Genomic DNA, 57671 nt, shown 5'->3' on the forward strand with positions numbered 1-57671 from the left:
GAAACGCCCGGTTACATTCCGAACCCGGAAGCTAAGCCTTTCAGCGCCGATGGTACTGCATGGGGGACCGTGTGGGAGAGTAGGACGCCGCCGAACAATACTTCAAGGACCCTTGGTCCCAGCGTTCACGCTGGGACCAAGGGTCCTTTTTTATTTTCTGCCGAAGCGCGCCGGCCGTCCGGCTGCGCGAGAATGACTGCGGTACCTGAAGACAGGAGTCACGTCGATGCCCACCAACTCTCCCGACGATCGTTCGGGTGGCGACCGCGGCGGTTTCCGCCGCGACGACCGACGCGGTGGCCCGCGCCGTGACGACCGTGGCCCGCGCCGCGACGACGACCGCGGTGGACGCCCGGCCGGCGGTGGCTTCGGCCGTCGCGACGACCGCCCCTCTTTCCGCCGTGACGACGACCGCGGTGGCTTCCGCCGTGACGACCGTCGCGACGACCGTGCCCCCCGTCGTGACGACGACCGTGGCCCGCGCCGCGACGACGACCGTGGCGGACGCCCGGCCGGCGGTGGCTTCGGCCGCCGTGACGACCGTCCGTCCTTCCGTCGCGACGACCGCCGTGACGACCGCGCCCCGCGTCGTGATGACGAGCGCGGTGGTTTCCGCGGCGGCCGTGACGAGCGTCGCGACGACCGCCCGTCCTTCCGCCGTGACGACCGCGCCCCGCGTCGTGACGACGACCGTGGCGGTTTCCGTCGCGACGACCGTCGCGATGACCGCGGCCCGCGCCGCGACGACCGCGGCGGCCAGGACCGTCCCCGTGGCGGCGGCTTCCGTGGCGGCCGTGACGAGCGCCCGTCCTTCCCCCGTGACGACCGCGCCCCGCGTCGTGATGACGAGCGCGGTGGCTTCCGCGGCGGTCGCGATGAACGTCGCGACGACCGCCCCTCCTTCCGTCGCGAGGACGACCGTGGCGGCTTCCGCCGTGACGACCGCGCCCCGCGCCGTGACGACGACCGCGGTGGCTTCCGTCGCGACGACCGTCCCTCTTTCCGCCGTGACGACCGCCGTGATGACCGTCGTGACGACCGCGGCCCCCGCCGTGACGACGACCGCGGCCCGCGTCGTGACGACGACCGTGGCGGTTTCCGTCGCGACGACCGTCGCGATGACCGCGGCCCGCGCCGCGACGACCGTGGCGGCCACGACCGTGGCCCCCGTCGCGATGACGACCGTGGTGGCTTCCGCGGTGGCCGTGACGAGCGTCGCGACGACCGCCCGTCCTTCCGCCGTGATGACCGTCGTGACGACCGCGGCCCGCGTCGTGACGACGACCGTGGCGGCTTCCGCCGTGACGACCGTCGCGATGACCGCGGCCCGCGCCGCGACGACGACCGCGGTGGTTACCGCGGCGGCCGCGATGACCGCGGTCCCCGCCGTTCGTTCCGTGACGACCGCCAGGGCGGCGGCTACCGCGGCGGCCGTGACGACCGTTCCGGCGGCTACGGGCGCCGTGACGACCGCGACCGGGACCGCGGCGACCGCGAGCCGGTGAAGCGCCTGCCGATCCCCGACGACGTCACCGGCGACGAGATCGACGCGGACGTGCGGCAGGAGCTCATGAGCCTGCCGAAGGGCCTCGCCGAGGAGGTCGCCCGCAACCTCGTCATGGTCGCCAACCTGCTCGACGAGGACCCGGAGCAGGCCTACGCCTACTCCCGGATCGCGCTGCGTCTCGCCTCGCGCGTCGCCGCCGTCCGCGAGGCCGCCGGCTTCGCCTCGTACGCGACGGCCAAGTACTCCGAGGCGCTCGCCGAGTTCCGTGCCGCCCGCCGCATGACCGGCTCCGTCGAGCTCTGGCCCGTGATGGCCGACTGCGAGCGCGGCATGGGCCGCCCCGAGCGCGCGCTGGCCATGGCCGGCGAGCCCGAGGTCAACAAGCTCGACAAGGCCGGCCAGGTCGAGATGCGCCTGGTCGCCGCCGGTGCCCGCAAGGACATGGGCCAGGCCGACGCCGCCGTCGTGACGCTGCAGAGCCCCGAGCTCGCCTCCAACTCGGTCCAGCCGTGGACCGCGCGCCTGCGCTACGCGTATGCCGACGCGCTGCTGGACGTCGGCCGCGAGTCCGAGGCCCGCGAGTGGTTCGCCAAGGCCCTCGAAGCGGACCAGGGCGGCCAGACGGACGCCTCCGACCGCCTCGCGGAGCTCGACGGCGTCGAGTTCACGGACGCCCTGGTGGAGTCCGACGACGATGAGGCGGCCGAGGAGACCGCGGTCGAGACCGAGACGGAGACTGAGGTCGAGGTCAAGGCCGAGGCCGAGGCTGAGGTCACCGAGCCCGCTGAGAAGCCCGCCGAGGAGCCCGCTGAGGCCCCCAAGGCGGACGACGACAAGAGCTGACCGCTGACGTAACGCCGAAGAGGGCGCCATCCCCGTACCGGGATGGCGCCCTCTTCGTCTTCGTGGTTCGTCAGTTCAGGGCCAGGCTCCGCAGGACCAGCCCCGTCGCCGGCTTGGGCCCGAACGAGGTGGACTTGCGCGGCATGGTCACACCCTGTTCCGCCAGCTCCCGGACCACGTCTTCCATGACCGGATGCATCAGCACCGCCGTGCCGCCGTGCCGCTCGGCCTGCTTCACGGCCGCGGCCGTCTCGTGGATGTAGCCGATGTGCTCCGGGTCGTCCGGCACCCGCCACACGTGCTCCAGCAGGACCGAGTGCAGGACCGTCGCGTCCAGGGTGCGCCACGCCTCCGGGCGGTCCGCCGGGACCAGGCGGGCCAGCAGGGCCGGGTCCGGGCGGTCGAGGAGGTGGAAGCGGCCGTCGCCCGCCAGGACGAAGGAGTTGCCCGGCCGCTCCGACGCTTCCGCCAGCGCGTCGAGCGCCGCGGGCAGCGGGCCGTCGACGGTGCGGACGCGGAAGACGCCCTCGACCGCGGCCAGCGCCTCGGCGACCGGCAGCCGGTGCAGCAGCCGGTGGATGGCCCGTACGCGCAGCGGGTAGCGGGCGGTGTCCACCAGCAGCACGAGGCCGAAGTCCCAGGGGCCGGGGGCGGGCTGCTCGGCGCGCAGCCGCAGGTACGTCGCCCAGCGGTGGTGGCCGTCGGCGATGAGGGCGTGCTGCTGCGAGAGGTCCTTGCCGATCTGTTCGAGGTCGTCCGGGTCGGTGATGGACCACAGGCGGTGCGCGTAGCCGTCGTCGGTCGTGGTGGACAGCAGCGGCGGGGTGGCGGTGACGCGGTCGATGACGGCCGCCGCGCCCGTCGTGCTGCCGTTGCCCCGGTAGGAGAACAGCAGCGGTTCGAGGTTGGCTCCCATGCCGCGCATGAGGGCCGCGCGGTCCTCGACGATGTGCGGCATGACGTCCTCGTGGGGGAGGACGACGCCCTCCTCACGGGGGCTGAGGCGCAGTGCGCCGATGAGGCCCCGCTGCAGGATGCCGCCGCCCCGCTGCTCGTACACGTACAGCGCGGGCTCCGGGTCGGGGGCGAGGACCTGCTCGTCCTGCCAGCGGCGGAGCGTCTCCGCGGCCAGCCGGTGCCGGTCGGCGGCGCTCGCGGCCTGGGGGAGGATCAGGCGGACGATGTTGTGCGGGTCGGCGGTCTCCAGGTGACGCAACCCGTCGGGCCGTACGACGACGTCGTACGGTGGCGAGGTGACGGCGGCGAGGCTGCCGACCCGCTCCGGGACATAGCGCAGCCCTCGGAAGGGGGCGAGTTGAAGTCCTTGCCCTGCTTTCCCTGCTCGGCCTGGAGTACTCATTGGGAAATGTTATGTCGCACGGCCCCGTGAGCAATGATCGTGGAAGAGACGTACAGCACAAGGAGCGAGTACAGGATGAATCAGACCGTCCGGACGCGGCCCGACGGCAGTGAGCGGCCCCTCGGCGAGGCCTACGACACGGCGCTGCTCGACCTCGACGGCGTGGTGTACGCGGGCGGCGAGGCCATCGCGCACGCCGTCGAGTCGCTGGAGACGGCCCGCGCGGGCGGGATGCACCTCGCCTACGTGACGAACAACGCCGCGCGCACCCCGGAGACGGTGGCCGCCCACCTGACCCGCCTGGGCGTACCGGCCGAGCCCTCCGACGTGATCAACTCGGCCCAGGCCGTGGCGCGGCTGATCTCCGAGCAGGTGCCCGCCGGGTCCCGGGTGCTGGTGATCGGCGCCGAGGGGCTGCGGGTGGCGCTGGAGGAGCGCGGGCTGGTGCCGGTGGACTCGGCTGACGACGACCCCGCTGCCGTCGCGCAGGGCTACGGCGGGCCGGACATGCCGTGGTCGCGGCTCATGGAGGCGTCCTACGCGGTGGCGGCGGGCGTGCCGTGGTTCGCCTCCAACACGGACCTGACGATTCCGAGCGGGCGCGGGATCGCCCCCGGCAACGGCTCGGCCGTGGAGGTCGTCCGGATAGCCACGGGCGCCACGCCGCAGGTGGCGGGCAAGCCGCAGCCGCCGATGCACCGGGAGACGGTGCTGCGGACGGGGGCCGAGCGGCCGCTGGTCGTCGGCGACCGGCTCGACACGGACATCGAGGGCGCGTACGTGGGCGGGGTGGACTCGCTGCTGGTGCTGACCGGCGTGACGACGGCCGCGCAGCTGGTCGCGGCGCGGCCGGAGCACCGGCCGACGTTCGTGGCGGCGGACCTGCGAGGGCTGCTGGTCCCTCAGCCGGAGGTTGTGGCGGTCGAGGGCGGGTTCCGGTGCGGGGGGTGGACGGCCTCCGTCAGTGGTGACGAGCTCGCCCTTGAGGGCGAGGGTGATCCGCTGGACGGGCTCCGGGCCTTGTGCGCTGCCGCGTGGACGCAGGCGGGGCCGGGGGTTTGTGAGCTGGATGCTGCCAAGGCGGTGGCCTTGCTGGGGCTGTGACGTGGCTGGGGCGGGTGGGGTTCTCCCCTGACCCTCTCCCAGAGGGGGCACCCCCACTTCCCGTAACTGGGGCTGCGCCCCAGACCCCCTATCGCGCTGAACGCGCTCGTCCTCAAACGCAGGACGGGCTTGTTTCTCAGCTGAGCTCCGCCAGCAAGTCCTCCTCCGTCGCTCCCCGGCGCCAGTAGCCCGTGAACGTGACCGTGCGGCGGTCCAGGCCGCGGTCGTTGACCAGGTGGCGGCGGAGGCCGCGGACCGTGCCGGATTCGCCGGCGAGCCAGGCGTAGGGCTTGCCGGCCGGGAGGTCCGCGGCCCGGACGGCGCTCAGGACCGGCTCGGCCGCGCCCCGTACGAGCCAGGTGATCTCGGCGTCGGCCTCGGTGGGCAGGTCCTGGACGTCCTCGGCGTGGGGTACCTCGATCCAGATCCTGGCGGGGGTGCCGGCCGGGAGCCAGGCGAGGATGCCGGCCACGGCCGGCAGCGCGGTCTCGTCGGCGGTGACCAGGACCCAGTCCGTGTCCGCGGGCGGCTGGAAGTCGACGCCGCCGTTGTCCTCGACGACGGGGGCGAGGACGGTGACGCGGTCACCGGGGCGGGCGGCCTGGGCCCAGTTCGTGGCGGGGCCGCCGTGCCCGTTCGCGTCGCCGTGGACGGCGAAGTCGACGTCCATCTCGGCCGGGCCCTGGCGCAGGTCCCGCACGGTGTAGGTGCGCATGAAGGCCCGTACGGCCGGGTCCTGGGCCCGCCACTCGGTGAACCAGGTCTCGTCGCGGGCCGCGGGCAGCAGGGGAGCGTCCTGGCCGGGCTGCGGCAGGAACAGCTTGAAGCGCTGGTCGCGGCCGCCGGCGACGACGTCGCGGAGTTCCTCGCCGCCGAAGGTGACCCGCATCATGGCGGGGCTGATCCGCTCGGTGCGGCGGACCTCCAGGTCGAAGAAGCGGTACGGAAGGGCGGGGCTGGCCATACGGGGTGTTTCCCTTTCGTTCGTCGGGCGGCTTCGCTTGTCAGGCGACCTTCTTGGCCTTCTGGACGGCTTCGGCGAGGGCCTCGACGAGCGGTGCGCACCCGGCGTAGGAGTAGCGCGGCTCGCTGAGCCAGGGGCTGACCTGGCCGGCCTTGACGGCGGGCAGCCCGGCCCAGGTGGGCTTGGCGGCGAGGTCCTTGGGCTGGAGGGCGGAGGTGCGGTTGTCGAGGAGGATGAGGTCCGCGGGGTACTTGCCGGCGTTCTCCCAGCTGAGGCTCTCGAAGAAGCCGCCGGTGACCTTGCCGGGGACGACGAAGTCGACGCCGAGGGACTTGAAGTAGGTGAGGTCGGCGTAGACGGCGGGGTCGGAGACGTAGAGCAGGTCCGCGGAGCCGGAGGCGGCGAGGACCTTGAGGCCCTTGTTGGCCCGGGCGGCCTTGCGGAGGGTCTCGGAGGCCTTCTCGAAGCGGGCCTTGGCGTCGGTGACCCGCTTCGCCCCGAGGTCGGCGCCGAGGGAGGCGGCGAGTTCGGCGTAGCGCCCGATGACCTGGGTGAGGGACACCTTGGAGACGTTGATGCCGACCCCGGGGGCGAAGCTGAGGATCTTCTTCTTGCTCTCGTCCGGCACGTACCAGAGCTCCGTGCCCTGGATCATGTTGGTGACGAGCAGCTCGGGGGAGAGGGCGGCGTACTTCTCGACGTTGAACTCGCCCCAGGCGTTGCCGAGGACGGTCAGCTTGCCGACGTCGAGGTCGCCGGCCTGGGGGTCGGGCTTGCCGTCCTTGAGGACCGTCGGGCCGAAGACGGCGGTGCACTCGGCGCCGAAGTCGTGGAGGGCGGCGGCGGTGCCGGTGAAGGCGACGACCTTCTTGGGGGTGCGGGCGGCCTTGGCGGTCTCGCCGCGGTCGTCCTTGAACGTCCACGGGCCGGAAGCGGAACCTGAGTCCCCGTCCGCGGAGCCCTTCGAGCCGCCGCCGCAGGCCGTCAGGAGGGCGCCGGCCCCGAGGGCGCCGCCTGCAGCCAGCAGGCCGCGGCGGGACAAGAAGGAGGCGCGGGAGTTGCGGAGGGTGCGGGGGGTGCTCATGGTGGTGCGCTTCTCTCAAGAATGAGGCAAGAACGAGGGGAGTTAAGGGTAGGCTAACCTAAGGCTTGTGTTGGTTGACAGTCCCCCCGAGCCCCCGGCGGACACCGCTCCGCTGCCGCCGCAGATACCCCCGGCAAGCCGTAAGCGGAATGCCGCCCGGGCCGCCGGTCTGCTCGCGGCGACCGGGCTGCTGCTGCTCGTCGCGGTCGCGAGCATCGCCATCGGCGCCAAACCGCTGCCGCTGGAGGCGGTCTGGAACGGGCTGTTCCACACCTCGCACGGCGAGGCCGGCGTCATCGTGCGCGACGTCCGCCTGCCCCGCACCCTGCTCGGCCTGCTCGCCGGCGCCGCCCTCGGGCTCTCCGGCGCCGTGATGCAGGCCCTCACCCGCAACCCGCTCGCCGAACCCGGCATCCTCGGCGTCAACGCGGGCGCCGCGGCGGCCGTCGTATCCGCCATCACCTTCCTCGGCGTCAGCTCGACCGGCGACTACGTGTGGTTCGCGCTTCTGGGCGCGGCCGTCGTCGCCGTCGTCGTCCACGTGCTCGGCGGCAGCCGGGGCGCCACGCCCGTCCGGCTCGCGCTCGCCGGCACCGCCGTGACGTACGCGCTCTACGGCTACGTCAACTCCGTCCAGCTGATGGACTCCGCCGCGCTCGACCGGATGCGCTTCTGGACCGTCGGCTCGCTCGCCTCCGCCGACGCGGACGTCATCCGGCAGGTCCTGCCCTTCATCGCCGCCGGCACCCTGCTCGCCCTCGCGCTCGCCCGGCCGCTGAACGCCATGGCCCTCGGCGACGACAGCGCCCGCGCCCTCGGCACCCGGCCCGCCCGCACCCGCGTCCTCGCGCTGACCGCCGTCACCCTGCTGTGCGGCGCCGCGACCGCCGCCTGCGGGCCCATCGTCTTCATCGGCCTGATAGTGCCGCACCTCGTGCGCGCCCTCACCGGCCCCGACCAGCGCTGGATCCTGCCGTACGCGGCCGTCCTGTCGCCCGTGCTGCTGCTCGGCGCGGACGTCCTCGGACGGGTCGTCACCCGGCCCGGAGAACTCCAGGCCGGCATCGTGACCGCCGTCATCGGCGGACCCGTCTTCATCCACCTCGTACGGCGCCGGAGGGTGGCCCAGCAGTGAGCCCGTCCGCACGAACCGTCCGTACCCGCGGCGGGCTCTCCCTGCGCTTCGCCCCGCGCGCCGCCCTCGTCGTCCTGCTGCTCCTGGCCCTCGCCGCAGCCGCGTCCGTGGCCCTCATCGGCACCGGCGACTTCCCCATCCCGCCCGCCGACGTCGTCCGCACGCTCACCGGCGGCGGCACCCCCGCCCAGGACGTGATCGTTTACGACCTGCGGCTGCCGCGCGTCCTCGTCGGCCTCCTCGCCGGCGGCTGCCTCGGCCTGGCCGGCGCCGTCTTCCAGTCCGTCTCCCGCAACCCCCTGGGCAGCCCGGACGTCATCGGCTTCGGCCAGGGCTCCGCGGCCGGCGCGCTCGTCGTCATCGTCCTCTTCCACGGCGACCCGTTCGCCGTGGCCGCCGGAGCGGTCGTGGGCGGCGTCGTCACCGGCCTCGCCGTCTACCTCCTGGCCTGGAAGAAGGGCATCAACGGCTACCGGCTCGTCCTCGTCGGCATCGGCGCCGCCGCCGTCCTCACCGGCCTGCGCGACTACCTGATGACCAAGGCCGACCTCGTGGACGCCACCCGCTCCATGATCTGGATGGTCGGCTCCCTCAACGGCCGCGACTGGGAGCAGGTGCGGCCCCTGCTCATCGCGGCCGCCGTCCTCTTCCCTCTCGTCCTCGGGCACGGGCGGGCGCTGCGGATGCTGGAGATGGGCGACGACGCCGCGTACGCCCTCGGCGTACGGGCCGAGCGGACCCGGCTCGTGGTCATGGCCTCCGCCGTGCTGCTCACCGCCGCGGCCACGGCCGCCGCCGGGCCCATCGGCTTCGTGGCGCTCGCCGCGCCGCAGCTCGCCCGCCGGCTGACCCGCGCCGCCGGCCCGGGCCTCTTCGCCGCCGCGGCGATGGGCGCGGCCCTGCTCGTCGGCGCCGACTGGGCCTCGCAGCGGCTCTTCGGAGCCGACAAACTGCCCGTCGGGGCGCTCACCGGGATGTTCGGCGGCTGCTATCTGCTGTGGCTGCTGTTCACGGAGCGGAAGGCGGGGCGCGTATGAGCCGCGCGGCGGATACGGCGGGCAGAGCGGATGCAACCGGCACGACCGGCACGACGGATACGAACCCTCAGCAAGGAGACCGCACCATGAGCCGACTGACGGCCGAATCCGTCACGCTCGCCTACGACCAGCGCGTCATCGCCGAGAACCTCTCGGTCGCGATCCCCGACCGGTCGTTCACCGTCATCGTCGGCCCCAACGCCTGCGGAAAGTCCACCCTGCTGCGCGCCCTCGCCCGCATGCTCAAGCCGGCCGCCGGCTCCGTCCTGCTGGACGGCGCCGCCATCGGCTCGTACCCGGCGAAGCAGGTGGCCCGCACGCTCGGGCTGCTCCCGCAGTCGTCCATAGCGCCCGACGGCATCACCGTCGGCGACCTCGTCGCCCGCGGCCGCTACCCCCACCAGGGCCTGCTGCGCCAGTGGTCGCGCGAGGACGAGCGGATCGTCACCGAGTCCATGGCCGCCACCGGCGTCGACGCCCTCGCCGACCGGCACGTCGACGAACTCTCCGGCGGCCAGCGCCAGCGGGTCTGGATCGCCATGGCCCTCGCCCAGCAGACCCCGCTGCTCCTGCTGGACGAGCCCACCACGTACCTGGACATCCAGCACCAGATCGAGGTCCTCGACCTGTGCGCCCGGCTCCATGAGGAGCAGGGCCGCACCCTCGTCGCCGTACTCCACGACCTCAACCACGCCGCGCGCTACGCCACCCACCTGATCGCCATGCGCGACGGCAAGGTCGTCGCGGAGGGCGCGCCGGGGGACGTCGTCACCGCCGGGCTCGTGGAGCGGGTGTTCGGGCTGCGGTGCCAGGTCATCGACGACCCGGAGACGGGGACGCCGCTGGTGGTGCCGGCCGCCCGGAAGGCGCGTGCGGCGGCCGTCACCGCGCAGCCGTAGCGACGGCTACAGGAGCGACCGCAGCCGCAGGACGTCGCGCAGGCTCGCCTGGACCCTGACCCGGCCGGCGGCCCACGCCTTCGCGAAGTTCAGCCGCCCGTCCACCAGGGCCACCAGGTCGTCGCCCGACATCGTCAGCGCGATCTCCTCCCGCCGCTCGGGCGTGCCCGGCCGCGTCTCCACGTCCTGGATGTGCCCGCCCACGAGGTGGCCGGTGAACGTCACGTCGAGATCGGTGATGTGGCAGCTGAGCGAGCGGTCGGGCGCGGCCGCGTCACGGAGCTCGCCCTTCGCCCCCGCGAGGTTCTCCGCCAGTCTGTCGAGTGCGGCGCGGCACTCCTCGATCGTCGCCATCACCAGGGACGGTACCGCAGCGGGCCGCGTACGCCGCACAGGCGCCGTTCCGGGGTAGCGTCGGGGCCATGAGCGATGCGATGACTCCCGCGGATCCGGAGCCCGGCGAGGCCGAGGGGGCGGACGGGCCCGGACCGCAGCCGCTCGGCGTCGCCCGCACCGCGGCCGGCGACCCCGCCGTCGACGCGCAGCTCGTCCGGCTGGCGGACGCCGACCACCTCGCCGTGAGCGGCCACCTGGAGGTGTACGAGGATGTACACCGGGGCCTGCGGGACGCACTGAGCGCGCTCGACCGTGGCCCCGGCCCGTCCGGGGCACCCGCCGCCCCGGGCGCCCCCGCTTCGTACGACAACAGGAGCTGAACCACCCGTGGCAGTGACCCGCCCGCGACGCAGCCGACTCGACGCCGAGCTCGTGCGCCGTAAACTCGCCCGCTCCCGCGAGCACGCGAGCCAGCTCATCGCGGCGGGCCGGGTGACCGTCGGCGGCACCGTCGCGACCAAGGCGGCCACCCAGGTCGAGCTCAGCGCCGCGATCGTCGTCACCCAGGACGAGAACGACCCCGACTACGTCTCCCGCGGCGGCCACAAGCTCGCCGGCGCGCTCGCCGCCTTCGTGCCGCGCGGGCTGAAGGTCGAGGGCCGCCGCGCCCTCGACGCGGGGGCGTCCACCGGCGGGTTCACCGACGTCCTGCTGCGCTCCGGCGCCGCGCACGTCGTCGCCGCCGACGTCGGCTACGGGCAGCTCGCGTGGTCGCTGCAGAGCGACGAGCGGGTCACCGTGAAGGACCGCACCAACGTCCGCGAACTCACGCTGGAGCAGATCGACGACATCCCCGTCGACCTGATCGTCGGCGACCTGTCCTTCATCCCGCTCGGCCTGGTGCTGCCCGCCCTCGTGCGCTGCGCCGCCCCCGACGCCGACCTGGTGCTCATGGTCAAGCCGCAGTTCGAGGTCGGCAAGGAGCGGCTCGGCAGCGGCGGCGTCGTGCGCAGCACCCAGCTGCGGGCCGAGGCCGTGCGCGGCGTCGCCGCCCGCGCCGCCGAACTGGGGCTGGGCGTGCTCGGCGTGACCGCCAGCCCGCTGCCCGGCCCCTCGGGCAACGTCGAGTACTTTCTGTGGCTGCGAGCCGGAGCACCAGAACTGGACCCGGCGGACGTTGACCGTGCAGTGGCGGAGGGGCCGCGTTGACGACTTCAGAAGCAGCATCACAGGCAACAACAGCAACAGGGGCGGGGGAGCGGGAGGCGGCTGCCGAAGGCAGGCGCACCGTCTTCCTGCTCGCGCACACGGGCCGCCCGGCGGCCATCCGCAGCGCCGAACTCGTGGTCCAGGGACTGCTGCGGTGCGGGATCGGCGTACGGGTCCTCGCCGAGGAGGCGGCCGACCTGCCGCTGCCGTCCGAGGTCGAGCTGGTCGAGGCCGGCCCGGGCCGGCCGGCCGTCCTGGAGGGTTGCGAGCTCCTCGTCGTCCTCGGCGGCGACGGCACGCTGCTGCGCGGCGCCGAGTTCGCGCGCAGCTCCGGCGTGCCCATGCTCGGCGTCAACCTCGGCCGTGTCGGCTTCCTCGCCGAGGCCGAGCGGGACGACCTCGACAAGGTCGTGGACCGGGTCGTGACCCGGGCCTACGAGGTCGAGGAGCGCATGACGCTCGACGTCGCCGTCCTGACCGACGGGCACGTCGTGCACACCGACTGGGCGCTGAACGAGGCGTCCGTGGAGAAGGCCGCGCGGGAACGGCTCCTGGAGGTCGTCACCGAGGTCGACGGGCGCCCCGTCTCCCGCTTCGGCGGCGACGGCGTCGTGTGCGCGACCCCGACCGGTTCCACGGCCTACGCCTTCTCGGCGGGCGGGCCGGTGGTGTGGCCCGAGGTCGAGGCCCTGCTGATGGTGCCGATCAGCGCCCACGCGCTGTTCGCCAAGCCGCTGGTGACCGCGCCGGACTCGGTCCTCGCGGTCGAGGTCCAGCCGCAGACCCCGAACGGGGTCCTGTGGTGCGACGGCCGCCGGACGGTGGAACTGCCCGCGGGAGCGCGGGTCGAGGTGCGGCGGGGGGCGGTCCCCGTGCGGCTGGCCCGCCTGCACCACGCGTCCTTCACGGACCGGCTGGTGGCGAAGTTCGCGCTGCCGGTGGCGGGGTGGCGGGGCGCGCCCCACTGATGCGCGGCCGTTTCGGCTGAGGGCTGCTCGGCGCCGCCGGTTACGCCGGTGGGGGTTGCTCGCCGTTGCGGCGGAAACAACGATCCGCTGCAACGGCGAGGGACCGCGGGCTCAGCGCTTCCCGGCCCGCAGGAGCTCCAGCGCCTTCGTCAGGGCCGGGTCCTTCCCGGTCGTGAGGTCCTCCTCGGCGAAGACGGGGGCGCGGACGTCCGGGGCGATGCCCGTGCCGTCGTACGTCGTCCGGCCGTCCTTCGCGCTCAGGAACTCCTCGTTCGGGAGCCAGAACTGCCAACCGTTGGGCAGGGTGCGCATGAGCCGGTCCGAGAACAGGCCCTGCGTGTTCTCGCCGATGAGAGTGAGCTTCGGGCCGCGCTGCAGCAGCGCCTGCGTGAGCGTCTCGCCCGCGCTCATGGTGAGCCGGCCGGTGAGGACCGTCAGCGGGCCGGTGTAGACCGGGCCGTCGTGCGGGGCGACCCGGACCGGCTCGGCCGGGGTGAACCGGCGCGGGTCGCGGGCGTCGTTGCGCGCGTGCTTGAGGTACGCCGTGTACGGCCGGGCGGTCAGCCGCTCGGCCACGTCCAGGGCGAGGCGGTCCGAGCCGCCGCCGTTGAGGCGCAGGTCGAGGACGAGGCCGCGCAGGGCGTCCGGGCCGGTCGTGCGGGCGGCGGTGAAGACCTCGTCGAGGGCTGTGTGCAGCGCGGCCTTGTCGGCGTCGTAGTCGTTGCCCTGGCCGTAGTGCAGGAACGACGTGATGCGGAGGAAGCCCGTCCGGCCGGGGAGTTCGGCGTACGTGATCTGCCCGCCGGCCCAGGAGCGCTGCACGCCGGTGCTCCCCGCGCCCGCCTTGGCGACGCTCTCGGCGACCGCCTTGTCGATGCGGGCCCGCGCCGTAGCGTCGGGGATGACGGTGTCCTGGCGGTGCCCGCTGAAGAAGCCGGCGGGGTCGTCCGGGTCGACCAGGCCGGTGTGCCCGTCGTGCAGCGGCTCGATCATCTGCGACAGGATGCGGAACAGCTCGGGCTTGCCCGTGGCGGCGGTGATTCGGGGGCGGTAGCGGTCGCGGACGGCGTTCCAGTCGATGTGCCGGGCGGCGAAGAACGGATAGTTCTCGGCGTAGGTCTGCCAGAACGTGTCGAAGACCGCCCGCGGGTCCGCGTCCGGGGCGGGGGCGTTCCGGCAGCCGGACGGCAGCGCGGGGATGCGGTGCAGTGTGCGGTGGCCCACGTTGTCGCCGAACGCCAGCCGCGCCGTGCCGCGCCCCTGCGGGGTCACCGTGAGGGCGGCCTCGCCGTCCTGCCGGAAGGGGCCGGAGGGGTCCGTACGGGCGGCGGTGAGGGCTCCGGGCAGGCAGCTGACCCCCGTGGTCTCGTACGTGCGCAGCTTGCGGCCGCCGTCCTCGACGACGGCGACCGTGCCGTAGCCGTCCATGCGCCACACGCCGTCGAGCGCCGCGGGCGCTGCCGGGCGGGGGCCGTGGTCGAGCGCGCCGGCCGTGCCGGCGGCGGTGGTCACGGCCACCGCGGCGGCGAGGAGGAGCGCGGCGGCACGGGATGAACGGGGACGAACGGGCATACCGACCTCATGGGGCAGGGAGGGGCTTTGCGGTCGCCATCAGGCTCCTCTCCCGGGGTTCCCCGGGGCCATGGGGAGATCACCCGGAACGGTGGTGGGGATTCCCCCAGGGGGGTCGGTGGGGGTGGCCGTCGCGAGGGGGCCCCGGAACCTCGTATGGTCGTATCCGTGTTGGAGGAGATGCGGATCCGGTCCTTGGGCGTCATTGACGACGCCGTCGTCGAGCTGTCGCCCGGTTTCACCGCGGTGACCGGCGAGACCGGCGCGGGCAAGACCATGGTCGTGACCAGCCTCGGCCTGCTGCTCGGCGGGCGGGCAGACCCCGCGCTGGTGCGGATGGGGGCCCGGTCCGCGGTCGTCGAGGGGCGGCTCGCCGTCGACCCCGCGTCGCCCGTGGCGCTGCGGGCCGAGGAGGCGGGCGCCGAACTGGACGACGGCACCCTGCTCGTCAGCCGTACCCTCTCCGCCGAGGGGCGCTCCCGGGCGCACCTGGGCGGGCGCAGCGTGCCCGTCGGGCTCCTCGGCGAGCTCGCGGACGACCTCGTCGCCGTCCACGGGCAGACCGACCAGCAGGGGCTCCTGCGGCCCGCGCGGCAGCGGCAGGCCCTCGACCGGTACGCGGGCGACGCCGTGGCCGCGCCCCTCGCCAAGTACGCCGACGCCTACCGCCGGCTGCGCGCCGTCACCACCGAGCTCGCCGAGCTGACCACGCGGGCCCGCGAGCGCGCCCAGGAAGCCGACCTGCTGCGGTTCGGGCTGGACGAGGTCGCCGCCGTCGAGCCGCTCCCCGGCGAGGACGCCGAGCTCGCCGCCGAGGCGGAGCGCCTCGGGCACGCGGAGGCCCTCGCCTCCGCCGCCACCGCCGCGCACGCCGCGCTCGCGGGCAACCCCGAGGACCCCGAGGGCATCGACGCCGCCACGCTCGTCGCCGGCGCGCACCGGGCCGTGGAGGCCGTACGCTCCCACGACCCGGCGCTCGCCGCCCTCGCCGACCGCATCGGCGAGATCGGCATCCTGGTGTCCGACGTCGCCGGGGAACTCGCCGGGTACGCCTCCGGCCTCGACTCCGACCCGCTGCGGCTCGCCGCCGTGGAGGAGCGGCGCGCCGCGCTCACCCAGCTCACGCGCAAGTACGGGCAGGACATCGCCGAAGTGCTCGCGTGGGCCGAGCGGGGCGCCGAGCGGCTCGGCGAGCTCGACGGCGACGACGAGCGGATCGGGGAACTCACCGCCGAACGGGACGCGCTCCGCGCCGAGCTGGGCGGGCTCGCCCAGGCGGTGAGCGACGCGCGGGCCGAGGCCGCGGAACGGTTCGCCGAAGCGGTCACCGCCGAACTCGCCGAGCTGGCCATGCCGCACGCCCGCGTCACCTTCGCCATCCGGCAGACCGAGGTCGCGGACGCGGACAGCGGCATCGACGTCGGCGGGCGGGCGGTCGCCTACGGGCCGCACGGCGCGGACGAGGTCGAGCTCCTCCTCGCCCCCCACCCCGGGGCGGTCCCCCGGCCCATCGCCAAGGGCGCGTCCGGCGGTGAGCTCTCGCGCGTCATGCTCGCCGTCGAGGTCGTCTTCGCGGGCTCCGCCCCCGTCCCGACGTACCTCTTCGACGAGGTCGACGCGGGCGTCGGCGGCAAGGCGGCCGTCGAGGTGGGCCGCCGCCTCGCGCGGCTCGCGCGCACGGCCCAGGTCGTGGTGGTCACCCACCTGCCGCAGGTGGCGGCCTTCGCCGACCGGCACCTGGTGGTGGAGAAGACCCACGAGGGGTCGGTGACGCGCAGCGGCGTCCAGGCCATGGAGGGCGAGGACCGCATCCGCGAGCTCTCCCGCATGCTGGCGGGCCAGGAAGACTCCGAACTGGCCCGCGCCCACGCGGAAGAACTCCTCGCCGCGGCGCGGGGCGCCTCCGGCGGGGGTGCGTGAGCGCTCCGCGCGGGGTTCGCTTCGCACGTGCCGGTGCGGGTGGCTGCGCATTCCGCCGGAGTTCCGCCGCGCCGGTTTCCCGCCGTTGCTGCCGGATGAGAGGTGCCGGTCACCTCTCATCCCGCCGCAACGGCGACCGGCCACGACGGTGGCGACCGGCGGCGCTGTTCCGGGCCTGACGCGGCCTGGTTCAGCACCGGCGTGGGCGCGCGCTCCGCACCGCGGGCCGGTTCGGCACCGCCGGACTGCTGTGCCGTGGCTGATCGCCGTTGCGGCGGGGTGAGGGTGGCCGGGTGGTTCGGCCGAGCGCCGGTGGGGCCGGGCCTGTTGCTGACGGTGTCGGCATCTGTGTTCCGCCGCCGCGGCGCGCAACCCCATGCGCGCGGTCCGGCGGTGCCGGGCTGACCGGGCGCGGGGGTCGGTGAGGCCTCTCGATGGCCGGCCGTAGGGTCGAGGCATGATCACGATGAGGGCGGTCGGGAAGGCGGCGCTCTGCGGAGCCGTCGCGGCGCGCGGGGTTTACGAGGGCGCGCGGCGGCGAAGGAGCCGCAGCGCAGCCGCATGGGAGCGCACCAACCACGCCGGCCGCACCGTTCACCTCCACGCCGGCCCCGCCGCGGCCGCCGGCACCGCCCTCGCCCTGGCCGCGGCCGCCGGGCCGCCGCGCGTCCGGACGGCAGGAGCCCTGACCGTGGTCGCCGCCGCGGCATGCGGGGCCTACGACGACTTCGCGGGGGCCGGGGACCCCCGGCGGGGGTTCCGGGCGCACTTGGGCGCCCTGCGGCGGGGCGAGGTCACCAGTGGTGCCGTGAAGCTCATCGGCATCGGCGCGGCCGCCTGCGCCGCGGGGGCGGTCGTCAAGGAGCGGCCGCTCGACAAGGCGCTGGCCGCGGTGGTGATCGCCGGGTCCGCGCACCTCGTCAACCTGCTGGACGTCAGGCCGGGACGGGCGGCCGGGGCCGTGCTCGCGCTGGCCGCGCCGGGGCTCGCCCGCCGCGGCTCCGCACCCCTCGCGGCCGCCCCGATGGGCGCCGCGGCCGCGCTGATCGCGGACGATCTCGCCGGGCGGACCATGCTCGGCGACACCGGCGCCCACGCGCTCGGCGCGGGCCTCGGGCTCGCCGTCGCGGTCGGCAACGGCCGTACCGGGCTCGCCCTGCACGCCGCCGCGCTGGTGGGCACGGCCCTCGCCATGGACGCGAGAAATCACCTATGTGAGTGAATCCGCGGATGCGCGGGCGAGGCAGGGCGCTCAACCCGCGAGACGGTGGTCCCGTGATGTCGGCGGGCGCTGGCATCCTGGGCGGCAGCACTGCGCCGTACGCCCTCTCCGATGCCGATTGCCGATGCCGTTGCCGACGCCGAATCAGGAGCCCTCCCCGCGTGAGCAGCACACCCGCACCCCAAGGGCGACCGCCCCTGCACGCGGTGCAAGTGCTGGGCAGCGGGGGAGCCGGCAGCGGCGCGCACGTGCGGTCGCTGGCGGCCGGCCTGGTGGCGCGCGGCGTGCGGGTCACGGTGTGCGCCCCGCGGTCGACGGGCGAGGGGTACGGGTTCACGGCCGCGGGCGCGGCCTTCGCTCCGCTGTGGTCCCGGCCGGACGCCCTGGCCGTGGCGGGCATCCGCGCGGCCGGCGCCGGCGCCGACGTCGTGCACGCGCACGGCCTGCGCTCCGCCGTCCTCGCGGCCCTGGCGCTGCGCGGCCGCAGCACCCCTCTGGTGGTCACCTGGCACACGACGCGGCCCGCGGAAGGCGCCCGCGGCAGGTTCGTACGGCTGATGGAACGGCGCGCGGCCCGTGCCGCGGCCGTCGTCCTCGGGGTGACGTCGGAGCTGGTCGACCGGGCCCGGACGCGCGGCGCGCGGGACGCCCGGCTGGCCCCCGCGGCCGTGCCCGCCCCGCGCCGGGCCGCGGACGACGACGAGGACGAGCCGAAGGACAAGACCCGCGCCGAACTGGGCGCGGTGGCCCGCCCGTTGCTGGTCACCGCCGGCCGCCTGGAGCCGGGCCAGGGTCACGGCCCGCTGCTGGACGCGGCCCGCGCGTGGCGCGAGCTGGATCCCGAGCCGCTGCTGATCGTCGCGGGCGAGGGATCCGAGCGCCCGCTGCTGCAGCGCCGCATCGAGGACGAGGGCCTGCCGGTCCGCCTGATCGGCCGGCGCGACGACGTGCCCGCGCTGCTCGCCACGGCCGACGTCGCGATCATGCCGAGCCGCTGGGAGGCCCGTTCCCTGCTCGCCCAGGAGGCGCTGCACGCGGGCGTCCCGCTGGTCGCGACGGCGGTCGGCGGCGTCCCGGATCTCGTCGGCGCCGCCGCCGAGCTCGTCCCGTACGGGGATTCCGCCGCCCTCGCCGGGGCGGTGAGCCGCCTGCTGGCCGATCCCGCCCGCCGCGCCGAGCTCACCGCGGCTGGCCGCGCCCAGGCGGCCACCTGGCCCACGGAGGACGACACGGTCGCCCACGTCCTGAGCGTCTACGACGAGCTGGTCACGAGCCGCTAGGGGCTGCTAACCCCAGTGCGCCGGGCGGCTCAGCCCCGCCGGCAGCTGCGTGCGCGCGTCGCCCCGCGCCGCGTTGAGCTGCGCCTGGGTGAGGAAGATGCTCCCGGTGAGGTCGGCGCCGCTCAGGTCCGCGTCGCGCAGGTCGGCCCCGAGGAGGTCGGCCGTCCGCAGGTCCGCGCCGCTCAGGTCGGCGGCGATCAGGTAGGCCCCGCGCAGCTGGGCGCCCCGGAGGTTCGCGCCGCGCAGCCGGGCCCCCATGAGGTCGGCCCCGCGCCGGTTCTTCTTCTTGCCCGGGACCTGCGCCCGTACGAGCTCGCTGGCGCGCTGCAGGAGTTCGCCGACCTCCTGCCGGCGCACCGCCACGTTCACTTCGAGGATCGCCTCGGGGCTCTCGTGGGTCTGGCGCTCGACGGCGTCATGGACACGGCGGATCTCGGCGTGCAGCTGCCGGGCGGCCGGCAGGGCGAGGGCCTCGGCCAGGTACCAGAGCAGCTCGTGCAGCTGCCGCATGACGGGGTAGACGGCGAACATCTGCCGGGCCGTCCCCGGGTCCTGCCGCCAGTCCCGCCCGCCGAAGGTGACCTGGGAGACCTTCTGTCCCGCGCCCTGGCAGTCGTAGACGGTGCAGCCGGAGTAGCCCTTCTTCCGCAGCGAGGTGTGGATGCCGCAGCGGAAGTCCTGCCGCAGGTTGCCGCACGGCTTCCCGGCGTTCTTGCTCGCGGCGAAGTCCGCCGAGGCCACGAAGGGCAGCGCGACGCAGCACAGCGCGAAGCAGCTGCCGCAGTCCGCCCGCAGGTCCTCGCGGTCCGCCACGGCGGCGCCGCCCGCAGCTTCGTTCTTCTTCATCCCGGTCACCGTTCGAGTAGAGCCCGGTGCATCTGCGCAGGTCAAATCCATTCTGTGTGACGTCGGGCGCGCAGTGCCAGGCCCAGCGACAGGACCGTCTCGGGATCCTCCAGATCCACGCCCAGCAGCCGCCCGATCCGCGCCAGCCGGTCGTAGAGCGTCTGCCGGTTGAGGTGGAGCTCGCGCGCGGTCTCCGCCTTGCGGCCCGCGTGCGCGAGGTACGCGGTGAGCGTGGGCAGCAGTGCCGGCCGCGCGGCGGCGTCGTGCGCGATCAGCGGGCCCAGCACCCGGTCGACGAACGCGGCCAGATCGCCCTGGGAGCGCAGCCGCCACAGCAGGACGTCGACGTCGAGCCGCCGCACGTCGTGCCAGGGCCGGTCCGGCAGCCCCTGGGCCGCGGTCGCCGCCTCGGCCGCGTGCCGCAGCTCCGCACCCGCCGTCTCCCACGTCGCGGGCGCCCCGGCCACCACGACCGGCGGCGGGAACCCCGCCCGCTCCGCACCCGCCCGCAGCGCCACCGCCACCCGGCCGGCCACCGCGGCCCGCTCCGCCGCGTCCCGCAGGCCCACCAGCAGCGGGACCCGGCCCTCCGGCAGCCGGACGCCCAGCAGTACCGGCGCCCCCACCCCGGCCAGCTCCTCCTGCACCGCGCAGGCCAGCGCCGCCCGGCCCTCCGCCGGCGCCAGATCCGTGGCCGGCCGCATCACCAGCGGCAGCAGCGGACCGGAACCGGGCCGGAAGCCCAGCACCCGCGCCTGCGCCGGCGCCTCGGCCGCCGCCACCCGGCCCTCGGCCAGATCGGCCAGGAAGTCGCCGCGCCCGCGCGCCGCCAGCTCCTCCTCCTGCCGGGCCTGCAGCAGCACCACCGCCAGCAGCCCCGCCGTCCGCTCCGCCGCGATCCGGTGCACGGGCGCCAGCGGCGCGTCCACCGGCAGGACGGCCAGCCGGGCCCGCACGGCACCCGGCCCCGGCCCGTGCCCCGGGACGTCCGTGACCACGGCCCCGGCCGGCCGGCCCGCCGGCGGCCGCAGCCTCTCCCACACCTGCAGCGGATCCGTGCCGTCCGCCGCGCCCTCCGGCCCCGCCGCGTACAGCAGCCGCCCGTCCGGGGTCTCCAGGAACACGGGATTGCCCGCGAAGCCCGCGAACAGCCGCAGCACCTCCGGCACCCCGCCGCCGCCCAGCAGCACCTCCGTGCAGCGCCGGTGCACCTCCTCGGCGCGCCGCAGCAGGGCGTAGTGCTCGTTGACGAGCTCGGTGTGGATCTCCTCCGTCACCGCGACGAACGGCACCTCCCGGTGCAGCTGCACCAGCGGCAGCCCGCACGAGCGCGCCGCGTCCACCACCGCGGCCGGCAGCGTCGCGAACCGCGCGCCCAGCTCCACGACCAGCGCCGCGATGCCCCGCTCGGCCAGCCCCCGCACGAAGGCGCGCTGCTCGGCGGGGCGGCTGCCCACCCCCAGGCCCGTCGTCAGCAGGAGCTCGCCGCCCTTCAGCAGGGCCGCGATGTTCGGGGCCTCGCCCGCGTGCACCCACCGGACGGACCGGCCGAGCCCGTCGTCTCCGGCGAGCACCTCGGGGAGGCCCTTGCGCAGGGCAGGCAGGGCGAGGGCCCGCGCCACGGTGATGGTGCCCTGCGGGTCGTGCGGTTCCATGGGCCGAACCGTACGGCCGTCCGGCCCGGTTGTCAGACACGGCCTTGCGGCGGACCGGAACTGTCCGTCAGGCCGTGGCGGTTGCCCGCCGTCGCGCCGGGGAACCTTTGCCGGGGCAGGCTCCCCGCGCCAGGGCCCGGGGGGCCCTGGAAATCGCCTTATGCGCGGCCCGCCACCGCCCCTACCCTGGCCCCCATGACTGCAGCCCCCGAGTCCGTCCCCCCTGGCATATCCCCTGACCTGGGCTCTGTCCTGCCAGACCGCGCCGCCGTCCAGCGCCGTACGGTCAACGTCCTCATGGCCGCCCAGGTCGTCATCGGCATCGGCATGGGCGCGGTGATCTCCTCCGGGGGCCTGCTCATCGAGCACCTCACCGGCTCCGAGGCCGCCGCCGGCCTCGCCACCACCCTCGTCACGCTCGGCGCCGCGCTGGTGTCCGTACCGCTCGCCGCCCTCTCCCGGGCCCGCGGCCGCCGCGCCGGCCTCAGCGCAGGCTGGCTGATCGCCTCCGCGGGAGCGCTGACCGTACTCGCCGGCGCCGCGCTCGGCCGGGCCCCGCTCGCCCTCTTCGGCCTGCTCCTCCTCGGCGCCGGCACCGCCGCCAACCTCCAGTCGCGCTACGCCGCCACCGACCTCGCCGAGAAGGACGGCCGGGCCCGTGCGCTCTCCCTCGTCGTCTGGTCGGCGACTGTCGGCGCCGTCCTCGGGCCCAACCTCACCGGGCCCGGAGCCGCCGTCGCCCGCGCCCTCGGGCTCCCCGAGGCGTCGGGCACCTTCGTCTTCTCCTGCGCGGCGTTCCTCGCCGGCGCGGCCGTGATCCGCGCCCGGCTGCGCCCCGACCCGCTGCTGCTGGCGGCCCGCCTGGACGCGGCCGCGGCGCCCGCCCGGCAGGCCCGCTTCCTTACCCGAATGAGCGGCGCCCTGCGGCACGTGGCCGCATCACCCTCTGCGCTGACGGGGCTGACCGCGCTGGTCCTCGGGCATGCCGTGATGGTGTCGGTGATGACGATGACACCAGTCCACCTCGCCCACCACGGAGCCTCGCTCAGCGTCGTCGGCTTCACCATCAGCCTGCACATCGCAGGCATGTACGCGCTCTCGCCCCTGGTGGGCAAGGCCGCGGACCGGTTCGGGCGGGTACCGGTGATCCTGGCCGGACAGGTGGTCTTCGTGGCGGCGACGCTGCTCGCGGGCACGGCGGGCAGCCGGCAGTGGGCGATCGCGGCCGGCCTTTTCCTGCTGGGTGTCGCGTGGTCGTGCGCGACCGTCGCGGGCTCCACACTGCTGAGCGAGTCGGTGGACGCGGAGCACCGGTCCGAGGTGCAGGGCGCCTCGGACACGCTGATGAACCTGGTGGGGGCGGCGGGGGGTGCGCTCTCGGGCGCGTTCGTCGCGCTGAGCGGCTACGGCGGCCTCAACGCCGCCGCGGCCGTCCTGGTCGTACCGGTCAGCGCGTGCGCGCTCTACTTCGCCTTGCGGCGTCGTTAGCGGCCCGGCCACCGCGGGGTTCGGCACCGCCGGGCTGCGACGTCGTGGTTCCTCGCCGCTGCGGCGGAAAGAAGCGGAAAGAAGCGGAAAGAAAGGGACGGGCAGGCGCCCCTTTCGACCCCCTCGTACGGTCGTACGTGGCTGTTCGCCGCTGCGGCGGAAGACCGGCCCGCTGCGGCGCAGCACAATCTGATCCCGCCGCCGCGGCGAGCAACCCCCACAGCGCGGGTCCGGCGGAATCGTCACGCACCGTAACCCGTACGTACCGCTACCCCCCGAACGCGGAGGACGCAGTCAATCGCAGCGCCGTGTCGATCAGCGGGACGTGGCTGAACGCCTGCGGGAAGTTCCCGACCTGCCGTTGCAGCCGGGGGTCCCACTCCTCCGCCAGCAGCCCCAGGTCGTTCCGCAGCCCCAGCAGCTTTTCGAACAGCTGGCGCGCCTCGTCGACCCGGCCGATCATGGCCAGGTCGTCCGCGAGCCAGAAGGAACAGGCGAGGAAGGCGCCCTCGTCGCCCGCCAGGCCGTCGACCCCGGCCTCCTCGCCCGCGGTGGGGTAGCGCAGCACGAAGCCGTCGGGCGTGGACAGCTCCCGCTGGATGGCCTCGATCGTGCCGATGACGCGCTTGTCGTCGGGCGGCAGGAAGCCCATCTGCGGGATGAGCAGCAGGGAGGCGTCCAGCTCCTTCGACCCGTAGGACTGGGTGAAGGTGTTGCGTTCCTTGTCGTAGCCCTTCTCGCACACGTCCCGGTGGATGTCGTCGCGCAGCTCGCGCCACCGCTCCAGGGGCCCGTCCACGTCACCGGACTCGATGAGCTTGATGGTGCGGTCGACGGCCACCCAGGCCATCACCTTGGAGTGCACGAAGTGGCGGCGCGGGCCGCGCACCTCCCAGATGCCCTCGTCGGGTTCGTTCCAGTGGTCCTCGAGGTAGCCGATCAGGCGCAGCTGCAGCACGGAGGCGTAGTCGTTGCGGGCGAGGCCCGTCATGTGGGCCAGGTGCAGGGCCTCGGTGACCTCGCCGTAGACGTCCAGCTGGAGCTGGTCGGCGGCGCCGTTGCCGACCCGGACGGGCGTGGAGTTCTCGTAGCCGGGCAGCCACGGCAGTTCGGCCTCGCCCAGCTCGCGCTCGCCGGCGATGCCGTACATGATCTGCAGGTTCTCGGGGTCGCCGGCGACCGCGCGCAGCAGCCACTCGCGCCAGGCGCGGGCCTCCTCGCGGTAGCCGGTGCGCAGCAGCGAGGAGAGGGTGATGGCCGCGTCGCGCAGCCAGGTGTAGCGGTAGTCCCAGTTGCGGACGCCGCCGATCTCCTCCGGCAGGGAGGTCGTGGGGGCGGCGACGATGCCGCCGGTCGGGGCGTACGTGAGCGCCTTGAGCGTGATCAGCGAGCGGATCACGGCGCCCCGGTAGGGCCCGTGGTACGTACAGTGCTCGACCCACTCGCGCCAGAACTCCTCCGTGGCCGCCAGCGAGCCCTCCGGGTCCGGCAGGGCGGGCGGCTCGCGGTGCGAGGGCTGCCAGCTGATGGTGAAGGCGACGCGCTCGCCGGGGGAGACGGTGAAGTCGCAGTAGGTGGTGAGGTCCTTGCCGAAGGTGTCGGCGGTGGTGTCGAACCACACCGAGTCCGGGCCGGCCACGGCCACCGTGCGGTCGCCGACCTTGTGCACCCAGGGCACGACCCGGCCGTAGGAGAAGCGCATCCGCAGCGCGGAGCGCATCGGCACCCGCCCGCTGACGCCCTCCACGATCCGGATCAGCTGGGGCGCGCCCTCGCGCGGCGGCATGAAGTCGATGACGCGGACGGTGCCGCGCGGGGTGTCCCACTCGGATTCGAGCACGAGGGAGTCCCCCCGGTACCGGCGGCGGTCGGCGGGCGGCGGGGCCGCTCCCGACGGGTGCGCGGGGCCGACCCGCCAGAAGCCGTGTTCCTCCGTGCCGAGCAGACCGGCGAACGCGGCATGAGAATCGAAACGGGGCAGGCACAGCCAGTCGGCCGTGCCGTCCCGGCAGACAAGGGCGGCGGTCTGCATATCGCCGATGAGTGCGTAATCCTCGATACGCCCGGCCACGGTTATCTCCAGTCGAACGGCGCCACATGACCCCGTGGGGGTCCCTCTTGCGGTCAAGCGATCTTTAGACGAGCTCTGTTCCGGAAGGTGCGTCTCCCTGCGGATACCGACTGCTCCCGGCGGTGGCCGGGGGAGGTGGCTGGGGGAGGGCGGGATGATGCCGTGCCGGCCGGCTCGCTGCATGTGTCCGAGCAGGATACGACGCGGAGTTGGTGCGACGCGCGACGGTTGGAGGACGAATCTGAGCCGAATGGGTGGCCTGTGACGCAGCCGCCACGCACCGCCACACAGGGGGCCGGGACGCGTCGGCGGAAGCGGCCGGGCCGGGGCGCTGATACCCTGGTACCCCGTGGACCGGTGGGCGCAAGACCCCCCAACCGCAGCGACGGCACCCCCGAAAACTCCGGGTGAACGCCGGTACGCACCCTCCACTCGCGACCACGGGAGCCCCCCTTTGGCCATTGCCGCAAAGCCCACGACGACCAAGCACCTCTTCGTCACGGGGGGTGTCGCCTCCTCGCTCGGCAAGGGACTGACGGCCTCCAGCCTGGGCGCGCTGCTCAAGGCGCGGGGTCTGCGGGTCACGATGCAGAAGCTCGACCCCTACCTCAACGTAGACCCGGGCACGATGAACCCGTTCCAGCACGGTGAGGTGTTTGTCACCAACGACGGCGCCGAGACCGACCTGGACATCGGCCACTACGAGCGCTTCCTGGACGTCGACCTCGACGGCAGCGCGAACGTCACCACCGGCCAGGTGTACTCCTCCGTGATCGCCAAGGAGCGGCGCGGCGAGTACCTGGGCGACACCGTGCAGGTCATCCCGCACATCACCAATGAGATCAAGCACCGCATCCGCCGCATGGCCACCGACGACGTCGACGTCGTCATCACCGAGGTCGGCGGCACGGTCGGCGACATCGAGTCGCTGCCGTTCCTGGAGACCGTCCGTCAGGTCCGCCACGAGGTCGGCCGCGACAACGTCTTCGTCGTGCACATCTCGCTGCTGCCCTACATCGGCCCCTCGGGCGAGCTGAAGACCAAGCCCACCCAGCACTCGGTGGCCGCCCTGCGCAACATCGGCATCCAGCCCGACGCGATCGTGCTGCGCGCCGACCGCGAGGTCCCCACCGCCATCAAGCGCAAGATCTCGCTGATGTGCGACGTCGACGAGGCCGCGGTCGTCGCCGCGATCGACGCCCCGTCGATCTACGACATCCCGAAGGTGCTGCACACCGAGGGCCTGGACGCCTACGTCGTCCGCAAGCTCGACCTGCCCTTCCGCGACGTGAACTGGACCCAGTGGGAGGACCTGCTGGACCGCGTCCACAACCCCTCGCACGAGGTCACGGTCGCCCTGGTCGGCAAGTACATCGACCTGCCCGACGCCTACCTGTCGGTCACCGAGGCCATCCGCGCCGGCGGCTTCGCCAACCGCGCCAAGGTCAAGGTCAAGTGGGTCGCCTCCGACGACTGCAAGACCCCGGCCGGTGCCGCCGCCCAGCTCGGCGACGTCGACGCCATCTGCGTCCCCGGCGGCTTCGGCGACCGTGGCGTGAACGGCAAGGTCGGCGCGATCACCTACGCCCGTGAGAACAAGGTGCCGCTGCTGGGCCTGTGCCTGGGCCTGCAGTGCGTGGTCATCGAGGCCGCCCGCAACCTGGCCGGCATCGAGGGCGCCAACTCCACCGAGTTCGACCCCGCCACCGCCAACCCGGTCATCTCCACCATGGCCGAGCAGCTCGACATCGTCGCCGGCGAGGGCGACATGGGCGGCACCATGCGCCTGGGCATGTACCCGGCCAAGCTCGCCGAGGGCTCCATCGTCCGCGAGGTCTACGGCAACGAGCAGTACGTGGAGGAGCGCCACCGTCACCGCTACGAGGTGAACAACTCCTACCGCGCCGAGCTGGAGAAGGCCGGCCTGCTCTTCTCGGGCACCTCCCCGGACAACAAGCTCGTGGAGTACGTGGAGTACCCGCGCGAGGTGCACCCCTACCTGGTGGCCACCCAGGCCCACCCGGAGCTGCGCTCGCGCCCGACCCGCCCGCACCCGCTCTTCGCGGGCCTGGTCAAGGCTGCCGTCGAGCGCCAGCAGGGCTGACCTATACGGTTGACCGGGGTGAAGGTTTCCGCACGGAGGCCTCCACCCCGGTTTCCGCTTTTCTGGAGGACGTAGATGGGCATCAAGGACACCGCCGCCGAGTGGCAGGTCAACGCGACCACGACCCCGTTCGTCGGCAACAAGACCAGCGTCCGCACGGACGAGGTGGTGATGCCCGACGGAACGGTCGTCACGCGCGACTACCAGGTCCACCCGGGCTCGGTCGCCGTCCTCGCCCTGGACGAGGAGGGCCGCGTGCTGGTCCTCAACCAGTACCGCCACCCCATCCGGCAGCGGCTCTGGGAGATCCCCGCCGGCCTCCTCGACGTGCCCGGCGAGAACCCGCTGCACGCCGCGCAGCGCGAGCTGTACGAGGAGGCCCACGTCAAGGCCGAGGACTGGCGGGTGCTGACCGACGTCTACACCACGCCCGGCGGCTGCGACGAGGCCGTCCGGATCTTCCTGGCCCGCGAGATCTCCGACGTCGAGGGCGAGCGCTTCGAGGTGGAGCACGAGGAGCTCGACATGGAGCTCTCCCGGGTGCCGCTCCAGGAGCTGGTGCGGGGCGTCCTCGCGGGCGAGCTGCACAACAACTGCCTGGTCGTCGGCGTCCTCTCGCTCGCCGCGGCACTGTCGGGCGAGGGCGTGGAGGCCCTGCGGCCGGCGAACGCGGAGTGGCCCGCCCGGCCCTTCGAGGCGTAGCCGCCTTCCGTCGGGCGGGTTCCGTCCGACGATCATCAGAACCGAATAGGTGATCTTCTGCAGCGGCGGCCGGGACTCCCCGGGGCGCGCCGGGCCGTGAACTAGGCTCGTCGCGTGCCTGACCGCGGCCGCGGCGGGCTCGTGCGTGGCAGGTGGACGGAGTGTGCCCCGTGGCGGAGCAGGCGGTGGAGACCGGCGACGGGATGGCGGCGGTGCCGCCGGGGCGGCGGTCTTCCGTCCCGGCGGCCGGCGGTCCGGCCCGTACGGCGGCCCCCGTGCTGCCCGGCTTCGTCGGCCGCCGCCGGGAGCTGGAGGAGCTGCGCGCCGACATCGTGCGCGCCGGCCTCGACACCCTCGCCGGCCGCAAGAGCCCGCGCGGCCGGGTCCTGCTCATCGCCGGGCGGCCCGGATCCGGCCGCACCGCCCTGGCCGAGGAACTCGCCGGGCAGCTCGCCGGCCAGTACCCCGACGGCGTGCTGCGCGCCCGGCTCACCGAGGCCGGCGGCGCCCCCGTCCCCACCGAGCGGACGGCCCGCGCGCTGCTCACCGCGCTCGGCGAGCCCGTCCCCGCGGGGGCCGAGGAGGACGAGCTGACGCAGGCGGTGCGTGGCGCCCTCAAGGGCCGCCGCGCGCTGCTGCTGCTGGATGACGCGGCGGGCGCCGAGCAGGTGGACCCGCTGCTTCCGGACAAGTCCGAGTGCCTGATCGTGGCCGTCTCGCGGGGCCCGCTGACCGGCGTGCCCGACGTGCGGCCCTGCACCCTGGGCGGTCTCGACACGGCCTCCGGCGTCGAGCTCCTGGAGCGCTACGCCGGCCCCACCCGCATCACGTGCGACCCGGCCGCCGCGAACGCCGTGGTGGAGGAGTGCGGCGGCCAGCCCGCGGCGCTGGTCCTGGTCGGCGGCTGGCTCGCGGCCCTGTCCAAGCTGTCCGTGGTCGACGCGGTCACGCGGCTGCGGGAGCTGCCGACCGGCGACGGCCACGACATTGCGGCCCGCCCGCTGGCCCGTGCCTTCCGGCTCGCCTACGAGGCGCTGCCGGCGCCTTCCGCCCGCATCCTGCGGCTGCTCGCGCTGGCCCCGGCCGGCGCCGCGGACGCCCACACCACGTCCGCGCTGGCCGGCTGCTCGGTGCCCGCGGCGCAGACCGCCCTGGAGGACTTCGAGGCCCGCGGCCTGCTGCGGGCCGAGCCCGCCGTGGGCTCGCTGCCGCCGCAGTACCTGGTCCCGGGCTGTCTCCTGGACATGCTGCGGGAGCTGATGCGGACCCAGGAGCGGCCGGCCGAGGTCGAGCTCGCGCGGGCGCGGATGCTGGAGCGCACCGTCCGCCAGCTGCACTCGTGCCGCGCCGCCACCCGCACCGACGACCCGCTGACCCGCAAGCGCCTCGCCGAGCTGCCCCGGCCCCTGAGGTTCGCCTCGTCGCAGGCGGCGGGGGAGTGGCTGACCTGCCGGCTCCCGGCGCTCCTGGCGGCCGCCCGGCTGGCCGTGCAGGACGGCCGGCTGGACACCCTGGCCCGGCGCCTGGTGTCCGCGCTGACCCGCGCCCTGACGGCACACTTCGGCGCCGAGGAGGCGGGCCCCGAGCTCTACGGGCTCCACCAGCTCGTCCTGGACGTCGCCCGGCGCTGCGAGATGCCCCTGGAGAAGGCCGCGGCCCTGCTCAACATCGGAGACCTGGACGCCCGGGCCGGCCGCACCTCCACCGCCCTCGGCCGCTACCGGGAGGCGTTGGACGCGGCGCGCCAGGCGGGCGACCCGTACGCGATCAGCCGCTCCCTGGAGTCCATCGCCGCCTCGTACCACGAGCTCGGCGACTGGCAGCGGGCCGTCGACTGGTACGGGCGCGCCCTGGAGCTGCGCCTGACGCGCGGTGAGCTCGCCGACGAGGCGCGGCTGTACGGCCGGCTGGGCGCCGTGCGCAGCTACGCCGGGCAGTGGAACGAGGCCCTCCGCGACTGGCGGGCGGCGGCCGCCGTGTGCCGCCGGCTGCGGGACCTGCCCGGGCACGCCCGGGCCCTCGGCGAGATCGCCCGGGTGCACGAGCACGCGGGCCGGCCGCAAGACGCCGTGCGGACCTGCCGGGAGGCCGTGGAGTGCGCGCGGCAGGCGGGCGACGACCGGCTGCGGGCGGCGATGCTGCTGCGCCTCGCGGACACCCTGGAGCGGCTCGGCGACCCCGCGGCCGCGGCCGTGCACCGGTCCGCGGCCGGCGAGCTGCTGACGGGCGCCTCCTCCGCTCCCGCCGGGCCCGCGGCCTCCGCCGCGCTGCCGGGCGGCCCCATAGTGCCCCTCCCCGCGCCGGCCGAGCCGGAGGTGCCCGGTACCCGGATGGCGCCGCCTGACTGACTCCGGACCGACCCGGACTGGCGCACCCCGAGGGTTACCTGCGAAACCGGTAGTGGTCTTCCAAAAAATTGACTCTTTGCAAGGCTAGACAGCGAAGGATCCTTCATTAGACTGGTTGGGCCGCGGTCGCCGCGGTCTGCTCTGGTGTGCCCCCGCATTTCCGGAATAGCCTGTATTTCTCTGATTCAAGGACCGTGATCGACGTGAAGGTCGGCATCCCCCGCGAGGTCAAGAACAACGAGTTCCGCGTTGCCATCACGCCCGCCGGCGTGCATGAGCTCGTCCGCAACGGCCACCAGGTCTTCGTCGAGAAGAACGCCGGTGTGGGCTCGTCCATCACCGACGCCGAGTACGTCGCGGCCGGCGCCGCGATCCTGGACACGGCCGACGAGGTCTGGGCCACCGCCGACCTGCTGCTGAAGGTCAAGGAGCCCATCGCGGAGGAGTACCACCGCCTGCGCAAGGGCCAGACCCTCTTCACCTACCTGCACCTCGCCGCCTCCCGCGAGTGCACCGACGCCCTGCTGCAGTCCGGCACCACGGCGATCGCGTACGAGACGGTCGAGCTCGCGGGCCGCGCGCTGCCGCTGCTCGCCCCGATGTCCGAGGTCGCGGGCCGGCTGGCCCCGCAGGTCGGCGCCTACCACCTGATGCGCTCGGCCGGCGGCCGCGGCGTCCTGCCGGGCGGCGTCCCGGGCACGGCGGCCGGCAAGGCCGTCGTCATCGGCGGCGGCGTCTCCGGCTGGAACGCCGCGCAGATCGCCGTCGGCATGGGCTTCCACGTGACCCTGCTCGACCGTGACATCAACAAGCTCCGCGAGGCGGACAAGGTCTTCGGCACCAAGGTGCAGACGATCGTCTCCAACGCCTTCGAGCTGGAGAAGGCCGTCGTCGAGGCCGACCTCGTCATCGGCGCCGTCCTCATCCCGGGCGCCAAGGCCCCGAAGCTGGTCACCAACGAGCTCGTCGCCAAGATGAAGCCCGGAAGTGTACTTGTCGACATTGCGATCGACCAGGGCGGCTGCTTCGAGGACTCGCGTCCGACCACCCACGCCGAGCCGACCTTCCAGGTCCACAACTCGGTCTTCTACTGCGTCGCCAACATGCCGGGCGCGGTGCCGAACACCTCCACCTACGCGCTGACCAACGCCACGCTGCCCTACATCGTGGAGCTGGCCAACCGTGGCTGGCAGGAGGCGCTCAGCCGTGACGCCGCCCTCGCCAAGGGTCTCAACACCCACGAGGGACAGGTCGTTTACGGCCCCGTCGCCGAGGCGCACGGCCTGCCGTTCGTCGAACTGAGCACCCTGCTCGGCTGAGTCGTCAACACGACACGCCAAGAGCGCACCCCCGGCCGGACCTTGTTGAGCAAGGTCCGGCCGGGGGCGTTTTGATCGGGTTGCTACCCGGTTTGCGACTGCTTTCCACGCCCCGTCACCCACCCGCGAAACTTCCGGGTTGTGGGCCGCAGACCCTTGACAGAAGCCTGTTCGATTGCCGACACATCGTGCCGTCTCCGGCGGATTGTGTTGCTGCGAACCGCCGACACGCCATAGAGTCGCCAACCGTCGGCATGGTGCAACGCTGACCTATCTAGATGTTTCCTGGTCACCAAGGAGGTAGGACGACTTGTGAATGAGTCGACATTTGCTCCCGGGGGTGGTCACCCAGGAATGTCTGCGCAGGGCCAGAGTCCCACGGGACTCGAAGCTGTCGGCTCCGTCGCTGTCCACACCTTCGCGGCACACCAGAACATCCAGAGCACACCGACAGCCCACCAGAGCATGGACGGCCATCACGTGAACGCCATGGCCGGCGACCGCGGCGGGGTCGATCCCGCGCGGCTCGCCGACTACGAGGACGTGCCCGACGGGCACTTCTACGACCCTGACGCGGAGTACGAGCCCGACCCCGAGTACGCGGCCACCCTCGCGCCCGACGCTGCCCGGCAGCGCCGCGAGCGCATCGGCCCCACCGGGCGTCCCCTGCCGTACTTCCCCATCCCCGGACCGCTGACCGACCACGGCCCCGCGAAGATCATCGCGATGTGCAACCAGAAGGGCGGGGTCGGCAAGACCACCTCGACCATCAACCTGGGTGCCGCCCTGGCCGAGTACGGACGCCGGGTGCTGCTCGTCGACTTCGACCCGCAGGGCGCGCTCTCCGTCGGCCTCGGCGTCAACCCGATGGAGCTGGACCTGACGGTCTACAACCTCCTCATGGAGCGGGGCATGTCGGCCGACGAGGTCCTCCTCAAGACGGCCGTGCCCAACATGGACCTGCTGCCCAGCAATATCGATTTGTCAGCCGCGGAGGTCCAGCTCGTCAGCGAGGTGGCCCGCGAGTCGACGCTCCAGCGCGCCCTCAAGCCGCTGCTCGCCGACTACGACTACATCGTCATCGACTGCCAGCCCTCGCTCGGCCTGCTCACCGTCAACGCCCTGACGGCCGCCCACAAGGTGATCGTCCCGCTGGAGTGCGAGTTCTTCGCGCTGCGCGGTGTGGCGCTGCTCACCGAGACGATCGAGAAGGTCCAGGAGCGGCTCAACCCCGACCTGGAGCTCGACGGCATCCTCGCCACCATGTACGACTCGCGGACCGTGCACAGCCGCGAGGTCCTTGCCCGCGTGGTCGAGGCCTTCGACGACCACGTCTACCACACCGTCATCGGCCGTACGGTCCGCTTCCCCGAGACCACGGTCGCGGGCGAGCCGATCACCACGTACGCGTCCAACTCCGTGGGTGCCGCCGCCTACCGACAGCTCGCCAGGGAGGTGCTCGCCCGGTGTCACGCCGAGTGAGTCTGCCCGGCGCCGACGAACTGTTCCGTACGACCGGGGGGTCCGGGCTGCAGTCCTCCTCCCCCCGCCGGCAGGCGAACGGGGAGGGCGGCCCGCGGGTGCCCGGCCCGGCCGGTGACTCCGACACGACGTCCGAAGGCGCCGCCGCCGGCGCGGGCACCGAGCACAGCGGCCGCGGTGCCGCCGCGGCCGACCGGGAGAACGCCCCCGAGCGCCGCCCCGCGGGCGCGCAGGAGCGCCCCGCGGGCGCCGGCCGGGCCGCGGGCCAGGGCGAGGCCGCTCCGCCCGCACAGGGCCGCCGCCGCGGGCGCGGTGCGGGGCGCCGGCCCAGCGGCCGGGAGCGCCACGACGAGAAGATCACCGTCTATGTCTCCGCCGAGGAGCTCATGGACCTCGAACACGCCCGGCTGGTGCTGCGCGGCGAGCACGGCCTCGCGGTCGACCGCGGCAGGATCGTGCGGGAGGCCGTCGCCGTCGTCCTCGCCGACCTGGAGTCGCGGGGCGACGCGAGCATCCTCGTACGGCGCCTGCGCGGCCGCTGAGCGGTTCCGCTGCGCTAGCCTCGCTAGCCTCTGCCGTGACCGCGCCCCCGTGCGCCGTCGTACGGCCCGTTCCGCCCCCACCCTGGATCACCGATGCCCGCAGCCGCCTCCTCTCCGGCCCGCCGTCCCCTCGGCCGTGGCCCGGGCGGCCGGCCGCACCCGCAGCCGCCCGCCGGCGGCGAGGCCGGGGCCGCCGGGAGCGCGGCCCGTGGGACCTCGGCTCCCGCGGCGGAAACCGCTACGGCCGGGGCCGCTGCGGCGGAGCCCTCCGGGGCCGGAGCCGCGGCCGCTGAGCCGGCGCCCGGGCCGGGCGCCGCCGCGTCGGAGACCCCTGCGGGAGGCGACTCGCGGTTCACCGTCCGCCTGGAGAACTTCGAAGGCCCCTTCGACCTCCTCCTGCAGCTGATCGCCAAGCACAAGCTGGACGTCACCGAGGTCGCCCTCTCCAAGGTCACCGACGAGTTCATGGCGCACCTCCGCGCCATGGGTCCCGACTTCGACCTCGACCAGACGACCGAGTTCCTCGTCGTCGCCGCGACCCTCCTCGACCTCAAGACGGCCCGGCTGCTGCCCGCCGCCGAGGTCGAGGACGAGGCCGACCTCGCCCTCCTGGAAGCCCGCGACCTGCTGTTCGCCCGGCTGCTGCAGTACCGGGCCTACAAGCGGGTCGCGGAGATCTTCAGCGCCCGCCTGGACGACGAGGCCCGCCGCTTCCCCCGCACGGTCGGCCTGGAGCCGCACCACGCCGAGCTGCTCCCCGAGGTCGTCCTCGGCATCGGGCCCGAGCGCCTCGCCGAGCTGGCGGTCAAGGCCATGCGGCCCAAGCCGGTGCCGCAGGTGTACGTCGACCACATCCACGCGCCCCTCGTCAGCGTCCGCGAGCAGGCCGAGGTCGTGGTGGCCCGGCTGCGGGTGGCGGGCCGGGTCAGCTTCGGGGAGCTGGCCGGCGACGCCCCCGACACCCTGACCGTCGTCGCCCGCTTCCTGGCCCTGCTGGAGCTCTACCGCGAGCGCGCGGTCGCCCTCGACCAGGACGAGGCCCTCGGAGAGCTGTCGGTGCGCTGGACGGGCGAGGACGGGGCGGAACCGCTGGTGACGGACGAGTTCGACCGCGCGCCGGAGACCGAGCCGGAGGAGAGTGCACAGTGAGCGCAGAGACGTACGAGGGCGAAGAGACCGCCGCAGGGGCCTCCGGTGTCTCCCGGCCCGACCTCGGGCCCGCGCTGGAAGCCGTCCTCATGGTCGTCGACGAACCGGCCACCGAGGAGCACCTCGCCAGGGTCCTTCAGCGCCCCCGCCGCGAGATCGCCGAGGCCCTCGCCGGGCTGGCCGCGGAGTACGACGCCCAGGGGCGCGGCTTCGAGCTGCGGCAGGTCGCCGGGGGCTGGCGCTTCTCCACCCGCCCGGCCTACGCCGACGCCGTCGAGGCCTTCGTCCTGGACGGCCAGCAGGCCCGGCTCACCCAGGCCGCCCTGGAGACCCTGGCCGTCGTCGCGTACCGTCAGCCGGTCAGCCGGTCGAAGGTCTCCGCGGTGCGCGGCGTGAACTGTGACGGGGTCATGCGCACCCTCCTCCAGCGGGGTCTGGTGGAGGAGGCGGGGACGGAACCCGAAACAGGTGCGATCCTGTACAGGACGACGAACTACTTTCTGGAGCGCATGGGCCTGCGCGGCCTGGACGAGCTCCCGGAGCTCGCGCCCTTCCTCCCCGAGGCGGAGGCGATCGAGGGCGACACTCAGGAAGGTGTGCCGTCGTTCGATCCGGACGCACCGGACACCGAAGCGGACGACAAGACGGAACTTTGATGCGAAGCAGCGGCAGGAACAGCGGAAGCGGCAACCGGGACGACCGGGGCGGTCGAGGACGTCCGGCGTCCGGGGGCGGGCGCGCGGGCGGCGGCCGTTCCGGCGGCGGGCGCCCCGAGAGCGGCGGTCGGTCCGGCGGCGGGAGCTACGGCGGCGGTCGTTCCGAGGGCGGGCGCTCCGGTGGCGGTGGCTACGGCGGCGGTCGTTCCGAGGGCGGGCGCTCCGGTGGCGGTCGTTCCGAGGGCGGGCGTTACGACGGCGGCCGCTCCGGGGACCGGCGCGACGACAGGCCGCAGGAGCGTCCGCGCCGTCCGCGCCCCGAGGAGCGCCGCTACGACGTGGGCCCCGACGCCGAGCGCACCCGCAGCGGCCCCACCAGCGGCCGCACCAGCGGACCCACGAGCGGCCGCGGTGCGGCGGCTCGCGGCGGCGCCAAGGGCGGCCCCCGCAAGAGCTCCACGGCCGGCTCCGGCGGCCGCAGCAGCGGGCCCGCCCGTGGCCACGGCGCCCCCGCCCGCTCGCGCGAGCTCGATGCCAAGATCGAGGAGCGCAACCGGGAGCGGCACAACAAGCCGCAGGTGAAGACCCCCAAGACCTTCCCCGGCGCCGAACAGGAAGGCGAGCGCCTGCAGAAGGTGCTGGCCCGTGCCGGCATGGGCTCCCGCCGCGCCTGCGAGGAGCTGGTCGAGCAGGCCCGCGTCGAGGTCAACGGCCGGATCGTCACCGAGCAGGGCCTGCGGGTCGACCCGGAGAAGGACGAGATCAAGGTCGACGGCCTGACCGTCGCCACCCAGTCCTACCTGTTCTTCGCCCTCAACAAGCCGGCCGGCGTCGTCTCCACCATGGAGGACCCCGACGGCCGCCAGTGCCTCGGCGACTACGTCACCAACCGCGAGACCCGGCTCTTCCACGTCGGCCGCCTCGACACGGAGACCGAGGGCATCATCCTGCTCACCAACCACGGCGAGCTGGCCCACCGGCTGACGCACCCGCGGTACGGCGTGCAGAAGACGTACCTCGCCGCCATCACGGGGCCGCTGCCGCGCGACATCGGCAAGCAGCTCAAGAACGGCATCGAGCTGGAGGACGGGTACGCCCGCGCGGACAACTTCCGCGTCATCCAGCAGACCGGCAAGAACTACCTCGTCGAGGTCACCCTCCACGAGGGCCGCAAGCACATCGTGCGGCGCATGCTCGCCGAGGCGGGCTTCCCGGTCGAGAAGCTGGTCCGCACGTCGTTCGGCCCGATCGCCCTGGGCGACCAGAAGTCGGGCTGGCTGCGCCGCCTGACGAACACCGAGGTCGGCATGCTGATGGGCGAGGTCGACCTCTAACCGGTCGGGGCTCCGGCCCCTTGGGGGGCCGCCCCGGTCCGGTACCGCCGGTCACGTATGGCGTGGCCGGTCGCCGTTGCGGCGGAGACGACCTTCTGCGGAAGGTCCGAGTTCCGCCGCAGCGGCGCCGAGGCCGGCTGACCGGTCCGTCCGGCGCCGGCCGCGACATCCCCCGCCGCAACGGCGATAGGCCTCCGTGGCGCGGCCCGGCGGTGCCTTACGGGCTCAGGCGGTCCGGCGCGGCCGAGACCGCCGCGTCGGCTGATCTCCCCCGGCTACCGCTGGGAGGTGCCCCCGGCCGCGGCGGTCTGCAGGGTGCGGACACCACCCCGCACACGGACCGGGGCGCCGGACCGCGCCGCCCGCAGGGCACGCCGCGCCGCCCGCAGGGCCCTAGCCCGCCGAGGCCCGGCGTACGCGTATCAGGAAGTCCTCGACGCGCGCCCGGTCCGGTTCCTCGGGGAGCGGGCTCGTACGGGCCGCCTCGTCGGCCTCCTCGCCGAGGCGGTTCAGCCACGCCTCCGCCTCGGGCCAGGGCACCTCGCCCCGCCGCACGGCGAGCAGCGGTTCGCGCAGGTCGCCGACGTCGAGCGCGAGCGACCCCGTGCGCAGCAGGTCGCGGCCGCTGATCAGCAGCCGCAGCGCGTGCATGACGGGCTTCCACCGCCGCGGCGTGCCGTGCGCCCGGACGTCCGCCGTGAACTTCCTGCGCTGGTCCGCCGCGTAGCCCGCGTACGTCTGCCGGACCTTGCGGGAGAGGAACGCCTCCCGCAGGGCCAGCAGCTCGCGACCGGTGGCGTCGACGTGCTCGACCAGCGGGGAGTGCAGGCACTCCAGGATGTTCGGGTTGCCCCGCAGCGCCAGCTCACAGAACCGTTCCAGCTCCCAGGAGAACTGCTCCTCGGCCGGCCCCTCCACGTGCGGCGGCGGCTTTACGAAGCCCCAGAACAGCGGCGTGGGCGCCACGTACACGCCCCGCCGGTCCGTATCGCTGCCCTCCGTGGCCAGCCCGAAGGCGCGCGAGCCCATCACGCACGCGTAGACGGTGTGCTCGGTGACCAGCGCGACCGGGGCCACGGACACCGTCACGACCACACCGCCAGGCCCGTCGCCCGGCCGTCCTCGTCGCGCTGGATCTCCATCATTCCCTCGACCGCGTCGCGGTTGATGCGGCCGAAGACGTGCGGGAACCGCGTGGCGGGGTCGACGCCCGGCGGCGGGGCCGGGTCGGCGGCCTCCCAGCGGACCAGGACGTCCAGCTTGTGCTCGTCGATCAGGAGGACCATCAGCGGGCCGCGCACGTCCCTGTAGAACGCCGTGGCCACGGCGAGCGTCGTCTCCTCGTCGGGCGAGCAGTGGACGAAGCCGTCCTCGGAGAGGGAGGCGGGGGAGTACGGGCGGTCGGGCACGGCCAGCCAGTCGTCCAGGGGCACCACGTGGTAGATCATGTGCATGGTTGTACCGGACGCGGGCCCGGCAGTCCCGCAGGGCGCCCGCCCCGCCCGGCCGGAGGAGCGGCTGGATAGGCTGGCCGGGCCCGCTCTCCGTCACGCTCCACGCACCCGCAAGGACTCCCAGTGAGAACCGCCCTCGTCATCGGCACCGGACTGATCGGCACCTCCGCCGCGCTCGCCCTCGCGGGCCGCGGGGTCCACGTCCACCTCAGGGACCACGATCCGGACGCGGCGCGGACGGCCGCGGCCCGGGGCGCCGGCACCGACGGGGCGCCCGGGGGCCCGGTGGACCTGGTGATCGTCTCCGTGCCGCCGGCGCACGTCGCGGCCACGCTCGCCGCGGCGATCCGGGACGGCCTCGGCCGCGGCTACATCGACGTCGCGAGCGTCAAGGGCGGCCCGCGCCGCGAGCTGGAGGCGCTCGGCGCCGACCTCTCCGGCTACCTCGGGACGCACCCGATGGCGGGCCGCGAGCGCTCCGGCCCCATGGCCGCCACGGCCGACCTCTTCGAGGGCCGCCCGTGGGTGCTCACGCCCACCCGGGACAGCGACACCGAGGTCCTCAACCTGGCCCTCGAACTCGTCGCCCTGTGCCGCGCGGTGCCCGTCGTCATGGACGCCGACGACCACGACCGGGCCGTCGCCCTCGTCTCGCACACCCCGCACCTGCTCTCCAGCATGGTCGCCGCCCGCCTGCAGGACGCGGACGAGACGGCCGTGCGGCTGTGCGGCCAGGGCATCCGCGACGTGACCCGGATCGCCGCGTCCGACCCCAAGCTGTGGGTGGAGATCCTCTCCGCCAACCCGGGCCCCGTCGCCGAGATCCTCGCCGCCGTCGCCGCCGACCTGGACGAGACGGTACGGGCCCTGCGCGCGCTGGAGGCCGCGGACGACGACAAGCGGGAGGAGGGCGCGGCCGGCCTGGAGGACGTCCTGCGGCGCGGCAACGCGGGCCGCAGCCGGGTGCCGGGCAAGCACGGGGCGGCTCCGGCCGCGTACGAGACGGTCACCGTCCTCATCGGCGACCAGCCGGGCGAGCTCGCCCGCATTTTCGCCGACGCGGGCCGGGCGGGCGTGAACATCGAGGACGTCCGCATCGAGCACGCGACGGGGCAGCAGGCGGGCCTGATCCAGCTCATGGTCGAACCGGGCGCGGTGACGTCCCTGACGGCAACCCTCCGCGACCAGGGCTGGTCACTGCGGCAGTAGCGAGGGGTGCGGGCCCGCGGGGCCGATGCCGCTCCCGCGAGCCAGTAACCTTGTCGGAGGCTGGTATGAACCGCCCGTTCCCCACCCCGTGCACAAGGAAGGTGTCTGACACCGTGGAAACCGCCGCCCGGACCGCTCCGGCAGCAGTCATCGTCGGCATCGACGGCCCCTCCGGCACGGGCAAGTCCAGCACGTCCAAGGCCGTCGCCGCCAAGCTCGGCCTGCGCTACCTGGACACCGGCGCGCAGTACCGCGCGATCACCTGGTGGATGCTGAGCAACGGCATCGACGTGAACGACGCCGCCGCGGTCGCCGATGCCGCGGGCAAGCCCGAGATCGTCTCCGGCACCGACCCGTCCGCGCCGACCATCACGGTCGACGGTGCCGACGCCGCGGGCCCGATCCGCACCCAGGAGGTCACCTCCGCGGTCAGCGCCGTCAGCGCCGTCCCGGAGATCCGTACGCGCCTGACCGAGCTGCAGCGGGCGATCGCCGCCGAGGCTCCGGCCGGCATCGTCGTCGAGGGCCGCGACATCGGCACGACGGTGCTGCCCGACGCCGACCTCAAGATCTTCCTGACGGCGTCCGCCGAGGCCCGGGCCGCCCGCCGCAGCGGCGAGCTGAAGGGCAAGGAGGCCGCCGACCTGGCCGCGACCCAGGCCGCCCTGATCAAGCGGGACGCCGCCGACTCCGGCCGCAAGACCTCGCCGCTGGCCAAGGCGGGCGACGCGGTCGAGGTGGACACCACGGAGCTCACGCTGGAGCAGGTCATCGAGTGCGTGGTGACCCTGGTCGAGGAGCGGCGCAGCGCGTGACCGCTTCCCCCGGGGGTGCCGCCGTCGGGCGGCGGATCGGCATAGGCCTGATGTACGGGCTGTGGAAGCCGCGTGTGCTGGGCGCCTGGCGGGTGCCCGCCGCGGGGCCGGTCATCCTGGCCGTGAACCACTCCCACAACGTCGACGGCCCGATGCTCATGGGCACCGCGCCCCGGCCGGTGCACTTCCTGATCAAGAAGGAGGCGTTCGTCGGCCCCCTCGGCCGGTTCCTGGAAGGGATCGGCCAGCTGAAGGTGGACCGGGAGAGCGCCGACCGCGCCGCGATCACGGAGGCGCTGGGCGTCCTGGAGCACGGCGGGGTCCTGGGGATCTTCCCCGAGGGCACCCGGGGCGAGGGTGACTTCGCCTCGCTGCGCGCCGGCCTCGCCTACTTCGCGGTGCGCTCGGGGGCGCCGATCGTGCCCGTTGCGGTGCTCGGAAGTACCGAGCGCAGGGGCCGCCTCGTGCGCGGCCTGCCGCCGCTGCGCAGCCGGGTCGACGTCGTCTTCGGGGACGCCTTCGAGGCGGGCGACGGCAGCGGCCGGCGCACGCGCAAGGCGCTGGACGAGGCGACCGTCCGGATCCAGCAGCGGCTGGGCGCGCACTTGGCGGACGCCAAGCGGCTGACCGGCCGCTGAACGAGACTTAGTAGCGGACCCGCGGGTCCGCCGACCATACGAACGAGGAACGGACTTCATGAACGACCAGATCCACGGCGACGAGCACGGTGAGCTTGGCGACGCCGAGTACGCGGAGTTCATGGAGCTCGCGGCGCAGGAGGGCTTCGAGGCCGACGAGGTCGAGGGCGCCCTCGGCGAGGCCGGTCACGGCCCGCTGCCCGTGCTCGCCGTCGTCGGCCGCCCGAACGTCGGCAAGTCGACGCTCGTGAACCGCATCATCGGCCGCCGCGAGGCGGTCGTCGAGGACCGCCCGGGCGTCACCCGCGACCGCGTCACCTACGAGGCCGAGTGGGCCGGCCGCCGCTTCAAGGTCGTCGACACCGGCGGCTGGGAGCAGGACGTCCTCGGCATCGACGCGTCCGTCGCCGCCCAGGCCGAGTACGCGATCGAGGCCGCCGACGCGGTCGTCTTCGTCGTGGACGCCACGGTCGGCGCGACCGACACCGACGAGGCCGTCGTCAAGCTGCTGCGCCGGGCCGGCAAGCCCGTCGTGCTGTGCGCCAACAAGGTCGACGGCCCCTCCGCCGAGGCCGACGCCGCCATGCTGTGGTCGCTGGGCCTCGGCGAGCCGATGCCGGTCTCCGCGCTGCACGGCCGCGGCACCGGCGACATGCTGGACGAGGTCCTCAAGGCCCTGCCCGAGGCCCCGGCCCAGCGCTTCGGCACCGCGGTCGGCGGCCCGCGCCGCATCGCCCTGATCGGCCGCCCGAACGTCGGCAAGTCCTCCCTGCTCAACAAGGTGGCGGGCGAGGAGCGCGTCGTCGTCAACGAGCTCGCGGGCACCACCCGCGACCCGGTCGACGAGCTGATCGAGCTCGGCGGCGTGACCTGGAAGTTCGTGGACACCGCGGGCATCCGCAAGCGCGTCCACCTCCAGGAGGGCGCCGACTACTACGCCTCCCTGCGCACCGCCGCCGCGGTCGAGAAGGCCGAGGTCGCGGTGATCCTGATCGACGCGAGCGAGAGCATCTCCGTCCAGGACCAGCGCATCGTCACCATGGCCGTCGAGGCCGGCCGTGCGATCGTCATCGCGTACAACAAGTGGGACACGCTCGACGAGGAGCGCCGCTACTACCTCGAGCGCGAGATCGAGACCGAGTTCCAGCAGGTCGCGTGGGCGCCGCGGGTCAATGTCTCGGCGCAGACCGGCCGGCACATGGAGAAGCTCGTCCCGGCGATCGAGACGGCCCTCGCGGGCTGGGAGACGCGCGTGCCGACCGGGCGGCTGAACGCCTTCCTCGGCGAGCTCGTCGCGGCCCACCCGCACCCGATCCGGGGCGGCAAGCAGCCGCGCATCCTCTTCGGCACGCAGGCGGGCACGAAGCCCCCGCGGTTCGTCCTCTTCGCCTCCGGCTTCATCGAGGCGGGCTACCGGCGCTTCGTGGAGCGCCGCCTGCGCGAGGAGTTCGGCTTCGAGGGGACGCCGATCCACATCTCGGTGCGGGTGCGCGAGAAGCGCGGGCGCAAGAAGTAGGCAGGGCGAGCTCTGCCGGACCCCCGGCTGGGGGTCCGGGGGTTATCCCCCGGGAATTGCAGCCGGTGCGGGTGCGCGAGAAGCGCGGGCGCAAGAAGTAAGACGTGAGGGGCTGGGGGCCGTAGGGCCCCGCAGCCCCTCTGTCGCTAATAGCCGCGCATGCGGCCGTCACGTGGTGCGGGCGGCAGCGCGGGCATGTGCCCGCGCTGCCGCCCGTAGTGCGTGTCCCAGGCGGTCTGGTAGCCCGACGGAACGTGGTAGCCCAGCTGGCCGGCATAGCCCTGCTGCCCGCCGTACTGGCCGTAGCCGAGCTGCGGATGCGGACCGAAGCCCACGAACTTCAGCTCCTCCTCGCCGGAACGGTCGAAGGGGAGGGCCCGGAACGAGCGGCGGTACTCGGAGTAGAGCGCATCGTAGATCGGGGTGACCGAGACGGGATGGCTCTGCGGGGTGGTGTCGCGGGGTGGGCGCATACCGGGGATGTGGTTCGGGTACGGAATCCGCGGGGCAGGCTCGTATGAGTGCACATACGAGCCAACGAGCCCGTGGCCCGGGGGATGCGGGCCCGGCCCGTAATGGGCCGCCGGAGCGTGGCCGGCGGGGTCCACGGGGTGCACGACGCTCGTCACGTACCCGCGAGCGGCATGGACGCGGCGACGAGCCGCCCGGCCGCCGCCGCCCGGTCGAGGGCCTCGCGCAGCAGGTCCTCCCGCGGCTGCGAGCCGATCGTGCCGACGGGCGCCGCGAAGACCAGCACCCGCTTGGTCTTGTTCACCGCCGAGCGCCACTCGGGGGCCACCTGCATCGCCTGGTGGGCCTGCCACCACGCACTGGGCTGGCCACCCGCGACGCCCGGCATCAGGATCGCGTGCAGCTGCCCCATGGCCAGCAGCACCGACCAGCCCGGGGTGGGCGGCGGCACCTGCTCCACGGTGGCGACGGGCGCGAAGCCCTGCTCGATCAGGAGCGGCAGGAAGACGTCGACCGGCCCGGTCGTGCCCGGGCGGGCGATCGGCCCGAGCGGCTCGACGACGAGCGCCGGGTGCTGGTCGCCCTTGATCAGCACCAGGCCGCTGGTGACGCCCAGCTCGGCCTGCACGGGCCCGTCGGGCGCGGCGGTCAGCGTGGGCATGGCGGCGGGCGCCGGCAGCTGCGGCGCACCGGCCTGCTCACCCTCGCCCTGGATGGAGCGCACGGCGCCCTGCAGCTGTTCCTCGGGGACCGCGACGACCTGGGAGGGGATGCAGGCGGCGTGCGCGAAGGCGAGCACGGCCGTCTCCTCGCCGACGAAGAGCACGGTGCTGGTCCGCTCCCGGTCCGTGTCGCCCGGTGTGCGGCAGGACGTGCAGTCGTAGCTGCCCGGGGCGGTGACGCCGCCCAGCAGTCGTTCGGCCTCTTCGTCGCCGATCTCGGCGCGGACGTCCTCACTGACGTCGAGCATGCGCGGCACGGGTGGCTCCTAGATATCGGTGCGTATCACACGGGGGTTCCCGGTTCGTAAGAGCACAACGGGCGATCCGCGGCGGGGGTCACGCGTAACGAGTTGGGGATCGGGGCCAACCTCCCGGCCCGTACCACGGTCTAGTCTTCCGGTAGGCGGGCTGGAAGGAATGTCCGCGGCAACCGGCTGGGGACGAATGCACATCTCATTCCTTATTCACAATGCGTACGGCATCGGCGGGACGATCCGGACCACGTTCAACCTCGCGAGCACCCTCGCCGAGCAGCACGACGTGGAGGTCGTCTCCGTCTTCCGCCACCGCGAGGAGCCGGTCTTCTCGCCCGGCGGGAAGGTGCGCCTGCGCCACCTGGTCGACCTGCGCAAGGGCACGCCGGGCTACGAGGGCGACGACCCGGAGTACGAGCGCCCCGCCGCGGTCTTCCCCGCCACGGAGGGCCGCTACAAGCAGTACAGCGCCCTGACCGACCGGCGGATCGCCGAGCACCTGCGCACCCTGGACAGCGACGTGGTCGTGGGCACCCGCCCCGGCCTCAACGTGCACATCGCCCAGCAGGCCCGCCGCGGCCCGGTCCGGGTCGGCCAGGAGCACCTGACGCTGAGCACCCACTCCCAGCCGCTCAAGCTGACGCTGCGCACGCACTACCCGCGGCTGGACGCCGTCACCACCGTGACCGAGGCCGACGCCGCGACGTACCGCAAGCTGATGCGGCTGCCCGGCGTGCGGGTGGAGGCCGTGCCCAACAGCATCCCCGCACCGGCCGTGGCCCCGGCCGACGGCACCGGCAAGTGGGTGGTCGCCGCCGGCCGGCTCGCCCCCGCCAAGCGCTACGACGTGCTGATCCGCGCCTTCGAGAAGGTCGTGGCCGAGCGTCCCGACTGGAAGCTGCGGATCTACGGCGCGGGCGCCGAGCGCGCCAAGCTGCGCGCCCTCATCGACAAGCGCGGCCTCTACAACCACGTCTTCCTCATGGGCCCCGCCAATCCCCTGGACCCCGAGTGGGTCAAGGGCTCCATCGGCGCCGTCACCTCCAGCCTGGAGTCGTTCGGCATGACGATCGTCGAGGCGATGCGCTGCGGCCTGCCGGTGGTCTCCACCGACTGCCCGCACGGCCCCGGCGAGATCATCGACGACGGCGTGGACGGCCTGCTGGTACCGGTCGGCAAGACCGACAAGATCGCCGCCGGCCTGCTGAAGCTGATCAACGACGACGAGCTGCGGCAGCGGATGGGCCGGGCGGCGCTCGCGAGCTCCGCCCGGTTCGACCCGGCCGAGGTCGCCGGCCGCTACGAGCAGCTCTTCGGCGACCTGGTGGCCCGCGGCGCCCTGCGCGGCTCGCTGCACCGCACCCGTGGTGCGCTGCTCAGCAACGCGTTCAGGACCACGGACGCGAGCCGCTCCGCCCTGCGCCGGGTGCGTGCCGCATGACGCCCGAGCGCCGCAAACCCTCCGTGCCCGCGAACTCCGCCGGTTCCGGCGGCCCCACCACCCCCGAGGAGAGCACCATCGTGTCTGCCCCGGCACCGCCGCGCGCCGACTGCATCGCGGACTCCGCGGGCGGGCTCACCTTCGACCTCGACGCCCCCGGCTCCGGCGCCGACCTCAGCGAACCGGGCCACTGGACCGCCGCGCTGGTCCTGCGCCGCCGCGGCGACGACGAGGCCGAGGAGGTCCGCCTGCCGCTCGCGCCCGACGGCGGGGGACGGCTGCGCGCCGTGCTGCCCAGCACCGTCGCGCTGCCCGAAGGCCGCTGGGACGTCTACGCCGCCTTCGCCGACGCCGAGCCGCGCCGCCTCGTGCCGGGCCTCGCCGACCTCAGATCGCTGGTCGACCGCAGACCCGGGCCGAGCACCTCGCCGCTCGCGGTCCGCATCCCGTACGCGACCAAGCACGGCAACCTCTCGCTGCGCAGCTGGCTGCGGGCCCCGCACGCCGAGGCCGGCGCCCTGCACCCGGACGCCTCGGGGCTGACCGCCCACGGCAGCCTGCACCGCGTCGCGGACCCGGCCGCCTGGCTCGCGGGCGCCGTCGTGGAGGCCCGCTGCCGCCGCGCGCCCGACCTCGTCGTCACGGCCCCGGTGACGCAGGAGAAGCCGGCGGACGACGCCCCCGCCGAGGAGGGCGGCCAGGACTTCTCCTTCACCCTGGACTACGCCCGGCTCGCCGCGGAGTGGCGGGGCGGCCTGGACGTCTGGGACCTGTGGCTGTGCCCGGCGGACGGCTCGGCTCCCGCCCGTCTCGCCCGCCTCCTCGACGACATCGTCGACAAGCAGCAGATCTTCGTCTACCCCGCGCTGCCCGTCGACGCGGAGTACGCGCCCGCCCAGGCCGGCCCGTACTACACGGCCGACAACGACCTGGCGGTCCGGATCGAGGAGCGCCCGCCCGTAGCGGGCTGACCCCGAGGAGACCGCCGGCCCCGCCCCGGGCTCCGCTCACGAAGGCCCACGACGGTCAGGGAGCGGTCGCCCCGGGCGCTTCCGCCGTCTGCGGGGCGGCGGCCCGGGCCACCTCCGGGTGGTGCAGGTCGAACGCGGGCGACTCCGAACGGATCCGGGGGAGGGCGACGAAGTTGTGCCGGGGCGGCGGGCAGGACGTCGCCCACTCCAGCGAGCGGCCGTAGCCCCACGGGTCGTCGACGCCGACGGGCTTGCCGTACCTGGCGGTCTTCCAGACGTTGTAGAAGAACGGCAGGTTGGACAGGCCCAGCAGGAACGCGCCGATCGAGGACACCGTGTTGAGGGCCGTGAAGCCGTCGGCCGCGAGGTAGTCGGCGTAGCGGCGGGGCATGCCCTCGGCGCCCAGCCAGTGCTGGACGAGGAAGGTGAGGTGGAAGCCCAGGAACAGCGTCCAGAAGTGGATCTTCCCCAGCCGCTCCTCCAGCATCTTGCCCGTGAGCTTCGGCCACCAGAAGTAGAAGCCCGCGAACGTCGCGAACACCACCGTCCCGAACACCACGTAGTGGAAGTGCGCGACGACGAAGTAGGTGTCCGTCACGTGGAAGTCCAGCGGCGGCGACGCGAGGATCACCCCGGTCAGGCCGCCGAAGAGGAAGCTCACCAGGAACCCGGCGGCCCACAGCATCGGCGCCTCGAACGACAGCGAGCCGTGCAGCATCGTGCCGATCCAGTTGAAGAACTTCACGCCGGTCGGCACGGCGATGAGGAACGACATGAAGGAGAAGAAGGGCAGCAGCACCGCTCCGGTGGCGAACATGTGGTGCGCCCAGACCACCAGCGACAGGGCCGTGATGGTCATGGTGGCGCCGACGAGCGACAGATAGCCGAAGATCGGCTTCCGGGAGAACACCGGGATGATCTCGCTGATGATGCCGAAGAACGGCAGCGCGATGATGTAGACCTCGGGGTGGCCGAAGAACCAGAAGAGGTGCTGCCACAGCAGCGCCCCGCCGCTCGCGGAGTCGAAGACCAGGGACGAGAACCGCCGGTCCGCCTCCAGCACCAGCAGCGACGCCGCCAGGACGGGGAAGGCCAGCAGGATCAGGACCGAGGTGAAGAGCACGTTCCAGGTGAAGACGGGCATCCGGAACATCGTCATCCCGGGCGCGCGCATCCCGATGATCGTGGTCAGGAAGTTCACCGCGCCGAGGATCGTGCCGAAGCCGGAGAGCGCCAGCCCCATGATCCACATGTCGGTGCCGATGCCGGGGGAGCGGACCATGCTGTTGAGCGGGGCGTAGCCGGTCCAGCCGAAGGTGGCGCCGCCCTGCGGCATCAGCAGGCTGGACACCACGATCAGGCCGCCGAAGAGGTACAGCCAGTACGCGAACATGTTGAGCCGCGGGAAGGCCACGTCCGGCGAGCCGATCTGCAGGGGCATGATCGCGTTGGCGAAGCCGGCGAAGGCCGGGGTCGCGAAGAGCAGCAGCATGATCGTGCCGTGGGCCGTGAAGGCCTCGTTGAACGACTCGTTGGTCATGAACTGCAGCCCCGGCCGGGCCAGCTCGGCGCGCATCAGCATCGCCAGCAGGCCGCCCGCCAGGAAGAAGGCGAACGAGGTGATCAGGTAGAGGTTGCCGATGGTCTTGTGGTCGGTGGTCGTGAGCCAGCCGATGACGAGCCTGCCCGGTCGGCGCTCCCGCGCCGGGCCGGTGGTCGCCTGCGCGGTGTCCGTCCCCATCTGCGCTCCCTCGATCGCTCGGTCGTGCACCTCGACGGGCTTGCGGGCTCACGCCATGATGCTCGTCCCGCGCCCGGCGCGCGAGGGTGCCTCAGATTCGGAATTATTTATTCCGGATACTTCCGGACCACGGCATTCCCATGACCGTGAACACGGACCCGCAATATCCGACGGGTCCCTTGTGTGCTCATTCGGGCCCTCGTCCGAGGGTTTTCCGGGAGGGTGCGGAAAAGGATCCGTGTATTTCCCGCCCGCACTTTGTGAAGACGCCCGGTCCCGCGCCGAAAACCCCGTAGGGGTGAAACATTCCGCGGCAAACCACATCGGGTTCTCTGTGACAGAAGTGTGACCGCCGGGGGACGGTGTCGCCGTGGCGGCGTGCTGCCGGCCCCTCCTGCTTCCCGCCCGCTTCCGCTTCCGTCCGGCGGCGGGGGCGGCCTACGGTGACGGGCATGGCACCTCTACCGAACCTCCCCGCCGACCCCGACGACGACCTCACCGCCTACGTGGGCCTTGGCACCGCCGCCGCGGCCGAGCGGGCCCGCGCCCGCGGCTGGGCCACCGTGCGCGCCCTCGCGCCGGGCACGATCGTCACCATGGAGTACATGGCGGGCCGGCTGAACTTCGAGGCCCAGGACGGCGTCGTGAAGCGCTGCTGGAAGGGATGACCCGCGGCGTACGGACGACGGCGGCCCCGGAACCTCCGCAGAGGTCCGGGGCCGCCGTCGTACGCAGCGGGGCTGCGGTCCGTCAGCCGCCCACCGTCCGGCCGCGGCCCGAGGCCGGGCCCAGCGGGGTGCGCGGCACCCGGTCCGGGTTCGGCGGGCGGCGGCTGCCGGTCGGCGTGACCGGGGTCCGCTCCGAGCGCGCCGTGTGCGGCCGGGCCGGCAGGTACGGCCGGCCCTCGCCGGCGCGGACGCCCGCCGTACGGCTCCCGACGCCCACCGGCTCGCGGGCCGGCTGCTCGTCGTCGGCCGGGGCGCGCGGGGCGGCCACGGACACCGGAGCCACCGGGACGGGCACCAGCGCACCGCGCTCGCGCACCCGGCGCCACAGGGCCAGCAGCCACACCTCGGCCCGGGCCATCGGCGCCTCGAACCAGGGCAGGGCGAGGAGCACCAGCAGGCCCGCGGTCCAGCCGAGGGTCACGTCGCTCATCCAGTGCGTACCGAGATAGACCGTCGTCATGCCGACGCCCAGTGCGAGGAGCGCGGCGATCACCGAGGCCACCCGGCGGGTGCGCTTGGTGGTGGCCAGATAGGCCAGGACGCCCCAGGTCACCACGGCGTTGGCGGTGTGCCCGGAGGGGAATATGTCGCCGCCCGCGAACATCTCGTTCGAGCCGATCGAGGTGGCGTAGTGCGGGCCGAGCCGGCCCATGCCGATCTTCGCCGCGCCCACGGTCGCGTTGAGCAGCAGCAGTGACGTGCCGAGGACCAGCAGCGGGCGCAGCGTCCCCTGCCTGTAGGTGCGCCAGCCCAGCCAGGCGGCCACCGCGACGGCGGTCGGGCCGCGCTGGCCCAGGACCACGAAGTAGTCGAGGAAGGTGTGGATCTCCGGCCACTGCTTGTACGGCCGGAAGAGCATGACCTGCCAGTCGAACCGCACCGGCCAGGACGTGGTGAGCACGCCGACCACGATCGCCAGGTACACCACGGAGGTGGCCACGAAGATCCCGAGGCGGGTCCGGGTCATCCGCGGCCGCACGGGCTCGGTCGGGCGCTCCTCCGCTTGGACGAGCTCGTCGTTGGTACGCACTCAATCGACGTTACATTGAGTGACAGGAAGCTTCGGCCGATCGGGCCTGTTTGTGATGACGATGTGATGTGGAATGCGTCTCAGCCATGACGTGCGCCACATTCGATTCCCCGGGACAACCATCGCACCGGAAATTCCGGAACCCCTCCGGGCGGCTGCCGGGGCCGTTTTGTTTCGTATTCCGCGCCGTCGTTTATCGGGGATTGGCCCGGGTGTTCCACGGCGTTTTCCGGGGCACCCGGGAGCCGGGTACGGACGATCACCCGGAAAACGATCAGCGGGCCGGGGCGGCGCGGGGCCGGCGGCGGTCGGATCAGGGGGGACCCGAGCCGTTCAGCCAGAACGCCCCGTACACCGCCGACGCCAGCACCACCGTGCTCACCGTCAGTACCGCCCGCACCGGCCGTGCCCGCGCGGCGGCCACCGCGAGCGGCAGCAGCAGCGGGAACGCCGGCATCATCAGGCGCGGCTTCGAACCGAAGTACCCCTTCGCCGTCAAGGCCAGCAGCAGCACGGCCCCCGCGTAACCGAGCAGCGGCAGCGGCTGGCGCTGCCGCACGCACGCCGTATACAGCCACAGCACCAGACCCACGCCCACCAGCAGCCCCAGCCCCGCGGCGAACGCCGGGCCGAAGAGCCGCTGCGCGATGAACGAACCGAAGGCCAGCCCGCCGTCGAAGCCGTTGCCCCAGCCGCCCTGCACGTCCAGATAACCCGTCGGGCTGCCCGTCCGCACGCCCACCCACACGAAGTACGCGAGCCAGCCCAGCGGCGCGAGCACCGCGCCCAGCAGCATCCGGGCCGTCTTCCGCGGCTCCGGGCGCCCCCCGCGCCGCAGCGCGACCAGCACCCCGAGCCACACGGCCAGCACCACCGCCGCACCCACCGGGCGCGTCAGCCCGGCCAGCGCCGCGAACGCGCCCGCCCACACCCAGCGGCCCGTCAGCACCGCGTACAGGCTCCACGCCGCCAGTGCCGTGAACAGCGACTCCGAATACGCCATCGACTGCACGATGCCGACCGGCAGCGCCGCCCACAGCGCCACCAGGGCCACGCCCGCCCGGCGCCCGTACAGCCGCTCCCCGATCAGGAAGACCGCCCATGCGGCCAGCAGCGACGACACCGCGCTGACCACCAGGCCCGCGTCCCCCGCGGACAGCGGGAAGACCGCCGACAGACCCCGCTCCAGCCAGGGCAGCAGCGGGAAGAACGCCAGGTCCGAATGGACCTTCCCGCCCGGCAGGTGCAGCGTGTAGCCGTAGCCCTGGTCGGCGATGCGCGCGTACCAGATGGAGTCCCAGCGCGCCGAGAGCAGCTGGTGCGGGCTCTTGCCCGCGCAGTACCCCCACACCGCGAGGACCGCGATCCCCAGCGCCCGCACCCCCGCGTAGACCAGCAGGGCGGGCAGCGCACGGCGCAGCGCGCCGCACGCCCGGAGGGCGGCCCGGGGCAGGGGAGCCCCGGCGCCCGTACCGGCGGGAGAAACAAGATCAGTCACCGATCAATTGTCCAGCATGAGCGGAGCGCCTCCACGATCGGCCCGGACGGTGACGGAGCACACGGATCCGTGCCCGGGACTCGCGTACGCTGTCGAGTCACTCGCCGACGACGCCGCGCGGTCCACAGTCCCCGGGACCCGCGGGCGCGGCGAGCGCATGACACGGAGGTGTGAATGTCCGGGACGACCACGGCCGGCCCGCCGCGGGCTGACGGCGTCCCCCGGCAGCGGTACCGGCGCGGACAGCGGCAGCGGCCGCCGTACGAGCCCGGAGCCGGAGCCGGGGTGAGCCGCTGGACCGTCCTCGTCGTCCTCTGCGTCAGCCTGCTCCTCGTCGCCGTCGACGCGACCGTCCTGCACGTCGCCGTCCCGGCCGTCACCGAGGACCTGCGGCCCGGCGCGATCCAGCTGCTCTGGATCGTCGACGTCTACCCGCTCGTCTGCGCCTCGCTGCTCATCCTCTTCGGCACCCTCGGCGACCGCGTCGGCCGCCGCCGGGTGCTGCTCCTCGGCTACGGGCTCTTCGGCGCCGCCTCCGCGCTCGCCGCCTTCGCCCCCACCCCGGAAGTGCTCGTCGGAGCCCGCGCGCTGCTCGGCGCCGGCGGCGCGATGATCATGCCGGCGACGCTGTCCATCCTCCGCCAGGTCTTCCCCGACCGGCGCGAGCGGGCCCTCGCCGTCGGCGTGTGGAGCGCGGTCGCGGCGGTGGGCGCCGCCGTCGGGCCGCTGCTCGGCGGCTTCCTCCTCGAACACTTCTGGTGGGGATCGGTCTTCCTCATCAACATCCCGCTGATGGCCGCGGCCCTGCCGGTGGGACGGTGGCTGCTGCCCGAGTCGACCGGGCCCCGCGACGGGCCGTGGGACGTGACCGGCGCGCTGATGGCCGCGTTCGGGCTGTTCGGGCTCGTCCTCGGCGTGAAGCGGGCCGGCACGGGCGAGGCGCTCTCGCTCGGCGCGGTCGTCCCCGGCGCGGTCGGGGCGGCCCTGCTCGTCCTCTTCGTCCGCCGGCAGCGGCGGCGCACCCACCCGCTCGTCGACCTGCGGATGTTCTCCCGGCCCGCCTTCGGGACGTCCGTCGGGTGCATCGTGCTCGCCATGCTCGCGCTCGTCGGCCTGGAACTGATCGCCGCGCAGTACCTCCAGCTCGTCCTCGGGCTCACCCCGCTGGAGACCGGGCTGCGGCTGCTGCCGCTCACGCTCGCCGCGATGGCCGCGGGGCTCGTCGGCTCGCGCGTGCTGCAGTGGCTCGGCCCCCGCGCGATGGTCGCCCTCGGCTTCCTGCTGACCGCCGCGGCCGTCGCCTCGCTGACCGCCATGGGCCTCCACGACCGGCCCGAAGTGCTCTTCGGCTGCTTCGTCCTGCTCGGCTTCGGCCTGGAGACCACGCTCTTCGGCGCCTACGAGTCGATGCTCAGCGAGGCGCCCGCGGAGTCCGCGGGCGGCGCCGCGGCGATCGGCGAGACCTCGTACCAGCTCGGTGCGGGCATCGGCATCGCCCTGCTGGGCAGCGTCATGAACGCCGCCTACGCGCCGGGCGTCGCCTCCGTCCCCGGCGTCCCGAGCGCGGCCGGCGCCTCCGCGAGCCACTCCCTCGGCGAGGCCTACGACGTCGCCTCCCGGCTGGGGGGACCGGCGGGGGCCGCGCTGCGGGTCGCCGCGCGCGATGCGTTCGTGCACGGGTTGCATGTGACGCTGGCGCTGAGCGTGTGTCTGCTGCTGGTGGGGGCGGTGGCGGCGTTGCGGTTGCCGCGGGCGATGGATTGTGAGGCGGCCGTGTCCCCGTCGGTGGCCGAGGAGGGTGCGGCACCGCCGGTGAGGTAGGGGGAGGGTTGCTCGCCGTCGCGGCGGGAGGAAATGCCCCGCCGCAACCGGCGATCAGCCGACGTGATGGTGTCCGGCGGTGCCGGATCCACCCCCGGCCCGCTCTGGACTCGGCCGGTTACCCGGCCGTAGCGTGCTGGCGAAGCGAAAGCGATCACTCATTCGCCCGCACCCCGCCGGAGGCACCCGTGTTCGACCCGCATGACCCCCTCGGCATCGACGACCTCCTCACCGACGAGGACCGCGCCGTCCGGGACACCGTCAGGCAGTGGGCCGCCGACCGCGTCCTCCCGCACATCGCGCAGTGGTACGAGTCCGGCGAACTCCCCGTCGTCCGGGAGCTCGCCCGCGAGCTCGGCGCGATCGGCGCCCTCGGCATGCAGCTCCGCGGCTACGGCTGCGCGGGCGCGAGCGCCGTGCAGTACGGCCTGGCCTGCCTGGAGCTGGAGGCCGCCGACTCCGGCATCCGCTCCCTGGTCTCCGTGCAGGGCTCCCTCGCGATGTACGCGATCCACCGCTTCGGCTCCGAGGAGCAGAAGCAGCAGTGGCTGCCGGCGATGGCGGCGGGCGAGACCATCGGCTGCTTCGGCCTGACCGAGCCCGACCACGGTTCGGACCCCGCGGGCATGCGCACGTACGCCAAGCGCGACGCCGGCGGCGACTGGGTGCTGACCGGCCGCAAGATGTGGATCACCAACGGGTCGGTCGCCGGCGTCGCCGTGGTCTGGGCGCAGACCGACGGCGGCATCCGGGGCTTCGTCGTGCCCACCGACCGCCCCGGCTTGTCCGCGCCGGAGATCCGGCACAAGTGGTCGCTGCGCGCCTCGGTCACCAGCGAGCTGGTCCTGGACGAGGTGCGGCTGCCCGCGGACGCCGTGCTGCCGGAGGCCACCGGCCTGCGCGGCCCGCTGAGCTGCCTGAGCCACGCCCGCTACGGCATCGTCTGGGGCTCGATGGGCGCGGCGCGCACGAGCTTCGAGACCGCGCTCGACTACGCGCGGACGCGCGAGCAGTTCGGGAAGCCGATCGGCGCCTTCCAGCTCACCCAGGCCAAGCTGGCCGACATGGCGGTGGAGCTGCACAAGGGGATCCTGCTGGCCCACCACCTGGGGCGGCGGATGGACGCGGGGACGCTGCGGCCGGAACAGGTGAGCTTCGGCAAGCTCAACAACGTGCGGGAGGCGATCGAGATCTGCCGGACGGCGCGGACGGTCCTCGGCGCGAACGGGATCTCGCTGGAGTACCCGGTGATGAGGCACGCCACGAACCTGGAGTCCGTGCTGACGTACGAGGGGACGGTGGAGATGCACCAGTTGGTGCTGGGCAAGGCGCTCACCGGTCTCGACGCGTTCCGGTAAGCCCTCGCCCGGGGTGCGCGGCCTGCGCCGCGCACCTCAGCTCTGGTTGTAGAAGCCGCCGTTCGCCCGCCCCACCGGCTCCCCGCTGACCACCTTGTAGTCGGCGGGGGTCAGCAGGAAGACCCGGTTGGCCACGCGCTCGATGGAGCCGCGCAGCCCGAACGTCAGCCCGGCCGCGAAGTCCACGACGCGCTTGGCGTCGTTGGGCTCCATGCCCGTGAGGTTGACGATCACGGGCACCCCCTCGCGGAAGAGCTCGCCGATGCCCCGGGCGTCGCGGAAGCCGTCCGGGGTGACGGTGGCGATGCGCGTGCCCTGCTCCTGCGCGGCCTCGTCCGCCACGCGCACCTTGGGGTTGGTGACCCAGGCGTCGCCGGGCTCGGGTCCTTCGGCGTAGTCGTCGTCGTAGTAGCGCTCGTCATCGCTGTCGTCGACGAGGCCGAGCCAGGCACTCGCCTTGCGCACCGATCCCATGAACGCCTCCTCTCACACGCGGTGTGTTCCGCCCGCATCCCTATCGTCGTCCATGATGCGGATGGTGTGCCAAGCGGATGGCCGCCGGACGAGCATTTCGTGACGCATCTGGTGCAAACCGGGTGGCGGTGCGTCAGAAACCCCGTAGGCCCCCTCTTGCGCCCTGGACCTGGGCATATGCGGTTACGGCGGGCGTTTCGGGGGCGGGGTGCGGGCCCCGGTCGGGTCGGGTGGTCAGGTGATTAGGATGCCCGGGTCCATTCACGCCACACACGGGGGCTGGGTTTTGTTCGGGATCATAAGGCCATGCCGGCACAGGTTGTCAGAGGCCATGCGCACGGAATGGATGGCGCATCTGTGCGGACTGTGCCTCGCGCTGCGCGGCGACCACGGACAGTTCGCACGCGCGGCCACCAACTACGACGGTCTGGTCATCTCGGTCCTGGTGGAGGCCCAGTCGCCGGCGGACGAGGGCGCCAACTCCTGGCGGCGCACGGCGGGCCCGTGCCCGCTGCGCGGCATGCGCACCGCTTCCGTGGCCAAGGGTGAGGGCGCGCGGCTCGCCGCTTCGGTCTCGCTGGTGCTGGCGTCGGCGAAGATGCGCGACCATGTCGCCGACGGCGACGGCGTGTTGGCGCGCCGCCCGGTCGCCGCGGCGGCGCGCCGCGTGGCCGCCAAGTGGGACCGCGCCGGAGCCCGTACGGGAGCCGACCTCGGGTTCGACACCGCGGTGCTGGTCGACGCGGTCGAACGGCAGGCCGGCATCGAGGCGCTGGCCGGTACGGGGACGTCGCTGCTGACGGTGACCGAACCCACCGAGACGGCCACCGCCGCGGCCTTCGGCTACACCGCCGTCCTCGCCGGACGGCCCGGCAACAAGGCGCCCTTGGAGGAGGCGGGCCGGCTCTTCGGGCGGCTGGCCCACCTGCTGGACGCCGTCGAGGACCTGGCGGAGGACGCGGAGAGCGGCGCGTGGAACCCGGTCGCCGCGACGGGCACCGAGCTCGCCGAGGTGCGCAGGCTGTGCGACGACGCGGTGCACGGCGTCCGCCTGGCGCTGCGCGAAGTCGACTTCGCGAGCAAGAGCCAGAGCAGGCTGGCGCACGTGCTCCTCGCGCACGAACTGGAGCGCGCCGTCGACCGGGCGTTCGGTACGGCGGGCTGCGGACACGCCGGGCATGCGGGAGCGGCCGGGCAGGCCGGAGGGGCCGGGCAGGCCGCGGCGGCCGGGCCCCAGGACGGTTCGCCGCAGGGCGCGTTCGGGCCGCCGCCCGTCATGCCGCCGGACCAGAGGCCGCCTGGGCACATGCCTCCCGGCGCGCCGCCCGAGCCGCCGCGGCGCGGCCGGCGGCGCGGGCTCATAGCCGGCTGTGCCGTGTGGGCCACGCTTTTCTGCACGTGCCAGGTCTGCTGCCGGGACCCGTACTTCGACCCGTGGGACGGAAGGCAGCGGGAAGGCTGGTGCCACAAATGCGACTGTGGCGACTGCGATTGCAGCGGCTGCGGCGATTGCTGCAACTGCTGTGACTGTTGCGAGAGCTGTGATTGCTGCGACTGCGGCGGTTGTGACTGCGGCTGTTGAGTGGGCGTGCGGGTGCGCGGTAGCGCGAGGGTGTGCGTGTACGTGTACGTGTGCGTGTACGTGTGCGAGGGGAGGGGCGGCGCATGCGTGCCGCTGATGTGAAGGCGTAACTGTGTGAAGGCTTAACCGATGTGATGGGGCTTCGCGGTCGGCGCGGTCAGCCCTGGCAACAGGAGTCGCCCGGAAGGGGTGCAGGGGAGCCGGGACACGACGTGGACCACACCCGGCCGAAGTCGATGTGGTTCCGGGTGACGAGCTGTTGCCCTGAGTGCATGGGCCAAGTGGAACAGTCATCCGTTTCTCCGTCAACCGTCCTGAGATGGCTTGTCCAGGATGTGGACCTGTCGGCGGACAGGCTTGACAGTTGGCCAAGGCACCGGAATAGCCTCGGAGTTCGGCCGTGCTGAGGGGCGCGGCCGGATGCGCCGCGCCCGACGCGGCCGCCGCGTCCGTTGTGAAGGCGCCGCCCCCGTATGCACGGAGCCTTTGCATGCCCTCCTTCGCCGTCACCGGCGCCGGCCTCCTCGGACGCATCGCCGTCAACGCCGCCGCCGTGTCCTTCGCCCGCCCTGCCGAGCGCGCCTTCCGTGCGCGGTCCCTCCCGCCCGTGGGCACCGCCGGTCACCGCCGTGGGAGTGTCTCGCCGTCGCGGCGGCGGGGGAGCGCCGGCTCGGCAACGCCGCTGGGCCCGGCACGATTCTTCTGCCGCAGCGGCGAGCAACCGGGCCGGTGGTGTCCGGCGGTGCCAGGCCGGGATCAGGCCGTCGGGCACCGCCGAGGACCCGCCGTGCCCCGACCGCCGCCGGCTCCGGCTCCCCTCCGAGCCGCCCGCACCCCGAGCCGGCCGTGCCCGTTCGCGCAACCGATCGGGCGGCCGGCCCTCGCGCAACCGATCGGGCGGCCAGCCCGTTCGTGCTCCCCACACCCCCAGGGAATGCCATGTCCGCACCCATCCGGCCCCTGCACCTGGCCGTGAGCATCGACCGCCCCGGCGTCCGCGACGCCGAGTCCTACGTCCGGGCCGCGCGCCTCGCCGAGCGCGGCAGGCTGGACTTCGTCACCCTCGGCGACACCCTCGGCCCGCCCCGGCGCGGCGCGAGCCGCCTCGACGCCCTCGCCGTCCTCGCCCGCGTCGCCCCCGCCACCGACCGGATCGGCCTCGTGCCCACCGTCACCACCACCCATACCGAGCCGTTCCGCGTCGCCGACGCCGTCTCCACCCTCGACCGGGTGAGCAACGGCCGCGCAGGCTGGACCGCCGAGGTGTCCGCCACCGAGGCCGAGGCCCGCCACTTCGGCCGGCGCGCCCCGGCCCCCGCCGACGCGCTGTGGCACGAGGCCGCCGCGGTCGCCGGCGCCGCCGCCCGGCTCTGGGACAGCTGGGAGGACGACGCCGAGATCCGCGACGCCGCCACCGGCCGCTTCATCGACCGCGACAAGCTGCACCACGTCGACGCCGAAGGCCCCGGCTGGTCCGTCCGCGGACCCTCCGCCGTGCCCCGCCCCCCGCAGGGCCGTCCGGTCACCGCCGTCGACGGCACCCACCTGCCGGCGCGCGCGGCCGCCGCCCGCCACGCCGACGTCGTCTACCTCCGCACCGGCCCCACACCCGCGCCCGGCGCGGTCCGCGCCGCCCGCGCCGACCTGCACGCCCGGCTGCGCGCACTGGGCCGCGACCCTGGACGCGTCGTCGTCCTCGCCTCCCTGCCCGTCGCCCTGTACGCGGCCGCCGACGCCGTCGCCCTGGCCGACCTGGCCGGCTCCTGGTGGGCGGACGGCGTCGTCGACGGCTTCCACTTCCGGCCCCGGGAC

General features: G+C 73.9%; 48 protein-coding genes, 1 rRNA gene and 1 pseudogene (1 of these 50 running past the window's edge). 34 read left to right on the forward strand and 16 right to left on the reverse strand.

The window, feature by feature from the left end:
• The 3 genes and pseudogenes from rrf to IF61_RS36670 all read left to right on the forward strand — a co-directional run.
• Window positions 1-96 (forward strand): 5S ribosomal RNA (rrf, locus tag IF61_RS33680); the annotation flags it as partial.
• Between the two features lie 844 nt (window positions 97-940).
• A pseudogene (locus IF61_RS37805) lies at window positions 941-1471 on the forward strand (hypothetical protein); the annotation flags it as partial.
• 84 nt (window positions 1472-1555) lie between these two features.
• A complete protein-coding gene (locus IF61_RS36670; RefSeq protein ID WP_211264952.1) occupies window positions 1556-2350 on the forward strand; it encodes a tetratricopeptide repeat protein in 795 nt (264 codons plus the stop codon).
• Window positions 2351-2420: 70 nt separating this feature from the next.
• Here IF61_RS36670 and IF61_RS0128920 read toward each other — a convergent pair whose 3' ends face one another.
• Entirely contained in the window at window positions 2421-3710 is a 1290-nt protein-coding gene (locus IF61_RS0128920; protein WP_030369492.1) for a DUF1015 domain-containing protein, read from the reverse strand.
• A 75-nt stretch (window positions 3711-3785) separates the two neighbouring features.
• On the opposite strand from IF61_RS0128920, the gene IF61_RS0128925 reads away from it, so the two are divergent.
• Window positions 3786-4814: an HAD-IIA family hydrolase gene (locus IF61_RS0128925; RefSeq protein WP_030369493.1), complete on the forward strand. Its 1029-nt coding sequence runs from the start codon at window positions 3786-3788 to the stop codon at window positions 4812-4814.
• Window positions 4815-4950: 136 nt separating this feature from the next.
• On the opposite strand, the gene IF61_RS0128930 is transcribed toward IF61_RS0128925, so the two are convergent.
• A complete protein-coding gene (locus tag IF61_RS0128930) occupies window positions 4951-5778 on the reverse strand; it encodes a siderophore-interacting protein (protein WP_030369494.1) in 828 nt (275 codons plus the stop codon).
• A gap of 40 nt (window positions 5779-5818) precedes the next feature.
• Entirely contained in the window at window positions 5819-6862 is a 1044-nt protein-coding gene (locus tag IF61_RS0128935) for an ABC transporter substrate-binding protein (RefSeq protein WP_030369495.1), read from the reverse strand.
• A gap of 67 nt (window positions 6863-6929) precedes the next feature.
• Here IF61_RS0128935 and IF61_RS0128940 point away from each other — a divergent pair, with 67 nt between their 5' ends.
• The 3 genes from IF61_RS0128940 (at window position 6930) to IF61_RS0128950 (ending at window position 9933) form a co-directional block, all read left to right on the forward strand.
• On the forward strand, window positions 6930-7997 hold the full coding sequence (locus tag IF61_RS0128940; RefSeq protein ID WP_030369496.1) for a FecCD family ABC transporter permease: 1068 nt from the start codon (window positions 6930-6932) through the stop codon (window positions 7995-7997).
• Complete coding sequence (locus tag IF61_RS0128945; RefSeq protein ID WP_030369497.1) at window positions 7994-9034, forward strand: FecCD family ABC transporter permease; 1041 nt, start codon at window positions 7994-7996, stop codon at window positions 9032-9034. Before IF61_RS0128940 ends, IF61_RS0128945 begins: the two co-directional genes overlap by 4 nt.
• Window positions 9035-9120: 86 nt before the next feature.
• Entirely contained in the window at window positions 9121-9933 is an 813-nt protein-coding gene (locus IF61_RS0128950; protein ID WP_030369498.1) for an ABC transporter ATP-binding protein, read from the forward strand.
• A gap of 6 nt (window positions 9934-9939) precedes the next feature.
• Here the strand turns inward: IF61_RS0128950 and IF61_RS0128955 are convergent, their stop codons facing one another.
• Window positions 9940-10287 (reverse strand): sterol-binding protein, encoded by a 348-nt coding sequence (locus tag IF61_RS0128955; RefSeq protein WP_030369499.1) that lies wholly within the window; start codon window positions 10285-10287, stop codon window positions 9940-9942.
• Between the two features lie 68 nt (window positions 10288-10355).
• Between IF61_RS0128955 and IF61_RS0128960 the strand changes: the two genes are divergently transcribed.
• The 3 genes from IF61_RS0128960 to IF61_RS0128970 are packed head-to-tail and all read left to right on the forward strand — an operon-like array spanning window position 10356 to window position 12446.
• Complete coding sequence (locus IF61_RS0128960; RefSeq protein ID WP_030369500.1) at window positions 10356-10649, forward strand: hypothetical protein; 294 nt, start codon at window positions 10356-10358, stop codon at window positions 10647-10649.
• Between the two features lie 13 nt (window positions 10650-10662).
• Complete coding sequence (locus IF61_RS0128965) at window positions 10663-11478, forward strand: TlyA family RNA methyltransferase (RefSeq protein WP_030369501.1); 816 nt, start codon at window positions 10663-10665, stop codon at window positions 11476-11478.
• Entirely contained in the window at window positions 11475-12446 is a 972-nt protein-coding gene (locus IF61_RS0128970; protein WP_030369502.1) for an NAD kinase, read from the forward strand. Before IF61_RS0128965 ends, IF61_RS0128970 begins: the two co-directional genes overlap by 4 nt.
• Window positions 12447-12557: 111 nt before the next feature.
• On the opposite strand, the gene IF61_RS0128975 is transcribed toward IF61_RS0128970, so the two are convergent.
• Entirely contained in the window at window positions 12558-14018 is a 1461-nt protein-coding gene (locus IF61_RS0128975) for a S41 family peptidase (RefSeq protein WP_043191266.1), read from the reverse strand.
• A 156-nt stretch (window positions 14019-14174) separates the two neighbouring features.
• On the opposite strand from IF61_RS0128975, the gene recN reads away from it, so the two are divergent.
• From recN to IF61_RS0128990, 3 genes are all read left to right on the forward strand, one after another.
• Entirely contained in the window at window positions 14175-15938 is a 1764-nt protein-coding gene (gene recN, locus IF61_RS0128980; protein ID WP_030369504.1) for a DNA repair protein RecN, read from the forward strand.
• A gap of 457 nt (window positions 15939-16395) precedes the next feature.
• On the forward strand, window positions 16396-17160 hold the full coding sequence (locus IF61_RS0128985) for a hypothetical protein (protein WP_030369505.1): 765 nt from the start codon (window positions 16396-16398) through the stop codon (window positions 17158-17160).
• 161 nt (window positions 17161-17321) lie between these two features.
• Window positions 17322-18440, forward strand: a complete 1119-nt coding sequence (locus IF61_RS0128990; RefSeq protein ID WP_030369506.1) for a glycosyltransferase family 4 protein — start codon at window positions 17322-17324, stop codon at window positions 18438-18440.
• A 6-nt stretch (window positions 18441-18446) separates the two neighbouring features.
• Here IF61_RS0128990 and IF61_RS0128995 read toward each other — a convergent pair whose 3' ends face one another.
• On the reverse strand, window positions 18447-19286 hold the full coding sequence (locus tag IF61_RS0128995) for a pentapeptide repeat-containing protein (RefSeq protein WP_052393157.1): 840 nt from the start codon (window positions 19284-19286) through the stop codon (window positions 18447-18449).
• Between the two features lie 41 nt (window positions 19287-19327).
• Window positions 19328-20941 (reverse strand): PucR family transcriptional regulator, encoded by a 1614-nt coding sequence (locus IF61_RS0129000; RefSeq protein WP_030369508.1) that lies wholly within the window; start codon window positions 20939-20941, stop codon window positions 19328-19330.
• Window positions 20942-21136: 195 nt separating this feature from the next.
• On the opposite strand from IF61_RS0129000, the gene IF61_RS0129005 reads away from it, so the two are divergent.
• On the forward strand, window positions 21137-22429 hold the full coding sequence (locus IF61_RS0129005) for an MFS transporter (RefSeq protein ID WP_052393159.1): 1293 nt from the start codon (window positions 21137-21139) through the stop codon (window positions 22427-22429).
• A 268-nt stretch (window positions 22430-22697) separates the two neighbouring features.
• Here IF61_RS0129005 and IF61_RS0129010 read toward each other — a convergent pair whose 3' ends face one another.
• Window positions 22698-24500 (reverse strand): glycoside hydrolase family 15 protein, encoded by a 1803-nt coding sequence (locus IF61_RS0129010; protein WP_030369510.1) that lies wholly within the window; start codon window positions 24498-24500, stop codon window positions 22698-22700.
• Between the two features lie 454 nt (window positions 24501-24954).
• Here IF61_RS0129010 and IF61_RS0129015 point away from each other — a divergent pair, with 454 nt between their 5' ends.
• The 9 genes from IF61_RS0129015 to IF61_RS0129055 all read left to right on the forward strand — a co-directional run bounded on the left by IF61_RS0129015 (window position 24955) and on the right by IF61_RS0129055 (window position 36136).
• A complete protein-coding gene (locus tag IF61_RS0129015; RefSeq protein ID WP_030369511.1) occupies window positions 24955-26604 on the forward strand; it encodes a CTP synthase in 1650 nt (549 codons plus the stop codon).
• Window positions 26605-26679: 75 nt separating this feature from the next.
• Window positions 26680-27306, forward strand: coding sequence for an NUDIX domain-containing protein (locus IF61_RS0129020; protein WP_030369512.1), 627 nt, complete (start codon window positions 26680-26682; stop codon window positions 27304-27306).
• A gap of 203 nt (window positions 27307-27509) precedes the next feature.
• Entirely contained in the window at window positions 27510-29654 is a 2145-nt protein-coding gene (locus IF61_RS0129025) for a tetratricopeptide repeat protein (protein ID WP_078660593.1), read from the forward strand.
• Window positions 29655-29857: 203 nt separating this feature from the next.
• A complete protein-coding gene (gene ald / locus IF61_RS0129030; protein WP_030369514.1) occupies window positions 29858-30973 on the forward strand; it encodes an alanine dehydrogenase in 1116 nt (371 codons plus the stop codon).
• Between the two features lie 354 nt (window positions 30974-31327).
• Complete coding sequence (locus tag IF61_RS0129035; protein ID WP_030369515.1) at window positions 31328-32455, forward strand: ParA family protein; 1128 nt, start codon at window positions 31328-31330, stop codon at window positions 32453-32455.
• A complete protein-coding gene (locus IF61_RS0129040) occupies window positions 32440-32997 on the forward strand; it encodes a hypothetical protein (RefSeq protein ID WP_078660587.1) in 558 nt (185 codons plus the stop codon). The genes IF61_RS0129035 and IF61_RS0129040 overlap by 16 nt, the downstream gene beginning before the upstream one ends.
• Window positions 32998-33090: 93 nt before the next feature.
• Window positions 33091-34146, forward strand: a complete 1056-nt coding sequence (locus IF61_RS0129045) for a segregation and condensation protein A (RefSeq protein ID WP_043191270.1) — start codon at window positions 33091-33093, stop codon at window positions 34144-34146.
• Window positions 34143-34802: an SMC-Scp complex subunit ScpB gene (scpB, locus tag IF61_RS0129050; RefSeq protein ID WP_030369518.1), complete on the forward strand. Its 660-nt coding sequence runs from the start codon at window positions 34143-34145 to the stop codon at window positions 34800-34802. The genes IF61_RS0129045 and scpB overlap by 4 nt, the downstream gene beginning before the upstream one ends.
• Window positions 34802-36136, forward strand: coding sequence for a pseudouridine synthase (locus IF61_RS0129055; protein WP_030369519.1), 1335 nt, complete (start codon window positions 34802-34804; stop codon window positions 36134-36136). The genes scpB and IF61_RS0129055 overlap by 1 nt, the downstream gene beginning before the upstream one ends.
• A gap of 393 nt (window positions 36137-36529) precedes the next feature.
• Here IF61_RS0129055 and IF61_RS0129060 read toward each other — a convergent pair whose 3' ends face one another.
• Window positions 36530-37213 (reverse strand): nucleotidyltransferase domain-containing protein, encoded by a 684-nt coding sequence (locus tag IF61_RS0129060; RefSeq protein ID WP_030369520.1) that lies wholly within the window; start codon window positions 37211-37213, stop codon window positions 36530-36532.
• Window positions 37214-37221: 8 nt separating this feature from the next.
• Entirely contained in the window at window positions 37222-37584 is a 363-nt protein-coding gene (locus tag IF61_RS0129065; RefSeq protein WP_030369521.1) for a DUF952 domain-containing protein, read from the reverse strand.
• A gap of 129 nt (window positions 37585-37713) precedes the next feature.
• Between IF61_RS0129065 and IF61_RS0129070 the strand changes: the two genes are divergently transcribed.
• The 4 genes from IF61_RS0129070 to der all read left to right on the forward strand — a co-directional run bounded on the left by IF61_RS0129070 (window position 37714) and on the right by der (window position 41768).
• A complete protein-coding gene (locus tag IF61_RS0129070) occupies window positions 37714-38799 on the forward strand; it encodes a prephenate dehydrogenase (RefSeq protein ID WP_030369522.1) in 1086 nt (361 codons plus the stop codon).
• 101 nt (window positions 38800-38900) lie between these two features.
• Window positions 38901-39614: a (d)CMP kinase gene (gene cmk, locus IF61_RS0129075; RefSeq protein WP_043191273.1), complete on the forward strand. Its 714-nt coding sequence runs from the start codon at window positions 38901-38903 to the stop codon at window positions 39612-39614.
• On the forward strand, window positions 39611-40252 hold the full coding sequence (locus tag IF61_RS0129080) for a lysophospholipid acyltransferase family protein (protein ID WP_030369524.1): 642 nt from the start codon (window positions 39611-39613) through the stop codon (window positions 40250-40252). Before cmk ends, IF61_RS0129080 begins: the two co-directional genes overlap by 4 nt.
• A gap of 58 nt (window positions 40253-40310) precedes the next feature.
• Window positions 40311-41768 (forward strand): ribosome biogenesis GTPase Der, encoded by a 1458-nt coding sequence (gene der, locus IF61_RS0129085; protein WP_030369525.1) that lies wholly within the window; start codon window positions 40311-40313, stop codon window positions 41766-41768.
• Between the two features lie 146 nt (window positions 41769-41914).
• Here der and IF61_RS0129090 read toward each other — a convergent pair whose 3' ends face one another.
• Window positions 41915-42241, reverse strand: a complete 327-nt coding sequence (locus IF61_RS0129090; RefSeq protein WP_052393161.1) for a hypothetical protein — start codon at window positions 42239-42241, stop codon at window positions 41915-41917.
• A 152-nt stretch (window positions 42242-42393) separates the two neighbouring features.
• Window positions 42394-43209: a hypothetical protein gene (locus IF61_RS0129095; protein WP_043191298.1), complete on the reverse strand. Its 816-nt coding sequence runs from the start codon at window positions 43207-43209 to the stop codon at window positions 42394-42396.
• Window positions 43210-43405: 196 nt separating this feature from the next.
• Between IF61_RS0129095 and IF61_RS0129100 the strand changes: the two genes are divergently transcribed.
• Window positions 43406-44656, forward strand: a complete 1251-nt coding sequence (locus tag IF61_RS0129100) for a glycosyltransferase family 4 protein (protein ID WP_030369528.1) — start codon at window positions 43406-43408, stop codon at window positions 44654-44656.
• Window positions 44653-45627 carry a hypothetical protein gene (locus IF61_RS0129105; protein ID WP_030369529.1) on the forward strand — a complete coding sequence of 325 codons (975 nt, stop codon included), beginning with the start codon at window positions 44653-44655 and terminating at the stop codon, window positions 45625-45627. Before IF61_RS0129100 ends, IF61_RS0129105 begins: the two co-directional genes overlap by 4 nt.
• A 55-nt stretch (window positions 45628-45682) precedes the next feature.
• Here the strand turns inward: IF61_RS0129105 and ctaD are convergent, their stop codons facing one another.
• A complete protein-coding gene (ctaD, locus tag IF61_RS0129110; RefSeq protein WP_030369530.1) occupies window positions 45683-47368 on the reverse strand; it encodes an aa3-type cytochrome oxidase subunit I in 1686 nt (561 codons plus the stop codon).
• Window positions 47369-47820: 452 nt separating this feature from the next.
• Between ctaD and IF61_RS0129115 the strand changes: the two genes are divergently transcribed.
• Window positions 47821-48036: an I78 family peptidase inhibitor gene (locus IF61_RS0129115; protein WP_030369531.1), complete on the forward strand. Its 216-nt coding sequence runs from the start codon at window positions 47821-47823 to the stop codon at window positions 48034-48036.
• An 82-nt stretch (window positions 48037-48118) separates the two neighbouring features.
• Here IF61_RS0129115 and IF61_RS0129120 read toward each other — a convergent pair whose 3' ends face one another.
• A complete protein-coding gene (locus IF61_RS0129120; RefSeq protein ID WP_030369532.1) occupies window positions 48119-49126 on the reverse strand; it encodes a phosphatase PAP2 family protein in 1008 nt (335 codons plus the stop codon).
• Between the two features lie 313 nt (window positions 49127-49439).
• A complete protein-coding gene (locus IF61_RS0129125; RefSeq protein ID WP_030369533.1) occupies window positions 49440-50624 on the reverse strand; it encodes a glycosyltransferase family 39 protein in 1185 nt (394 codons plus the stop codon).
• Window positions 50625-50798: 174 nt separating this feature from the next.
• On the opposite strand from IF61_RS0129125, the gene IF61_RS0129130 reads away from it, so the two are divergent.
• Window positions 50799-52445, forward strand: a complete 1647-nt coding sequence (locus IF61_RS0129130; protein ID WP_052393164.1) for an MFS transporter — start codon at window positions 50799-50801, stop codon at window positions 52443-52445.
• A 188-nt stretch (window positions 52446-52633) separates the two neighbouring features.
• Entirely contained in the window at window positions 52634-53803 is a 1170-nt protein-coding gene (locus IF61_RS0129135; protein ID WP_030369535.1) for an acyl-CoA dehydrogenase family protein, read from the forward strand.
• Between the two features lie 36 nt (window positions 53804-53839).
• On the opposite strand, the gene IF61_RS0129140 is transcribed toward IF61_RS0129135, so the two are convergent.
• On the reverse strand, window positions 53840-54277 hold the full coding sequence (locus IF61_RS0129140) for a cell division protein SepF (protein WP_030369536.1): 438 nt from the start codon (window positions 54275-54277) through the stop codon (window positions 53840-53842).
• Between the two features lie 286 nt (window positions 54278-54563).
• Between IF61_RS0129140 and IF61_RS0129145 the strand changes: the two genes are divergently transcribed.
• Both IF61_RS0129145 and IF61_RS0129150 read left to right on the forward strand, forming a co-directional pair.
• Complete coding sequence (locus IF61_RS0129145) at window positions 54564-55859, forward strand: DUF5685 family protein (protein ID WP_211264951.1); 1296 nt, start codon at window positions 54564-54566, stop codon at window positions 55857-55859.
• A gap of 939 nt (window positions 55860-56798) precedes the next feature.
• On the forward strand, window positions 56799-57671 hold the 5' portion of the coding sequence (locus IF61_RS0129150; RefSeq protein WP_030369538.1) for an LLM class flavin-dependent oxidoreductase. 156 nt of this gene lie beyond the right edge of the window; the window shows 873 of its 1029 coding nt (coding positions 1-873); it begins with the start codon at window positions 56799-56801; its stop codon lies off the right edge, out of view.

Source organism: Streptomyces roseoverticillatus, assembly GCF_000719265.1.
GTDB lineage: Bacteria > Actinomycetota > Actinomycetes > Streptomycetales > Streptomycetaceae > Streptomyces > Streptomyces roseoverticillatus.

Bases quoted from the DNA above. Each gene is read 5' to 3' on its own strand.
- IF61_RS0128995 (WP_052393157.1), bottom strand. From the start codon at position 19,286: ATGAAGAAGAACGAAGCTGCGGGCGGCGCCGCCGTGGCGGACCGCGAG.
- IF61_RS0128985 (WP_030369505.1), top strand. From the start codon at position 16,396: ATGATCACGATGAGGGCGGTCGGGAAGGCGGCGCTCTGCGGAGCCGTC.
- IF61_RS0129000 (WP_030369508.1), bottom strand. From the start codon at position 20,941: ATGGAACCGCACGACCCGCAGGGCACCATCACCGTGGCGCGGGCCCTC.
- IF61_RS0128955 (WP_030369499.1), bottom strand. From the start codon at position 10,287: ATGGCGACGATCGAGGAGTGCCGCGCCGCACTCGACAGACTGGCGGAG.
- IF61_RS0128975 (WP_043191266.1), bottom strand. From the start codon at position 14,018: ATGCCCGTTCGTCCCCGTTCATCCCGTGCCGCCGCGCTCCTCCTCGCC.
- der (WP_030369525.1), top strand. From the start codon at position 40,311: ATGAACGACCAGATCCACGGCGACGAGCACGGTGAGCTTGGCGACGCC.
- IF61_RS0129025 (WP_078660593.1), top strand. From the start codon at position 27,510: ATGGCGGCGGTGCCGCCGGGGCGGCGGTCTTCCGTCCCGGCGGCCGGC.
- IF61_RS0129105 (WP_030369529.1), top strand. From the start codon at position 44,653: ATGACGCCCGAGCGCCGCAAACCCTCCGTGCCCGCGAACTCCGCCGGT.
- ctaD (WP_030369530.1), bottom strand. From the start codon at position 47,368: ATGGGGACGGACACCGCGCAGGCGACCACCGGCCCGGCGCGGGAGCGC.
- IF61_RS0129035 (WP_030369515.1), top strand. From the start codon at position 31,328: ATGTCTGCGCAGGGCCAGAGTCCCACGGGACTCGAAGCTGTCGGCTCC.
- IF61_RS0129140 (WP_030369536.1), bottom strand. From the start codon at position 54,277: ATGGGATCGGTGCGCAAGGCGAGTGCCTGGCTCGGCCTCGTCGACGAC.
- IF61_RS0128960 (WP_030369500.1), top strand. From the start codon at position 10,356: ATGAGCGATGCGATGACTCCCGCGGATCCGGAGCCCGGCGAGGCCGAG.
- IF61_RS0129130 (WP_052393164.1), top strand. From the start codon at position 50,799: ATGTCCGGGACGACCACGGCCGGCCCGCCGCGGGCTGACGGCGTCCCC.
- IF61_RS0129005 (WP_052393159.1), top strand. From the start codon at position 21,137: ATGACTGCAGCCCCCGAGTCCGTCCCCCCTGGCATATCCCCTGACCTG.
- IF61_RS0129100 (WP_030369528.1), top strand. From the start codon at position 43,406: ATGCACATCTCATTCCTTATTCACAATGCGTACGGCATCGGCGGGACG.
- IF61_RS0128935 (WP_030369495.1), bottom strand. From the start codon at position 6,862: ATGAGCACCCCCCGCACCCTCCGCAACTCCCGCGCCTCCTTCTTGTCC.
- IF61_RS0129055 (WP_030369519.1), top strand. From the start codon at position 34,802: ATGCGAAGCAGCGGCAGGAACAGCGGAAGCGGCAACCGGGACGACCGG.
- recN (WP_030369504.1), top strand. From the start codon at position 14,175: ATGGTCGTATCCGTGTTGGAGGAGATGCGGATCCGGTCCTTGGGCGTC.
- IF61_RS0128920 (WP_030369492.1), bottom strand. From the start codon at position 3,710: ATGAGTACTCCAGGCCGAGCAGGGAAAGCAGGGCAAGGACTTCAACTC.
- IF61_RS0128950 (WP_030369498.1), top strand. From the start codon at position 9,121: ATGAGCCGACTGACGGCCGAATCCGTCACGCTCGCCTACGACCAGCGC.
- IF61_RS0129045 (WP_043191270.1), top strand. From the start codon at position 33,091: ATGCCCGCAGCCGCCTCCTCTCCGGCCCGCCGTCCCCTCGGCCGTGGC.
- IF61_RS0129095 (WP_043191298.1), bottom strand. From the start codon at position 43,209: ATGCTCGACGTCAGTGAGGACGTCCGCGCCGAGATCGGCGACGAAGAG.
- IF61_RS0128925 (WP_030369493.1), top strand. From the start codon at position 3,786: ATGAATCAGACCGTCCGGACGCGGCCCGACGGCAGTGAGCGGCCCCTC.
- IF61_RS0129065 (WP_030369521.1), bottom strand. From the start codon at position 37,584: ATGATCTACCACGTGGTGCCCCTGGACGACTGGCTGGCCGTGCCCGAC.
- IF61_RS0128930 (WP_030369494.1), bottom strand. From the start codon at position 5,778: ATGGCCAGCCCCGCCCTTCCGTACCGCTTCTTCGACCTGGAGGTCCGC.
- IF61_RS0129020 (WP_030369512.1), top strand. From the start codon at position 26,680: ATGGGCATCAAGGACACCGCCGCCGAGTGGCAGGTCAACGCGACCACG.
- IF61_RS0129090 (WP_052393161.1), bottom strand. From the start codon at position 42,241: ATGCGCCCACCCCGCGACACCACCCCGCAGAGCCATCCCGTCTCGGTC.
- IF61_RS0129115 (WP_030369531.1), top strand. From the start codon at position 47,821: ATGGCACCTCTACCGAACCTCCCCGCCGACCCCGACGACGACCTCACC.